The organism is Sphingobium limneticum, from assembly GCF_008710165.1.
GTDB classification, from domain to species: Bacteria; Pseudomonadota; Alphaproteobacteria; order Sphingomonadales; family Sphingomonadaceae; genus Sphingobium; species Sphingobium limneticum.
The window spans coordinates 1-54081 of sequence record NZ_VYQA01000011.1 but is presented as its reverse complement, the minus strand read 5'-3'; the positions used below and the strand labels follow the sequence as shown (position 1 = coordinate 54081).

The 54081-nt window shown below is 63.1% G+C and carries 66 protein-coding genes and 1 tRNA gene (1 of these 67 only partly in view); 32 read left to right on the top strand and 35 right to left on the bottom strand.

Annotated features, from left to right (window positions below; all coding sequences use genetic code 11):
* From F4U95_RS15240 to F4U95_RS15210, 7 genes are all read left to right on the top strand, one after another.
* Positions 1-413: the end of a ribonucleoside-diphosphate reductase subunit alpha gene (locus tag F4U95_RS15240; protein WP_150426262.1), read on the top strand. Its footprint begins 1483 nt before the window's first position; 413 of the gene's 1896 nt are visible here — the last part of the coding sequence; the start codon falls outside the window, past its left edge; the stop codon is at positions 411-413.
* A gap of 109 nt (positions 414-522) precedes the next feature.
* Positions 523-894 carry an endonuclease domain-containing protein gene (locus tag F4U95_RS15235; protein WP_246171606.1) on the top strand — a complete coding sequence of 124 codons (372 nt, stop codon included), beginning with the start codon at positions 523-525 and terminating at the stop codon, positions 892-894.
* Between the two features lie 6 nt (positions 895-900).
* The gene (locus F4U95_RS15230; RefSeq protein ID WP_120251200.1) at positions 901-1950 is read left to right on the top strand and encodes a ribonucleotide-diphosphate reductase subunit beta; all 1050 of its coding nucleotides are present in this window, start codon (positions 901-903) and stop codon (positions 1948-1950) included.
* Positions 1951-2022: 72 nt separating this feature from the next.
* A complete protein-coding gene (locus tag F4U95_RS15225; protein ID WP_150426261.1) occupies positions 2023-2265 on the top strand; it encodes a DUF4160 domain-containing protein in 243 nt (80 codons plus the stop codon).
* Between the two features lie 4 nt (positions 2266-2269).
* Complete coding sequence (locus F4U95_RS15220; RefSeq protein ID WP_425505074.1) at positions 2270-2503, top strand: DUF2442 domain-containing protein; 234 nt, start codon at positions 2270-2272, stop codon at positions 2501-2503.
* A gap of 79 nt (positions 2504-2582) precedes the next feature.
* Entirely contained in the window at positions 2583-2780 is a 198-nt protein-coding gene (locus tag F4U95_RS15215) for a hypothetical protein (RefSeq protein WP_150426260.1), read from the top strand.
* 317 nt (positions 2781-3097) lie between these two features.
* Positions 3098-3649, top strand: a complete 552-nt coding sequence (locus F4U95_RS15210; protein ID WP_150426259.1) for a glycine zipper 2TM domain-containing protein — start codon at positions 3098-3100, stop codon at positions 3647-3649.
* Here the strand turns inward: F4U95_RS15210 and F4U95_RS15205 are convergent, their stop codons facing one another.
* Entirely contained in the window at positions 3650-4168 is a 519-nt protein-coding gene (locus F4U95_RS15205; RefSeq protein ID WP_150426258.1) for a thermonuclease family protein, read from the bottom strand.
* Positions 4169-4317: 149 nt separating this feature from the next.
* On the opposite strand from F4U95_RS15205, the gene F4U95_RS15200 reads away from it, so the two are divergent.
* Positions 4318-4722 (top strand): globin domain-containing protein, encoded by a 405-nt coding sequence (locus F4U95_RS15200; RefSeq protein ID WP_150426257.1) that lies wholly within the window; start codon positions 4318-4320, stop codon positions 4720-4722.
* Here F4U95_RS15200 and F4U95_RS15195 read toward each other — a convergent pair.
* Positions 4719-5018: a hypothetical protein gene (locus F4U95_RS15195; RefSeq protein ID WP_120251193.1), complete on the bottom strand. Its 300-nt coding sequence runs from the start codon at positions 5016-5018 to the stop codon at positions 4719-4721. The genes F4U95_RS15200 and F4U95_RS15195 overlap by 4 nt on opposite strands.
* A 140-nt stretch (positions 5019-5158) precedes the next feature.
* On the opposite strand from F4U95_RS15195, the gene F4U95_RS15190 reads away from it, so the two are divergent.
* The 5 genes from F4U95_RS15190 to F4U95_RS15170 all read left to right on the top strand — a co-directional run bounded on the left by F4U95_RS15190 (position 5159) and on the right by F4U95_RS15170 (position 8261).
* Entirely contained in the window at positions 5159-5539 is a 381-nt protein-coding gene (locus F4U95_RS15190) for a RidA family protein (RefSeq protein WP_150426256.1), read from the top strand.
* Between the two features lie 15 nt (positions 5540-5554).
* Positions 5555-5911, top strand: coding sequence for an ArsC family reductase (locus tag F4U95_RS15185; protein WP_120251191.1), 357 nt, complete (start codon positions 5555-5557; stop codon positions 5909-5911).
* A complete protein-coding gene (locus F4U95_RS15180) occupies positions 5908-6951 on the top strand; it encodes a glycerophosphodiester phosphodiesterase (protein WP_150426255.1) in 1044 nt (347 codons plus the stop codon). Before F4U95_RS15185 ends, F4U95_RS15180 begins: the two co-directional genes overlap by 4 nt.
* Before the next feature lie 91 nt (positions 6952-7042).
* Positions 7043-7468 carry an RrF2 family transcriptional regulator gene (locus F4U95_RS15175; RefSeq protein WP_120251189.1) on the top strand — a complete coding sequence of 142 codons (426 nt, stop codon included), beginning with the start codon at positions 7043-7045 and terminating at the stop codon, positions 7466-7468.
* A gap of 133 nt (positions 7469-7601) precedes the next feature.
* Complete coding sequence (locus F4U95_RS15170; protein WP_150426254.1) at positions 7602-8261, top strand: MBL fold metallo-hydrolase; 660 nt, start codon at positions 7602-7604, stop codon at positions 8259-8261.
* Positions 8262-8383: 122 nt separating this feature from the next.
* On the opposite strand, the gene F4U95_RS15165 is transcribed toward F4U95_RS15170, so the two are convergent.
* The gene (locus tag F4U95_RS15165; RefSeq protein ID WP_150426253.1) at positions 8384-8815 is read right to left on the bottom strand and encodes an MAPEG family protein; all 432 of its coding nucleotides are present in this window, start codon (positions 8813-8815) and stop codon (positions 8384-8386) included.
* Between the two features lie 207 nt (positions 8816-9022).
* Between F4U95_RS15165 and rpmF the strand changes: the two genes are divergently transcribed.
* The 5 genes from rpmF (at position 9023) to F4U95_RS15140 (ending at position 12205) form a co-directional block, all read left to right on the top strand.
* The gene (gene rpmF / locus F4U95_RS15160; RefSeq protein ID WP_066606737.1) at positions 9023-9202 is read left to right on the top strand and encodes a 50S ribosomal protein L32; all 180 of its coding nucleotides are present in this window, start codon (positions 9023-9025) and stop codon (positions 9200-9202) included.
* A gap of 68 nt (positions 9203-9270) precedes the next feature.
* A complete protein-coding gene (gene plsX / locus F4U95_RS15155) occupies positions 9271-10296 on the top strand; it encodes a phosphate acyltransferase PlsX (RefSeq protein ID WP_232016087.1) in 1026 nt (341 codons plus the stop codon).
* On the top strand, positions 10293-11273 hold the full coding sequence (locus F4U95_RS15150) for a beta-ketoacyl-ACP synthase III (protein ID WP_120251185.1): 981 nt from the start codon (positions 10293-10295) through the stop codon (positions 11271-11273). Before plsX ends, F4U95_RS15150 begins: the two co-directional genes overlap by 4 nt.
* 112 nt (positions 11274-11385) lie before the next feature.
* Positions 11386-11682: an integration host factor subunit alpha gene (ihfA, locus tag F4U95_RS15145; RefSeq protein WP_120251184.1), complete on the top strand. Its 297-nt coding sequence runs from the start codon at positions 11386-11388 to the stop codon at positions 11680-11682.
* A gap of 151 nt (positions 11683-11833) precedes the next feature.
* Positions 11834-12205, top strand: coding sequence for a MerR family transcriptional regulator (locus F4U95_RS15140; RefSeq protein WP_150426252.1), 372 nt, complete (start codon positions 11834-11836; stop codon positions 12203-12205).
* 6 nt (positions 12206-12211) lie between these two features.
* Here F4U95_RS15140 and F4U95_RS15135 read toward each other — a convergent pair whose 3' ends face one another.
* The 3 genes from F4U95_RS15135 to F4U95_RS15125 all read right to left on the bottom strand — a co-directional run bounded on the left by F4U95_RS15135 (position 12212) and on the right by F4U95_RS15125 (position 13880).
* Positions 12212-12628 (bottom strand): hypothetical protein, encoded by a 417-nt coding sequence (locus tag F4U95_RS15135; RefSeq protein ID WP_150426334.1) that lies wholly within the window; start codon positions 12626-12628, stop codon positions 12212-12214.
* Positions 12629-12717: 89 nt separating this feature from the next.
* Positions 12718-13440, bottom strand: coding sequence for a hydroxyacylglutathione hydrolase (gene gloB, locus F4U95_RS15130; protein WP_150426251.1), 723 nt, complete (start codon positions 13438-13440; stop codon positions 12718-12720).
* 5 nt (positions 13441-13445) lie between these two features.
* A complete protein-coding gene (locus F4U95_RS15125; protein ID WP_150426250.1) occupies positions 13446-13880 on the bottom strand; it encodes a VOC family protein in 435 nt (144 codons plus the stop codon).
* A 104-nt stretch (positions 13881-13984) separates the two neighbouring features.
* Between F4U95_RS15125 and F4U95_RS15120 the strand changes: the two genes are divergently transcribed.
* Complete coding sequence (locus F4U95_RS15120) at positions 13985-14689, top strand: SIMPL domain-containing protein (protein ID WP_150426249.1); 705 nt, start codon at positions 13985-13987, stop codon at positions 14687-14689.
* Between the two features lie 117 nt (positions 14690-14806).
* Here F4U95_RS15120 and F4U95_RS15115 read toward each other — a convergent pair whose 3' ends face one another.
* From F4U95_RS15115 to F4U95_RS15105, 3 genes are all read right to left on the bottom strand, one after another.
* Positions 14807-15049, bottom strand: coding sequence for a glycine zipper 2TM domain-containing protein (locus F4U95_RS15115; RefSeq protein ID WP_150426248.1), 243 nt, complete (start codon positions 15047-15049; stop codon positions 14807-14809).
* A gap of 88 nt (positions 15050-15137) precedes the next feature.
* Positions 15138-16010, bottom strand: a complete 873-nt coding sequence (locus tag F4U95_RS15110) for a tetratricopeptide repeat protein (protein ID WP_150426247.1) — start codon at positions 16008-16010, stop codon at positions 15138-15140.
* Positions 16010-16777 (bottom strand): alpha/beta fold hydrolase, encoded by a 768-nt coding sequence (locus tag F4U95_RS15105; protein ID WP_150426246.1) that lies wholly within the window; start codon positions 16775-16777, stop codon positions 16010-16012. Before F4U95_RS15105 ends, F4U95_RS15110 begins: the two co-directional genes overlap by 1 nt.
* 187 nt (positions 16778-16964) lie before the next feature.
* On the opposite strand from F4U95_RS15105, the gene F4U95_RS15100 reads away from it, so the two are divergent.
* Positions 16965-17051 (top strand) — tRNA-Leu (locus F4U95_RS15100).
* A 174-nt stretch (positions 17052-17225) separates the two neighbouring features.
* The gene (locus tag F4U95_RS15095; protein ID WP_120252220.1) at positions 17226-18461 is read left to right on the top strand and encodes a tyrosine-type recombinase/integrase; all 1236 of its coding nucleotides are present in this window, start codon (positions 17226-17228) and stop codon (positions 18459-18461) included.
* Here F4U95_RS15095 and F4U95_RS15090 read toward each other — a convergent pair.
* The 14 genes from F4U95_RS15090 to F4U95_RS15025 all read right to left on the bottom strand — a co-directional run bounded on the left by F4U95_RS15090 (position 18458) and on the right by F4U95_RS15025 (position 31533).
* Positions 18458-18655: a helix-turn-helix domain-containing protein gene (locus F4U95_RS15090; RefSeq protein ID WP_037529598.1), complete on the bottom strand. Its 198-nt coding sequence runs from the start codon at positions 18653-18655 to the stop codon at positions 18458-18460. The genes F4U95_RS15095 and F4U95_RS15090 overlap by 4 nt on opposite strands.
* 6 nt (positions 18656-18661) lie before the next feature.
* On the bottom strand, positions 18662-18877 hold the full coding sequence (locus tag F4U95_RS15085) for a DUF2274 domain-containing protein (RefSeq protein WP_062731525.1): 216 nt from the start codon (positions 18875-18877) through the stop codon (positions 18662-18664).
* Position 18878: 1 nt separating this feature from the next.
* Positions 18879-20108, bottom strand: a complete 1230-nt coding sequence (locus tag F4U95_RS15080; protein ID WP_120251176.1) for a TraB/TrbI/VirB10 family type IV secretion system protein — start codon at positions 20106-20108, stop codon at positions 18879-18881.
* Positions 20105-20962, bottom strand: coding sequence for a P-type conjugative transfer protein TrbG (gene trbG, locus F4U95_RS15075; RefSeq protein ID WP_120251175.1), 858 nt, complete (start codon positions 20960-20962; stop codon positions 20105-20107). The genes F4U95_RS15080 and trbG overlap by 4 nt, the downstream gene beginning before the upstream one ends.
* Entirely contained in the window at positions 20959-21759 is an 801-nt protein-coding gene (trbF, locus tag F4U95_RS15070) for a conjugal transfer protein TrbF (protein ID WP_120251174.1), read from the bottom strand. The genes trbG and trbF overlap by 4 nt, the downstream gene beginning before the upstream one ends.
* 19 nt (positions 21760-21778) lie before the next feature.
* A complete protein-coding gene (trbL, locus tag F4U95_RS15065; RefSeq protein ID WP_120251173.1) occupies positions 21779-23083 on the bottom strand; it encodes a P-type conjugative transfer protein TrbL in 1305 nt (434 codons plus the stop codon).
* A 113-nt stretch (positions 23084-23196) separates the two neighbouring features.
* A complete protein-coding gene (trbJ, locus tag F4U95_RS15060; RefSeq protein WP_120251172.1) occupies positions 23197-23940 on the bottom strand; it encodes a P-type conjugative transfer protein TrbJ in 744 nt (247 codons plus the stop codon).
* A gap of 6 nt (positions 23941-23946) precedes the next feature.
* Complete coding sequence (gene trbE / locus F4U95_RS15055; RefSeq protein WP_120251171.1) at positions 23947-26385, bottom strand: conjugal transfer protein TrbE; 2439 nt, start codon at positions 26383-26385, stop codon at positions 23947-23949.
* The gene (locus F4U95_RS15050; RefSeq protein ID WP_120251170.1) at positions 26379-26654 is read right to left on the bottom strand and encodes a VirB3 family type IV secretion system protein; all 276 of its coding nucleotides are present in this window, start codon (positions 26652-26654) and stop codon (positions 26379-26381) included. Before F4U95_RS15050 ends, trbE begins: the two co-directional genes overlap by 7 nt.
* Entirely contained in the window at positions 26651-26986 is a 336-nt protein-coding gene (locus F4U95_RS15045) for a TrbC/VirB2 family type IV secretion system protein (protein WP_062731517.1), read from the bottom strand. Before F4U95_RS15045 ends, F4U95_RS15050 begins: the two co-directional genes overlap by 4 nt.
* A 1-nt stretch (position 26987) precedes the next feature.
* Entirely contained in the window at positions 26988-28007 is a 1020-nt protein-coding gene (trbB, locus tag F4U95_RS15040; RefSeq protein ID WP_425505072.1) for a P-type conjugative transfer ATPase TrbB, read from the bottom strand.
* Positions 28004-28408, bottom strand: a complete 405-nt coding sequence (locus tag F4U95_RS15035) for a CopG family transcriptional regulator (protein ID WP_120251169.1) — start codon at positions 28406-28408, stop codon at positions 28004-28006. The genes trbB and F4U95_RS15035 overlap by 4 nt, the downstream gene beginning before the upstream one ends.
* A 7-nt stretch (positions 28409-28415) precedes the next feature.
* Positions 28416-30440 (bottom strand): conjugal transfer protein TraG, encoded by a 2025-nt coding sequence (locus tag F4U95_RS15030; RefSeq protein ID WP_150426245.1) that lies wholly within the window; start codon positions 30438-30440, stop codon positions 28416-28418.
* Positions 30441-30612: 172 nt separating this feature from the next.
* Positions 30613-31533 (bottom strand): HEPN domain-containing protein, encoded by a 921-nt coding sequence (locus F4U95_RS15025; protein ID WP_120251167.1) that lies wholly within the window; start codon positions 31531-31533, stop codon positions 30613-30615.
* Between the two features lie 388 nt (positions 31534-31921).
* On the opposite strand from F4U95_RS15025, the gene F4U95_RS15020 reads away from it, so the two are divergent.
* The 7 genes from F4U95_RS15020 to F4U95_RS14990 all read left to right on the top strand — a co-directional run bounded on the left by F4U95_RS15020 (position 31922) and on the right by F4U95_RS14990 (position 39292).
* Positions 31922-32146, top strand: a complete 225-nt coding sequence (locus F4U95_RS15020; protein ID WP_145986239.1) for a hypothetical protein — start codon at positions 31922-31924, stop codon at positions 32144-32146.
* A 434-nt stretch (positions 32147-32580) separates the two neighbouring features.
* Positions 32581-33561 carry an AAA family ATPase gene (locus F4U95_RS15015; RefSeq protein WP_120251166.1) on the top strand — a complete coding sequence of 327 codons (981 nt, stop codon included), beginning with the start codon at positions 32581-32583 and terminating at the stop codon, positions 33559-33561.
* Between the two features lies 1 nt (position 33562).
* Positions 33563-36067: a S8 family peptidase gene (locus F4U95_RS15010; RefSeq protein WP_120251165.1), complete on the top strand. Its 2505-nt coding sequence runs from the start codon at positions 33563-33565 to the stop codon at positions 36065-36067.
* 119 nt (positions 36068-36186) lie between these two features.
* On the top strand, positions 36187-37245 hold the full coding sequence (locus F4U95_RS15005; RefSeq protein WP_145986238.1) for a ComEC/Rec2 family competence protein: 1059 nt from the start codon (positions 36187-36189) through the stop codon (positions 37243-37245).
* A gap of 146 nt (positions 37246-37391) precedes the next feature.
* On the top strand, positions 37392-37763 hold the full coding sequence (locus F4U95_RS15000) for a TIR domain-containing protein (protein ID WP_120251163.1): 372 nt from the start codon (positions 37392-37394) through the stop codon (positions 37761-37763).
* 2 nt (positions 37764-37765) lie between these two features.
* Entirely contained in the window at positions 37766-38755 is a 990-nt protein-coding gene (locus tag F4U95_RS14995; RefSeq protein WP_120251162.1) for a caspase family protein, read from the top strand.
* 117 nt (positions 38756-38872) lie between these two features.
* Positions 38873-39292 carry a hypothetical protein gene (locus F4U95_RS14990; protein ID WP_145986237.1) on the top strand — a complete coding sequence of 140 codons (420 nt, stop codon included), beginning with the start codon at positions 38873-38875 and terminating at the stop codon, positions 39290-39292.
* Between the two features lie 6 nt (positions 39293-39298).
* Here the strand turns inward: F4U95_RS14990 and F4U95_RS14985 are convergent, their stop codons facing one another.
* The 8 genes from F4U95_RS14985 to F4U95_RS14950 form a co-directional block, all read right to left on the bottom strand.
* On the bottom strand, positions 39299-39781 hold the full coding sequence (locus F4U95_RS14985; RefSeq protein ID WP_120251160.1) for a toll/interleukin-1 receptor domain-containing protein: 483 nt from the start codon (positions 39779-39781) through the stop codon (positions 39299-39301).
* Positions 39782-39842: 61 nt separating this feature from the next.
* Positions 39843-40274 (bottom strand): TIR domain-containing protein, encoded by a 432-nt coding sequence (locus tag F4U95_RS14980; protein ID WP_120251159.1) that lies wholly within the window; start codon positions 40272-40274, stop codon positions 39843-39845.
* Between the two features lie 304 nt (positions 40275-40578).
* Positions 40579-42588, bottom strand: a complete 2010-nt coding sequence (gene rlxS / locus F4U95_RS14975; protein ID WP_120251158.1) for a relaxase/mobilization nuclease RlxS — start codon at positions 42586-42588, stop codon at positions 40579-40581.
* Between the two features lie 341 nt (positions 42589-42929).
* Positions 42930-43289, bottom strand: coding sequence for a hypothetical protein (locus F4U95_RS14970; RefSeq protein ID WP_120251157.1), 360 nt, complete (start codon positions 43287-43289; stop codon positions 42930-42932).
* A gap of 319 nt (positions 43290-43608) precedes the next feature.
* Positions 43609-44223, bottom strand: a complete 615-nt coding sequence (locus F4U95_RS14965) for a lytic transglycosylase domain-containing protein (protein WP_120251156.1) — start codon at positions 44221-44223, stop codon at positions 43609-43611.
* Positions 44211-44795 carry a S26 family signal peptidase gene (locus F4U95_RS14960; protein ID WP_120251155.1) on the bottom strand — a complete coding sequence of 195 codons (585 nt, stop codon included), beginning with the start codon at positions 44793-44795 and terminating at the stop codon, positions 44211-44213. Before F4U95_RS14960 ends, F4U95_RS14965 begins: the two co-directional genes overlap by 13 nt.
* On the bottom strand, positions 44788-45012 hold the full coding sequence (locus tag F4U95_RS14955) for a helix-turn-helix transcriptional regulator (protein WP_120252218.1): 225 nt from the start codon (positions 45010-45012) through the stop codon (positions 44788-44790). The genes F4U95_RS14960 and F4U95_RS14955 overlap by 8 nt, the downstream gene beginning before the upstream one ends.
* A gap of 180 nt (positions 45013-45192) precedes the next feature.
* Positions 45193-45513: a DUF736 domain-containing protein gene (locus tag F4U95_RS14950; RefSeq protein ID WP_120251154.1), complete on the bottom strand. Its 321-nt coding sequence runs from the start codon at positions 45511-45513 to the stop codon at positions 45193-45195.
* A 451-nt stretch (positions 45514-45964) separates the two neighbouring features.
* Here F4U95_RS14950 and F4U95_RS14945 point away from each other — a divergent pair, with 451 nt between their 5' ends.
* A complete protein-coding gene (locus tag F4U95_RS14945; protein WP_120251153.1) occupies positions 45965-46486 on the top strand; it encodes a thermonuclease family protein in 522 nt (173 codons plus the stop codon).
* Between the two features lie 191 nt (positions 46487-46677).
* Here F4U95_RS14945 and F4U95_RS25125 read toward each other — a convergent pair whose 3' ends face one another.
* The 4 genes from F4U95_RS25125 to F4U95_RS14925 all read right to left on the bottom strand — a co-directional run bounded on the left by F4U95_RS25125 (position 46678) and on the right by F4U95_RS14925 (position 50402).
* A complete protein-coding gene (locus F4U95_RS25125; protein ID WP_232015751.1) occupies positions 46678-46860 on the bottom strand; it encodes a hypothetical protein in 183 nt (60 codons plus the stop codon).
* Positions 46861-46968: 108 nt separating this feature from the next.
* On the bottom strand, positions 46969-48870 hold the full coding sequence (locus tag F4U95_RS14935; protein ID WP_150411891.1) for a ParB/RepB/Spo0J family partition protein: 1902 nt from the start codon (positions 48868-48870) through the stop codon (positions 46969-46971).
* A gap of 120 nt (positions 48871-48990) precedes the next feature.
* Positions 48991-49425, bottom strand: a complete 435-nt coding sequence (locus F4U95_RS14930; RefSeq protein WP_120251152.1) for a DUF2958 domain-containing protein — start codon at positions 49423-49425, stop codon at positions 48991-48993.
* Positions 49422-50402, bottom strand: a complete 981-nt coding sequence (locus F4U95_RS14925) for an ArdC family protein (protein WP_232016083.1) — start codon at positions 50400-50402, stop codon at positions 49422-49424. Before F4U95_RS14925 ends, F4U95_RS14930 begins: the two co-directional genes overlap by 4 nt.
* 969 nt (positions 50403-51371) lie before the next feature.
* Between F4U95_RS14925 and F4U95_RS14920 the strand changes: the two genes are divergently transcribed.
* From F4U95_RS14920 to F4U95_RS14910, 3 genes are all read left to right on the top strand, one after another.
* Entirely contained in the window at positions 51372-52220 is an 849-nt protein-coding gene (locus F4U95_RS14920; protein ID WP_232015750.1) for an alpha/beta fold hydrolase, read from the top strand.
* A gap of 34 nt (positions 52221-52254) precedes the next feature.
* Complete coding sequence (locus F4U95_RS14915) at positions 52255-53346, top strand: PAS domain-containing sensor histidine kinase (protein WP_197716405.1); 1092 nt, start codon at positions 52255-52257, stop codon at positions 53344-53346.
* A gap of 87 nt (positions 53347-53433) precedes the next feature.
* Positions 53434-53808 (top strand): response regulator, encoded by a 375-nt coding sequence (locus tag F4U95_RS14910; RefSeq protein WP_120251150.1) that lies wholly within the window; start codon positions 53434-53436, stop codon positions 53806-53808.
* Positions 53809-54081: the final 273 nt, after the last annotated feature.

Genomic DNA, 54081 nt, shown 5'->3' with positions numbered 1-54081 from the left:
TGGTGGCCAAGGCCAAGGACAGCAGCGCGGTGTGGAATTCGATCCTGGAGCGCGGTGGTTCGGTCCAGCATCTCGACTTCCTGACCCAGGAAGAAAAGGACACGTTCAAGACCAGCTTCGAAATCGACCAGCGCTGGCTGCTCGAACTCGCGGCCGACCGCACGCCCTATATCGACCAGGCGCAGTCGCTGAACCTGTTCATCCCGGCGGACGTCGAGAAGTGGGATCTGCTGATGCTCCATTTCCGCGCATGGGAACTGGGCATCAAGTCGCTCTATTATCTCCGCTCCAAGTCGGTCCAGCGCGCGGGCTTCGCGGGCAGCGGCGGCGTGGAGGCCGACAATACGATCGACGCGCCCAAGTTCGAAATCGGCGAGACAACCGACTATGACGAGTGCCTCGCCTGTCAGTGACCCTGTGATTTCCTCTCCCCTTGTGGGAGAGGAAGGGGCCCGCGTCGCGCAGCGGCGTGGGAAGGTGAGGGGGAAAGCCCCGAACCCGACGACAGTGCGTGCTCGCGAATTGCGCCGCAACGCAACCGACGCCGAAAAGCGCCTTTGGGCGCTACTTCGCGAAAGGCTGCCAGCCGCGAAATTCCGCCGTCAGGTGCCATTTGGCCCCTATTTCGCTGATTTCGCTTCGCATGGAAGCCGACTGATCTTGGAGATCGATGGTGGCCAGCATGATGAAGCGACGGATGCGGACCGCACGGCCTTCCTTCAAGGGGAAGGCTATCATGTGATCCGTTTCTGGAACCATGATGTGATGCAAAATTCTGAAGGCGTGTTGGCAGCTATTGCCAGCGCTTTCTCCCCTCACCCTCCCGTCGCTGCCGCGACGGGCCCCTCCCTCTCCCACAAGGGGAGAGGGGCTGGAACAGATTTCGCGGAGTAACCACCCATGCCCCTTCTTCAAGCCTCCAAGGTGTACAAACCCTTCGAATATCCCTGGGCCTATGAATTCTGGAAGCGCCAGCAGCAGCTCCACTGGCTGCCCGAAGAAGTGCCGCTGGGCGAGGATTGCCGCGATTGGGCGCAGAAGCTCAGCGATCATGAGCGCAACCTGCTGACGCAGATCTTCCGCTTCTTCACCCAGGCCGACGTGGAAGTGCAGGATTGCTACCACGAGAAGTACGGCCGCGTGTTCAAGCCGACCGAAATCAAGATGATGCTGACCGCGTTCAGCAACATGGAAACGGTCCATATCGCCGCCTACAGCCATCTGCTCGACACGATCGGCATGCCCGAAAGCGAATATTCGGCCTTCCTCCAGTATAAGGAGATGAAGGACAAGCATGACTATCTCGCCACCTTCGGCGTCGATAGCGATGAGGATATCGCCCGCACGCTCGCCATGTTCGGCGGCTTTACCGAAGGCTTGCAGCTATTCGCGTCCTTCGCGATGCTGATGAACTTCCCGCGCTTCAACAAGATGAAGGGCATGGGCCAGATCGTCACCTGGTCGGTCCGCGACGAGACGCTGCATTGCGAGGGCATCATCAAGCTGTTCCACGCCTTCTGCGCCGAACGCCAGTGCCTGACCCCCGCGGTCAAGGATGACATTATGGATATGTGCCAGAAGACCGTCCGCATCGAGGACGCCTTCGTCGACCTGGTCTTCGAAATGGGACCGGTGCCCGGCATGACGCCCAAGGACATCAAGAAATATGTCCGCTACATCGCCGACTGGCGCCTGGGCCAGCTGGGTTTGAAGCCCATCTACATGATCGACGAGCATCCGCTGCCCTGGCTGACCCCGCTGTTGAACGGCGTGGAGCATGCCAATTTCTTCGAAACCCGCGCCACCGAATATTCGAAGGGCGCGACACGCGGCCAGTGGAACGACGTCTGGGACGCCTTCGACCGCCGCCAGCAGGTCAAGGGCGGCGAAGCGGCCAACATCGATACCGATCCGGACATGTTCAAGGCAGCGGGCATCGCGGCGGAGTGATGCGTGAGGGAAGGTCGGGCGTCCGATCTTCCCGATACCATTGCCATTCTAGGTGAGGCCGGGAGCGTCTCCATGCCAAAGGTCTTTTCCTGGAACGGCCACCGCTTTCATTTCTACGCGAACGAGGGCGATCCGCGCGAACCTGTGCATATTCATGTGCGCAAAGGGCGCGACAATGCGAAATTTTGGCTCTGGCCAGACGTGGTCGTCGCCGAAAGCAAGGGCTTTCCTGCCCATATGCTTTCGCAGCTATCCCATGTTATAGAAGGACGTCGTACAGAGATAGAAAGCGCATGGAATGACTTCTTCTCCTGAACCTTTGGCCGTCCGTTTTGACGAGGATAGTTTCTGGGTTGATCTGGAAGACGGCCGCACCTTGGGCGTGCCCCTTGCCTGGTTTCCGCGCCTGCTTCATGCCACGCCGGAGCAGCGGGCGCAGGTAGAACTCAGCCGTTCGGGCCTGCATTGGGATGAAATAGACGAGGATATTTCGATCGCTGGCCTGCTGGCCGGGCGTGGCGATCAGACCCGTTCGCGCAAGGCTGCTGCCTGATCCTTAAAGCCGCATGGTTGCCCCAAGCATGTAACCGGAGTGAAGCTTCCTTAACCTCGCGACCTTATCCTGCGACACCATGTTCTTCGGCGTCCGCCTCCGCTCACTCTTTACCAGCCGCTGGTTCGCGCTGCTCTGGGCATTGCTGGTCATTCTAACCGCGATTCAGTTCGTCGGCTCCGGCCCCGACAAGGACGACCCGGCGCAGGGCGATAATGCCGCCGGCGCCGATGGCCTCACCAACGAACAGCGACAGGCCATCGCCAACGCCTTTTGATGACGGCGTCTGGCCCAGATGCGCGACCTGCTCGCCATGGCCTGCTGTCCTATCGCCACGCCCCACGCTATCATGCAGCGTCGCGCTGGCACCATTGTGCTGCCATGAAATAATATGTCGGCGATAGGATATGCAATGTCGAAATCAGCGGGAAATGTGCGAAGTTAAGCGTCCGATTTCCTACTTATCCCGACGCCAGGAGGCTGGTCTGCTCGCCTGTCCCCGGACTGAATGCGCCGTTCTGTTCCGTTCATGTAACATTCTCTATCGTTGCGCGTTCTACGGCCAAGACCACTGGAGGGAAGGAACCCCACCTCATGAAAATCTCGCTTAAACAGGCCATCATCGCGCTATCGCTGGGCGCGATGACGTTGACCGGCCTTGCCGCTACCCCGGCCTTCGCTCAGCCGGGTCGCGACCGTCAGGACAGGCGGGAGGATCGCCGTGACGACCGCTTCGATCGTCGGGATGACCGCCGCGATGCGCGCCAAGACCGTCGCGACGATCGCCGTGACTGGCGTCAGGACCGGCGTGGCAATATCCGCCCCGGCCGCCCGGTCTACAGCTATGACTGGAACCGGCCCGATCCGCGCTATGGTCGCGGCTATCAGGCCAACCGCTATTATCGCGGCGGCTATGAGCCGATCCGCGTCGATCGCCGCACCCGCATCTATCGCGGCAATGACGACCGTTATTATTGCCGCCGTTCGGACGGCACCACCGGCCTGATCGTCGGCGCGGCGCTGGGCGGCCTGCTCGGCAACCAGATCGCGCAGGGGCAATCCAACCTGCTCGGCACGCTGATCGGCGGCGGCGCGGGCGCCCTGCTGGGCCGTGAGATCGACCGTGGCGGGGTCAGCTGCCGCTAACTAGCACCAGGGATGGCGACTGCCGTCCCAGCGTCGGGCCAGTCCTTCGGTGACGAGTTGTTCGCCGATCGACTGGCCCCCGCGCGTCACGACCCGCAACGCCCGGCCATAGCGATCGGTGTCGCGCCCCTCGACCTCCAGCGAGAAGGGGCCGTCATTCATCAGCGCCTGCAACCGCCGCGTCGCCCGCGCGCCCAATTCGCCCTCGGCCGTGCAGCGCGGCCCGTGAGTTTCGGGCGTGTCGATGTCGGAAATCCGATATTTGTCGCCATGGAACCAGAATGTGTCGCCATCGACCACGCAATTGGTCCCGCCGCCGCTATGGCAATAGCCAAAGTCCGCCGACAATCGATCCACCACGATGCTCTGCGGCGGAATGCCTATGTCCGGCCGATCGAACCGCGCCATCCAGTCCGGCCCATACCAACCCAGTAGCAACCCCAGACACAGAGTATAAATCAGCGCCGGCCCGCTATACCCGGTGCGTCGCTGTCCACGCGCATATTTCGTTTTCGCCATCACCCCGCTCTAGCGGCGGGTCGGCAAACGGTCCGTTAAAGCCGCTCCACCTTTCCGCCGATCCGGCGAGATCGGCATTTGACGCATATCAATGCGGCGCGCGATCGGGCTGTCATGCTGCCCCGGCCTATCCGAAACGGAGCCGATCGATGAACGCCGCCGCGCCGCCCAGCCCCTATGCCCGTATCGGCAGCGATCCACCGATCCGCGCGCTGGCCGACCGTTTCTACGATTTGCTGCAAAGCGACCCGGCCTATGCCGACCTGCGCGCCATCCACGCGGCCGGCCTTGGCCCGGTTCGTCATGGTCTGACCCGCTTTCTGGTCGGCTGGCTGGGCGGCCCGCGCGACTGGTTCAAACGCGGGACGTGCATCATGTCGCTGCACCGCGCCTTTCCGATCACGCCGACGCTGGCCGATCAATGGGCGACCGCCATGGCCTGCGCCATCGCCGGGGCGGAGGATATCGACCCCGCCATGGCGGAGGCGCTGGGCCATATGGCGCGCGGCATGATCAATGTCGGCCTCGATTCAGGTGCCGGTCGCGGCGCCTAATCCTCGTCTTCGGTCGGCCCGTAGGCGTCCTCTTCCTCATCGTCCATTTGCGGCTCGCCGGCATAGGCGTCCATATCGATCCGGCCGGACCGGTTCATCGCCTCCATTTTCTCGACCAGATCCTCGGTATCGTCCGGGATGATCTGCGCCGGATTGGCCTTGCCACCGCGCTCACTTTCTTCGCTCAGGTCGGTCGACCGTGCGCGCGCATCGTCCGCCACATCCTGCGCCTGTGTGCCGGCTTCGGCCTGCTCGCTATTCTCTTCATAGTCCCGGTCAGGGGTAGGGCGGTCCATAGCGTGTCTCCTTGATGATCCCTCTTTAACGGCCCGCAACCCGCGCCGTTCCGGAAAATACTGGCCGGAAAATACTGGACAGTCTGCCGTCTAAAGCGCAAAGGCCGCTGCGATCCTTTCGCACTGCAACAGGAATCCCCATGTCCCGCCAGCTCATTTCCTCCGGCTCGCCCTTTGAGGCGCAGGTCGGCTATTCGCGCGCCGTCGTCCAGGGCGACTGGTGTTTCGTCGCCGGCACCACCGGCACCGACCCAGAAACCAAGACGATGCCCGAAGATGTGGTCGAGCAGGGGCGCAATGCGCTCAAAGTCATCGGCAAGGCGCTGGACGATGCGGGCTTCTCCTTCGCCGACGTGGTGCGCGTCACTTATTATATCACCGACGCGGTCTATTGGGACGTGATGGGCGATATTGCCGGCCCGGTGTTCGGCGATATCCGCCCGGCCGCCAGCTGCGTCATCGCCGGCCTGGTCAAGCCCGAGATGAAGATCGAAATCGAAGTCACCGCCTTCAAAGGGTAACGGGAACACAGCATCATGATTACCATGTATGGCATAAAGAATTGCGACACGATCAAGAAGGCCCGCAACTGGCTGGACAATGAGCGCGTCACCTATAATTTCCATGATTATAAGGTCGCCGGCGTCGACAAGGCGAAGCTGGAGGAATGGGTGATGGAGCATGGTTGGGAAACCATCCTCAATCGTTCCGGTACCACCTTCAAGGCGCTCGATGCGGGTGACAAGGCGCATATCGATGCGGAAAAGGCGATCCTGCTGATGATCACCAACCCATCGATGATCAAGCGCCCGATCCTGGACACCGGCCGCGAAACGATCGTCGGTTTCAAGGCGACGACCTATGAAAATGCGCTGCAGGGCGTGAAGGCGTGATCGGGCGGGGGCTGGCGCGCATCGGGTTGATCCTTTTGATGAGCCTCATCCCCCTCTCTACCGCTTCGGCCGAACCGCTGCTGATCGCCCATCGCGGTGCCAGCGGCGAACGGCCCGAACATACGCTGGCCAGCTATGAGCGGGCGATCGACCAGGGCGCCGACTTCATCGAGCCGGACCTGGTGCTGACCAGGGACGGCGTCCTCGTCGCCCGTCATGAAAATGAGATTAGCGGCACCACCGACGTCGCCGATCATCCCGAATTTGCCGACCGCAAGGCGACCAAGCGGATCGACGGCATCGACATGGTGGGCTGGTTCACCGAGGATTTCACCCTCGCCGAACTGCGCACGCTGCGGGCACGCGAACGGCTGCCCGACCTGCGCCCGGCCAACAAGCGTTTCAACGACCTTTATCTCATCCCGACCTTCGAAGAGATTTTGAAGCTGGTCCGCGCCAAGGAAGCCGAAACCGGCCGCCGCATCGGCCTCTATCCCGAAACCAAGCATCCCAGCTATTTCGCGGGCATCGGCCTGCCGCATCAGGCGGCGCTGCTCGATCTGCTGAGCCGCTACGGCTATCAGACGGAGGTCGACCCTGTCTTCATCCAGTCGTTCGAGGTCGGCAATCTGAAGGCCCTGCGCGCCGCGACCCGCCTGCGCCTCGTCCAGCTTGTGGATGGGGAGGGCGGCCCGGCCGACCTGCCAGGCACGACCTATGCCGACATGCTCACCGTACAGGGTCTGACCGACATCGCCGCCTATGCCGATGGCCTTGGCCCGTCGGCGGGGCAGCTGATCGACGCGCAGGGGCCGACGGCTTTGGTCGGCCGCGCCCATGACGCCGGCTTGCAGGTCCATGTCTGGACGCTGCGGATGGAAAACAGCTTGCTCCCCGCCCAATATCAGCGCCCCGACGATGCGCAGGGCCGGGGCGACTTTGCCGGCTATGTCCGCGCGATCGCCAACACCGGCGTCGATGGCATCTTCAGCGACTTTCCGGGACAGGCCAAGGCGGCTTTGACGCCTGCCAACCCCTGATCGCAGCCAGAGCGCGCCGATCCGGGAAAACTTCTTTGTCTTGCGCATCGCTTGACTTGCCAAAGCCCGCCCGCACGCGAATAACAGCCCCATGTTGTCCCAGAAGACCCGTTATGCCATCCGCGCGCTTCAGCATCTTGCCGATCGCTACCGTCAGGGTCCGGTACCCCTCAACGAAATCGCCACGCGGCAGAATATTCCGTCCAAATTCCTGACGGTCATCCTGTCGGAACTGTCGCGCGAAGGTTTGGTCGCGACCCAGCGGGGCCGGGACGGGGGCTATTGGCTGGCACTGGCGCCGGTCGACATCAGCTATGGCGACATCGTCCGCCTGACGCGCGGTTCTCTGGCGCTCACGCCCTGCGCCAGCCGCTTTGCGCATGAAAGCTGCACCAACTGCCTGCCCGAATCGGAATGCCGCCTGCACCGCGTGATGCTGCGCGTGCGCGATGAAACGGCCAAGGTGCTGGACAGCATCAGCCTGGCCGAACCCTTTGCAGCGATGGACGAGGCTTAGCCTTTTCCGTTCGTTTCGAGCATAGTCGAGAAACCGCCAGAACTGAGCTTGCCGCTTCTCGACAGGCTCGAAGCGAACGGGGGTGGGTGTTGATTCCCTTGCGCCTCGCGCCCCGCTTCGCCACATCAGCCCTATGACCACGCCGCCGCTCAAAGCCACCCTGATCCCCGTCACGCCGTTGCAGCAGAATTGCACGCTCTTCTGGTGCACGGAAACGATGCGCGGTGCCTTCGTCGATCCGGGCGGCGACCTGCCCGTGCTGAAAAAGGCGATCGCCCAGCATGGCGTGACGATCGAGAAGATTCTCGTCACCCACGGCCATATCGACCATTGCGGGCAGGCCGGCGTGCTGGCCCGCGACCTTAACGTCCCGATCGAGGGGCCGCATGAGGACGACCGTTTCTGGATCGACCGGCTGCCGCAGGATGGCGAACGCTGGGGCCTGCCGGGCGAAAGTTTCGAGCCGGACCGCTGGCTGAACGACGGCGATCAGGTAACGGTCGGCCATCTCACGCTGGACGTCTTTCATTGTCCCGGCCACACGCCCGGCCATGTCGTCTTCCACCACGCGTCCAGCAAGCTGGCGATCGTGGGCGACGTGCTGTTTCAGGGATCGATCGGCCGCACCGACTTCCCGCGCGGCAATCATCAGGATCTTATCGACGCGATCACCGGGAAGCTTTGGCCGCTCGGTGGCGAAACCGCCTTCGTCCCCGGCCATGGCCAGATGAGCAATTTCGCCCATGAACGGCGCACCAACCCCTATGTCGCCGATTCGGTGCTGGCGGGGTAGCTCGCCCGTATAAGAACAAGCAATGACGTGAATGTTCCCCGGCGCAGGCCGGGGCCCAGTTCCACGATCCTATCTGGACCCCGGCCTTCGCCGGGGAAGGCTGACCTCATCACATCTTGGCTTCACCCCCGTGCCGCCATCGCCGGCGGCACTGTGACCTCGCGCGTCGCGCCATAAGCGATGCTGAGCGCCACCCCCGCCATCACCAGCATCACGCCCCAGGTCAGCAGCGCGCCGCCCGCGCGCCATATAGTGGGCTTGTCCGCATCCATGCCGAACGCATGGACCACCCGCGCCACCACATAGACCAGCGCGCTGATCCACAGTCCCAGTGACGCGCCCGCCGCCATCTCCACCAGCGCAAAGAGAATCAGCACGATCGGCGTATATTCCACGAAGTTCGCATGCGCCCGCATCCGCTTCGCCAACAGGCCGTTGCCGGCATCGCCATGCAATATCTTGTCCTTCACGCGAAACCGCGCGCAGCGAATCGCCAGCCACATGTTCAGCAGCGCGCAGGCGGCGGCAAAGGTCAGTGTGATCGGCAACAACATGGACTATCCCCTCGATTTCACGGCCTTTACCCTAGCTTGCCGGGGTGATGGGGCAAGGAAGGACTTGCACCCCGAACAAAAACCGCTATAGGCGCAGGGCTTCGCGATCACCCGGGCCGCATGGGTCTGCGGCGCCGTTGGCGTCAGCTTTTCCATGGGAACTGGCCGGTCGTACAACTTGATTGATATACGGAACAAGGTGCCGACATGGCTGTCCCCAAGCGCAAAACTTCTCCCTCCAAGCGCGGCATGCGCCGTAGCCACGATTCGCTCCGCGTCGAAGCATTCCAGGAATGCTCGAACTGTGGCGAACTGAAGCGTCCCCACAATCTGTGCGACGCCTGCGGGCATTATAACGGCCGCGAAATCGTCGCCGTCGGGGCGTAAGCCCGTCTCTCTACTCCGCAAAGGGGTGCTCTAAAGTGTCAGGCCAACCGCGAATCGCAATCGACGCGATGGGCGGGGATGAAGGCGTGCACGTTATGATGGCGGGGGCCGCACTGGCCCGCCGCCGGCATGACGGTTTGCGATTCACCCTGTTCGGCGACGAGGTGCGGATCAAGGCGGCGCTCGACCAGCACCCGAATTTGCGGGCGGCGTCGGACGTGGTCCATGCCGATACGGTCGTCGACGGCTCGGACAAGCCGAGTGTCGCGATTCGCAAGAAGAGCAGCTCCATGGCGATGGCCATCGCCGCCGTGAAGGCGGGGGAGGCCGGCGCTGCTGTCTCCGCCGGCAATACCGGCGCGCTGATGGCGATGGCGAAGCTTGCCCTGCGCACCATGCCGGGTGTCGATCGTCCTGCGCTGGCGGCTTTGCTGCCGACGCTGGGCGACAATGACGTCGTCATGCTGGACCTGGGCGCCAATACCGAATGCGACGCCCGCAACCTCGTCCAGTTCGCGGTGATGGGCGCCGCCTATTCGCGCATCGCCTTCGATCTTGAACGGCCGCGCGTGCGCCTGCTCAACATCGGCACCGAAGATCTGAAGGGTACGGACGAGATCCGGGACGCCGCTGCCGTGTTGCGCAGCGCGACCAGCCTGCCGCTTCAGTTCGACGGCTTTACCGAAGGCGACAAGATCGCCCGCGGCGACGCGGACGTCATCGTGTGCGACGGTTTCTCCGGCAATGTCGCATTGAAGACGGCGGAGGGCACCGCCCGCTTCGTCACCGACGTGCTGCGCAAGGCGTTCACAAGCTCGATTCGCTCGAAGATCGGCTTCCTGATCTCGAAGCCGGCGATGCACCTGCTCAAACATCATCTCGATCCCAACAATCATAATGGCGCGGTCTTCCTCGGCCTCAACGGCGTTGTGGTGAAAAGCCATGGTAGCGCGAACGACAAGGGCGTGGCCAATGCCGTCCATGTCGCCGCCCGGTTGCTGGAGGAAGATATCACCCGTCGCATCGCCGCCGACATGGCCGGCATCCAGTCGCTGTCGGCCGCCGCATCCAAGCTGGAGCAGCCCGTCAAGTGATCCGCCGGTCCATTTTGCTCGGCACGGGTTCGGCCCTGCCTGTTCGCACCGTCAGCAACGCCGAACTGGCTGAAACTGTCGACACCAGCGACGAATGGATCGTCGAGCGGACCGGCATCCGCAACCGCCATATCGCGGGTGAGGGCGAAACCACCGCCAGTCTCGCCGCCGACGCCGCTGCCAAGGCGATCGAGGCGGCCGGCATCGCCGCGCAGGATATCGACCTCATCATTCTGGCCACGGCCACCCCGGACCAGACCTTCCCTGCCGCCGCGACCAAGGTGCAGGCGGCATTGGGCATCAACGATTGCGTCGCCTTCGACGTTGCGGCCGTCTGCTCGGGCTTCCTCTATGCCGTGACCGTGGCGGACAGCATGATCCGTTCGGGCGCCGCAACACGCGCGCTGGTGATAGGCTCTGAAACCTTCAGCCGCATCCTCGACTGGGAAGACCGCACCACCTGCGTCCTGTTCGGCGACGGTGCCGGCGCGGTCGTGCTGGGCGCTGAGGAAAGTGCCGACGCCGATCCCAAGACGGCACGCGGCATCCTGGCGGCCAAGTTGCATGCCGATGGCCGCCACAACCAGCTTCTCTATGTCGATGGCGGTCCGTCCACGACCCAGACTGTGGGCAAGCTGCGCATGAAGGGGCAGGAAGTGTTCCGCCATGCCGTGGTCAACCTCGCCTCCGTGCTCAAGGAAGCGATGGAACTGGCGGGCCTGACCCCCGACGATATCGACTGGCTGGTCCCGCATCAGGCCAATGCCCGCATCCTGGACGCGACCGCGCGCAAGCTGAAATTGTCGCCCGATCGGGTGGTGGTGACGGTCGATCGCCACGCCAACACCTCCGCCGCCTCGGTGCCGCTCGCGCTGGACTATGCGGTGCGTGACGGCCGGATCAAGGCGGGCGACCTGATCGTGCTGGAAGCGATGGGCGGCGGCTTCACCTGGGGCGCCTGCGTTCTGCGCCTGTAGCGCCATCATTTGTAAACCATAGCTACCGCTTGCCAAAGCGCCGCGAATCAATCACATTTCCAGATGACCGTCCGGGGGGGAGGGTCGTTGGGCTTGAATGAGGGGATGGTCGATGACCGGCAACGGAACGCTGACGCGTGCGGACTTGGCAGAAAGCGTGAATCGCCATGTGGGCCTGTCACGGGCCGAAGCGGCTGCGCTGGTCGAATCCATTCTCGAACATATGTCCACCGCGCTGGAGCGTGGGGAAAATGTGAAGATTTCCAGCTTCGGCACCTTCGTCCTGCGTGACAAGACGGAACGCATGGGCCGCAATCCCAAGACCGGCGTGGAAGTGCCGATCGAACCGCGCCGGGTACTCACCTTCCGCGCCAGCCAGACGATGCGCGACCGCGTGGCCTCCGCCTGAAAGGCCAGCGCCGCGATCGCCAAAAAAGGCGTTACGCGGATGCCTGATCGTCTCCTTTGCCCGCACTAATCGGCAATTGGCCGCTTTTCCAATATTAGCATAGCTTTACCATGGTTGACCTTGGCGCAAATATGGGTGCAACATCCCTGTCATGAAAAAGGCAGAGGGTGCATTTCTGACCATCAGCGAGTTGGCTGGCGAGCTTGGTCTTCCCCAACATATCTTGCGCTATTGGGAAACGCGCTTTCCCCAGCTGCGCCCACTGCAACGATCCGGCAATCGCCGCTATTACAGGCCCGCCGACGTCGCATTGGCGCACCGCATCCACCAACTGCTCAATGTCGAGGGTTTCACCGTCAAGGGCGCGCAAAAGGCGCTGGTGGATGGTAATAGCGCATCGCCAGTCGAAGAATTGGCGGCACCGGCGCCGGTCTTCACTGCCCCCGTGGCGCTGGAACAGGGCGATCTGCTCGCCCGCCTGCTCGCAATCCGCACGGATCTTGCCAAAGCGATCGGCGATTAAGCCGCTCTACTTCGCGGGCGCGCGATAGGGGATGAAGTCGCCCAATGCGCAGGCGCCCGACATCATGCCGGTCATCCGGTCGGCCGTGGTGGTGAAATCGCCCCGGCACAATTGCGATCCGAAGCTGCGCACGATCATGATGTCGCCTCTGGACAGCCCGCTGCAACTGCCGATCAGCTCATTCTTGTACACCAGCTTGCGGCTGACTCTGTAGAGCAACACATTATTGCTGATGACGGTCAGGTTGGTCTGCGGCTCGCGATTGATGCAACTGACCTTCTCGCCGGCCACCTTGCCGGCCAGCGCCTTGTCCAGGGTCGCCGCCTGCTTTTCGGTCAAAGGTTTCGGCTCATAGCTGCCGGTGCAGCCCGCCATCAGCAACGCCGCCGCCGTCATCCCCGCGCGCCCGATCCACGCCACCATCGCGTCTCTCTCCATCGTCATGCCCCAAAGAAAATTTTAAATCGAACGGCTCGGCATATCTTTAGGACGCCATCATAGCGCAAAAACCGTCAGGCCGCGTCCTTTGCCGCCCGTCGTTGCGCCAACTGCGCCACGCTGTCAGCACGCATGAATATGTTGGTCGCCCGCTCCAGCCCGATACTGGTCGGCACCGTCGCCTCGCCCCGTGCCCGCGCCGCCTCGACCGCTTCGACCCGCTGCGCCAGCGCCGCATTGCCCGGCTCCACGCCCAGCGCAAACCGGCCGTTAGAGAGCGTATATTCATGCGCGCAATAGACGGTCGTGTCGTCGGGCAGGGCGGCAAAGCGCGCCATATTGGCGAACATCTGCGCTGCCGTCCCCTCGAACAACCGGCCGCATCCCATCGCGAACAATGTGTCGCCGACGAACAGGATATGATCATCGGCCAGATGATAGGCGACATGGCCCGCCGTATGGGCCGGCACCGCCATCACCGTCGCTACATGCCCGCCGATCCGGACGCTATCGCCTTCACCCACCGTTCGGTCCAGCGTGCCGATCTTCTCCGCCTCGGCGGCCGGCCCCGTTATGATACAGCCCGTCGCCGCCTTGATCGCCGCATTGCCGCCGACATGGTCGCCATGCCAATGCGTGTTCCAGATCTGGCCGATGGTCCAACCGCGCGAGGCCGCCGCCTCCAGCACCGGCTCGGCCACGGCGGGGTCGATCGCCACCGTCTCGCCACTGGCGGCATCATGCAGCAGCCAGACATAATTGTCGTTGAGAACGGGTATGCGAACGACCTCCAGCATGGCGCTTACCAAGCCCCGATATTGGGCATGGAGGCCCAAGGCTCTGCCGGTTCCAGCCGCCCGTCTTGCAACAGTTCGATCGAGATATTATCCGGCGTGCGCACGAAGGCCATATGCCCGTCGCGCGGCGGCCGGTTGATGGTGATGCCCGCGTCCATCAACGTCTGGCACGTCGCGTAGATATTTTCGACCTGATAGGCGATATGGCCGAAATTGCGCCCGCCATCATAGGTTTCGCCCGCGCTGCCATCGGCCGGCGGCCAGTTGTAGGTCAGCTCGACCTGTGCATCCTCATCCCCCGGTGCGGCGAGATAGACCAGCGTGAAGCGCCCCTGCTCGCTATCGAAACGCTTGACCTCTTTCAGGCCCAGCAGGTCGAAAAAGGCGATCGTCTTGTCCACGTCGGTCACGCGGATCATGCTATGCAGGAATTTGGGCAAGATAGTCTCCGTTCGTCGCTGGAAAGCAACGGTTCATCTCGGTGATTATAGATAGGCTCCCAAGATAAGGTCGCGCATCACCGGACGGAAGAGGAAAGCGGACAATGGCACTGGAAATGCGGGACAAGATTTTGCTGGGCAGCGCGGCGCTGCTGGCCTTCGGCGTGATATCGGGCGGTTATCTGCTGGGCGACGGGCTCAAGCGGGCCAAGGCGGCGGACCGATCGGTCACGGTGCGCGGCCTTGCCGAAAAGGATGTGACGGCGGACCTTGCCACCTGGTCGATCAGCTATTCTGCCACCGGGTTCGACCTGCCCACAGTGCGCGCCGAAATCGACAATAATACCAAGGAATTGCAGGGCTATTTCAGTGGCCTGGGTTTCAAGCCGGCTGATCTGACCCCGACCGGGGCCGGTGTGAACCAATATCTCAACAACGGCGTCAACACGATCACCATCACGCAGCGCATGTTGCTGCGCACCACCGACATCGCTCGCGCGCAAAAAGCGGTGGCGCAGCAATTCGACCTCGTCCGTCGCGGCGTGACGCTTCAGGAAGGGTCGGGCATGAAATACAGCTTCACCAAGCTGAATGACGTGAAGCCCGACATGGTCGCCGCCGCCACGCGGGATGCGCGCGCCGCCGAACAATTCGCCAAGGATTCGGGGGCCGGGGTGGGCGGCATCAAGAGCGCGACCCAAGGCTATTTCTCGATCGACGCCCGCGATGGCGAGGGCGGCGACGGATCGAGCGACACGCCCTACAAGAAGGTGCGCGTCGTCACGACCGTCGACTTCTACCTCAAATAAGCGCGGCGCAATCACCCGATTCCGTTCGCTTCAAGCGAAGGCGAGAAGCGGCCAGTGCCGTGCTTCTCGCTTCTCGACATGCTCGAAACGAACGGAGGTGCGTGAAATTCGCCAACCTTAGCAACGGCCCCGGCGGCGTTCACGGCGCGAACAATCGCTCTTGTCGCCGATGACCGCGCCGGCAGCCCCGCCGATCACCGCGCCCTCAGTGGTGCCAAGGCCCGTCGCGCTACCCACGATCGCGCCGCCCGCACCGCCGATCAGCCCGCCGCGCGTCGCCCCGCGCGAGCAGGCCGTGGTCGCGCTCGCCGCGACGATCAGCAGGCCGATGCCCGCAATTCTCTTCCAATGACTGTCCATCTCGCTGTCTCCTTCATCCAATCCCGCTACGGACAGGCGAACGGGTCGGGCGCGAAGCCAGTTCCGTGACAAAGTCTTGCTGCTAAACTTAACCGGCTGGTTTCTCGGCAGGAAGGCGCGACAGATTGTCCGCCGCCGCCTTGCCCGCGGCAGCCGTCGGCGCCAATTTGACCGCCCGACCCCAGGCGGCACGCGCCACATCCTCATGATCGGTCAGCACTGCGATATTGCCTTCTTCCAGCGCTACGGAGGCATCATCGGGGGAGAGTTGCACGGCTCGCGCGATATGGGCCTGCGCCAGGCGCATGTCGCCCATGCGCCGCGCCAGCGTCGCCGACAGCAGCCAGGCCAGCGGATCTTTGGGTGCCTGCGTCAATGCGATGTCCAGCGAATCGCGCGCGGCCTTCATATCGTCCAGCGCCACCAGCGCCCGCGCCCGGTCCAGATGCACCTCGCCCTTCTCCAGCCCGTCGGGGAGGCCGCGCGCCAGCGCCGCGTCGAAATCGCTTCGCGCCTTGGGCAGATCGCCGTTCGCCATGGCGGCGTTGCCCGCCTGCGCCCATAGCCGCGCCGCCTCGACCATCTCGCCGCTGCGCTCGGCTTCCTCGGCGGCCTGTTCGAAAGCGACGATGGCGGGCGTCCAGCGCTCCGCCCGCGCATAGGCAAAGCCCATGCAATGGCGCGCATAGAAGCTGCCGCCCTCGATCCGCCATTTCTGGGCGAAGGCGACGCCGGCATCAGGGGATTCCATCGCCTGGTCCAGGCATGCCTGGAAGGGCGCGGCGAATTTGGCAGGCACGGGCACCTTGCCATCATCCCGCGCGGGGGCGGCGGTCGCCGGTGTGGCCGCCGCAGCGGCAGCGGCGCGCTGCTCCTGCTTTTGCTTGCGGCTGCGATTCATCACCGCCTCGATCTCGGGATCATGGGCCTGAAGCAGGATCGGCAGGAAGAAAAAGGGCATTAGAAGCTATCCGGAATGAGGGCCTGCAAAGCGGCGACGGTGCGGATCAGCAGGGCGATGTCGCCGTCGCGGGAAAGGCGGTGGTCGCCGTCCTTAATCAGCAGGGTCTGCACATCGGATGAACGCACGCGCTCCGCCGTCCTGACGGCGATCGCCCAGGGCACATCCTCGTCCTGCTGACCATGCAGCAGCCGTACGGGGCAATCGATGCCGATCTCGCCCTCCAGCAGCCGCAGCGCCTGTCCCGACTGCCAGAAATCCAGCGTCGTCACATAAGGCTGGTCCCCATAAGGCGTCGGTTCCTCGATCCGCCCCTCGGTTTGCAGCAGCGCCTTGTCGGCATCGGTAAAGCCCCATTGCGTGAAATCGGGCGCGGCTGCGATGCCGACCAGCGCCTTGACCTGGTCTGGCCGCGCCAGCGCCACCAGCAGCGCCAGCCAGCCGCCCATGGACGATCCGACAAGCACGACCGGCCCCTCGACGAGATTGTCGAGCAGCAGCAGCACATCGTCACGCCAACTGGCCAGCGTGCCGTCCGCAAACCGCCCGTCGCTGGCGCCGCAGCCTGCATAGTCCATTCGCAGCATCGCGCGGCCCTGGCTCGCTGCCCACCGGTCCAGCGCGATCGCCTTGCTCCCTTCCATGTCGGACATATAGCCCGGCAGGAAGACCATGGTCGGCCCGGTCCCAGCCCGATGCCGATAGGCAAGGCGCAACCCGTCGGGCCGGGCGAACAGCGCGGGCGGGGCGGCGGGGGTATCGGTCACGATCTCATCCTTTGATAGGCGGCACGAACCTGCCTTAACCTTCCAAAGACGCCGGGAACAGCGCAAGTCCGGCACGATGGGGCGTTGATAGGGGGGTGAACGAAGTTTTTTCGTCGCTGATTAAAATAATGCGGACAATGCGTTGACAGCCCTGGAGGCCGCCGTTAGAGGCGCACTCCTACCCCGTGCCCAGATGGCGGAATTGGTAGACGCACCAGCTTCAGGTGCTGGCGATCGCAAGGTCGTGGAGGTTCGAGTCCTCTTCTGGGCACCAGAGACCTTTCCGGCGACGTCCGGGAAGGTCCAGCAAGCAGCTGGTTTTACAGCATTTTTTCAGTGAAAATCGCCAAATGAAATCCGGGCTCATCCACCCGAATCCATCGACAGCACCATCAGTTTGATGGTGTTTTTGATGGTGCCGGAGAGCCCCTTTGGAGCTGGCACCATCATGGCACTGAATCACATCCAGATCACCAACGCCAAACCCCGGGACAAGGCCTATAAACTGGCCGACGCCGATGGGCTGTATCTCGCCGTCCAGACGAACGGCACGAAACTCTGGCGCATGAACTACCGATACCTCGGTCGACAGAAGACGCTCTATTTCGGCGCGTGGCCCGAGGTAGGGATAGCTATGGCGCGCCAGCAGCGCGCCGCAGCAAAGGAGCAGATCGCCGCCGGGCTCGATCCCGCCGCCGAGAAGCGGAGCGACACACTTGCGCGCAAGGTGGCCGCAGACAACACGTTCAAGACGATCGCCGAGGAATGGGTGGTGAAGAATGAGCGGGAGGGGCGCGCGCCGATCACGCTCGACAAGATTCGCTGGCTGCTCGGCATGGCCTATCCCATGATCGGCAGCTTTCCTGTCTCAAAGATATCGCCGCAGGAAGTCCTGGCCGTGCTGCGCAAGGTGGAGGCGACCGGCCGCTACGAAAGTGCGCGCCGGATGCGCAGCGTGCTCAGTCGGGTTTTTCGCTATGCGATCGCGACTGCTAGGGCGGATCGCGATGTCGCGGCCGACCTACGTGGCGCGCTCATCACTCCGAAGGTCCGGCATCTCGCCGCGATCACGACGCCCAGAGAGGCTGGCGCGCTCCTGCGCGCAATCGACGGCTACACAGGTCACGAAATCACCGCGATCGCTCTGCGGCTGTCGCCCCACCTGTTCGTCCGGCCGGGCGAGTTGCGCAAGGCAGAGTGGGAGGAAATAGATATGCAAGCCGCCATCTGGTCGCTTCCGGCGGAAAAGATGAAAATGCGCCGTCCGCACCGTGTATCGCTGTCGCAACAGGCGCTGGCGCTACTGGAGGAACTTCGTCCGCTGACAGGCGACGGAAGGTATCTTTTCCCGTCGTTCCGGTCACCACGCCTGTGCATGTCGGAAAACACAATCAACGCGGCGCTGCGTCGACTGGGCTATAGCCAGGAGGAAATGACGGCGCACGGTTTTCGGGCGATGGCTGCGACCCTGCTCAACGAGATGGGCATCTGGAACCCGGACGCCATCGAGAAGCAGCTCGCCCACCTGGACAGCTCAATGGTGCGCCGTGCTTACACTCGCGGTGAATATTGGGATGAACGCGTCCGCATGATGCAGCACTGGTCCGACTATCTCGACCAGTTGCGGGACGGCGCAAGGATCCTGCGGCCGAACTTTGGTAAAGGCAGAGGCACGCCGGGCTAGGCGCCGGTCAGGGCTTTCAGGCTTTTATATGGGATCAGCGTGGATCGCCCTACCTTGACGGTTTCCAGATCACCGGACTGAATCAGCTCGTAGAGACGTGAACGGCTGATACCGGTGAGCTGGACCGCCGTAGAGATGCGGACCGTCAGAGGCTCTATGAGGACGGCTCCGCCTTGGGGAGCGTTACTGTGCATCATAGATCACCGTTTCGTCCTGTTTCGCGCAAAGCTCCTGTCACTTTCGAGGAAGGCAGCGAGCATGGCAGGGATCAGCTCGGCAACCGGCTCGTCACGACCATAGGTCGTTGCGTAGAGCGCAGCATAGTCGATCAAGGCTTGATGGAGGTCCGGCATGACAGCAATGCTGAGCTTGACCGGATTGCGATCGGGAAGCTGGGGCAATTTGAGGTCGGTCATTTCAGTGCTCCTTCTCTCGCCAGGGTGCGAGAATGAGATCCTTGTGCACAACCAGCCGAACGGCCGCGCCGGGGCGGACCGTGATGGTCGGTTGGATTTGCAGGTTGCGGGATGTGATCTGGTCTCCGGCGCGGGACACATTTTGCTGCGTGGATTCACGGATCGCCTGAACGAGATCGCTCTCTCCGGAGAAAGTGACGTTCGCCCCCACGCCAAGTAATGTCGAAATCGCGACGCCCTTGAGCAGCGTCCAGGTGTGGAGATCGACCTTGTCGGCAAGTCCGGCATAGCCTGAAGGGTCCGTCGCGGGCACGTTGTCGAGCCGGATCGAACTGCCGTCCGGCAGGATGATCCGCTGCCACACTACCAGCGCGCGCTTCTGTCCAAAAGCGACCACGCTGTCGTAGCTGCCGATCAGCCGCGCGCCCTGCGGAATGAGAAGAATGCTGCCCGTCGCGCTGTCGAAGACCCGCTCGGTTACCTGGGCAGTAACAAGGCCGGGGAGGTCGGACCTGAGTCCCGTAATTAGGCTCGCCGCGATGACGCTGCCAGCGGACAGCATGTCCGGCGACGCCGGTGGGCTCAGCCGATGCTCGTTGACATCGCCGCCAGTGTCGCGCGCCGCGACGAAGTTGGCCTTGCGCTGCTGCGCATTAGGATCACGATCAGGATCAATCGCGAGCCGCGCCTGCTCCGTAGCTGCTGCCGGGGGAGAAGATAGTGTCGCATCAGCGACCCGGGTCGGATCGTTGCGAATGCCAGATTGCACCAGTAATCCAGATTCCCGCGCCGCCCTCAACTCCGCAGCCCGTCGATCCCGTTCGGTTTCGGCGGTCTGGTCGGCGCGACCGGCTTCGCCGCTCGCAGGCTCCATGCCCATCGCACGCTGATGATTGAGGATGGGTCGGCCAAGATCGCCCGGTAGGGGCGGCCCGAGTTTGGGCACGTCTCCATAGCTGCCTGGCAAGCGGCTCAATGTATCGGTCGGCGCCTTCGCCGCGACCGTCTGGTCGTTGGCTTGTCCAGCGAGGTGCAGCGCGGACGGCCGCAGCGCGACCCAGGCTGTCGCGATCAGGCTGACCGAACCAAGCGCCGCGATCACCACCACGGCGCCCCGCTTGAATCGGATCGCCCGCGCCGGCTGGGCGCGAAGCGCCAGCGTTTCCGGATCAACCTTGCTCGGTGCGGCGGTGGTCTCGGGTCCCGCTGGGGCTGCCGCCTCGCCGGTCATGATCCCCTCCCCTCGTGCGAGCCTTCCGCCACCCGACTAATGCGGACAATCTGCTGGTGCTTCGTGCCGAGGCGAAGTTCGGCGACGTCGAAGATGCGATCGACGACATAGAAGCGGCCCTTCACGCGATAGTTGACGAGCTGGGCCTCGCCTTTCCTATCCACCAGAAAAATCGGCGGTGCCTCGCCCACGGCCAGCGTTGCCGGAAATTCGATGAATGTCTGCCGCCCGTCGTCAAAAGCACGAAGCGGCCGCCAAGCCGGTTGATCACCCGAGACGGCATAGTTGAAATGGAGTTGCTCGACCTCAATGCCGGCCGCCACGGCAGCCGTCTCCTGGGACGCTGCGGCGGCGCGCTTCAGTGCGATCAATGCATCATGGGGATAGGTCCAGGAAAGTGCGGCCATCGCCGTCGTCATCCCGCTGGTCAGCGCGATATGATAGCTGCGCCGGTCGGTGGTGATGACCAGGTTGGTGGACAGGCCGGCACTGAATGGCTTCACCAGTATATGGGTCTGCTTCTCCGTGCCCGACCCGCTGGTTGTATCGCCGATCACCCAGCGCACCGTGTCTCCGCTTGCCACGGCGACCAACGTCTCGCCCTGTTGCAGCGCAATGTCGGTCACCCTCTCCGGTGCGGTGATGGCTCGATAGATGGCGCCGTCGGTGAAAGGATAGACCTGGACGGCGTTGATGAACCCCTGCGCGGTCGGCTCGATCGTCGCCGCGCGGTTGGCGATGGCGACCGGCGCGACTTCGTGCGACGCGTTGCGGATCGGCGGACTCGCCCCTGCGCTGCCTGCGAGAAGGATGAAGCAAGGCGCCAGCAGCGTGGTTGTGAGAGTTCTAGTCATGGCTTGGTCTCCGTATTGACGGTCGGTTGAGCGGCAAGGTTCGGGTCGAGCGGCGAGCCGAGTGGCACGTTGCTGGGCGGTTGCGCGGTGCGCGCGGGAGCAGTCGACGCCGCGGGCTCGAGTTCGCGGCTCCAGTCGATCGCGTCGATGTAGATGCCGAGCGGGTTCTTCCGGAGCGTGTCGGTCGATACGGGCGGCTTCGTCAGGATCGTCAGGATACCGGTCCAGTGGGAGGAGCCAGCCTCGCTCCCACGCTCATAGGCCGTTTCGGTCCATTTCACCTGGAACGACCGGTCCGATGCCCGGACAACGCTGGTCACCTGGACCGACACGGTGCGCTCGCCGATCCTGGCGAAAGGGTCTGCGGCCCTGGCATAGTCGCCGAGAAACTGGCTCCCCCGCGTCGTGGTGAAGTCATAGGCCGAGAGCCAGTCGCGGCGCATCAGCACCGGGTCGAGCGAGACCCCACGCACATTCTCGATAAACTTCGCCAGATGCCAGGCGATCTGGGAATCGGTGGGGCGATAGCCCGCTTCGGCCTCGGTCACCGCCCGGGCCTCGCCCAGGCGATCGACCTCGACGACATAGGGCGTGACCCTGCTCTGCAGCGACTGCCAGATGAGCGCGCCCGACATGGCGGTCGACAACGACAGTGTGCCGAACGCCATCAATCGCCAGTTGCGGGCCTGGACACGGGCCGACCCGATGCGGTCATCCCAGACTTGGCCGGCGCGTTGATAGGGGGTCTCCGGCTCGGGCGTCTGCGCGTAGCGCTGGACGGCGCGCTTAAAGAACATGGGATATGAAGATCATGGCTCAATCTTCCCTTTCCTTGATATCTGGAGTGGCGGATGCGCCGCCGCGATCGCCTTCCTTCAATGTCTGGAGCGCAACGTGGCGGTGATGACGGGAGTCTTGTTGTCGGCGCAGCGACTGCGCCCAGGAGGGAGCGCCGTCGGCGGGGGCGTCCGCAGCCTGCCCGCCCGATCCAGCTCCACCGTTGAGTGCGGACCAGGCGGCGTCACGACCGCGCTCGGCGGCCTGGCCCAAGCCCAGCGCAGTCGATGCTTTCTGGCGGGCGGCGTTGCCTGCTGCCTGCGCCATGCCGCTGATGCCGGCGCCGACACTCGAAGATCCGGCCGCGGTCTGGCCAAGCTGGTATGAGGTAGAGGCCGCCGACCCCATCGTCGTGCCGGCCCGGATTGCACCGAGTGCTGCACCACCCGCGGCGCGAGCTGCCCCCATGGCGGCACCGCCGCCCAGCGCAACGATACCGGCTGCGCCGACCGTCGTGCCGACCGCTGCACCCGCGCCGAGCTGCGGGGCACCGGCGACAAGGCCCGAGGCAATGCCGGGACCGAAGATGCCGAGGCCGAACAGCGTGAGCGACGCCAGCACGAGGCTCATGGCCTGGCCGATGTCGGGTTCCTGGCCCTGCAGGGCAGCGGTGAACTCATTGAAGAAATTCGAGCCGATACCGACGATGACGGCGAGCACCATCACCTTGATGCCGGAACTGACCACGTTGCCCAGCACGCGCTCGGCGAGGAAGCTGGTCCGGTTCCAGAGCGCGAAGGGCACCAGCACGAAGCCGGCGAGCGTGGTCAGCTTGAACTCGACGATGCACACGAACATCTGCACGGCGAGGATGAAAAAGGCGATGATCACGATCACCCACGCGAACAACAGCACGATGATGGTCAGGAAATTGTCGAAGAAGCTGGTGAAACCCATCAGTTTCGACACCTGTTCGAGGAGCGGCCAGGCGGCCGAGAAACCTGTGCCAGCAAGGCGGCCGGGTTTCAGAAGATCGTCCGCCGAGAGCGTGCCGCCGCCCGCGGTCAGGCCGGCCGCCGCAAAGGAGTTGAAGATGATGTCGGCCAGGGTCGAGAAGCGGTTCAGGATGAAGGCGAACGCGCCGACATAGAGGATCTTGCGCAGGAAACGCCCGATCACGTCCTGCTCGCCGCCCATCGCCCAGAATAGTCCGGCAAGCGTGATGTCGATGCCGATCAGGGTCGTGGTCAGGAAAGCGACGTCGCCGCCCAGCAGCCCAAACCCGCTGTCGATGTAGCGGATGAAGGTCTGGAGGAACCGGTCGATGACGTTGAGGTCGTTCATGCGGAATGTCCTGATGGAAGAAGCCGCGGGGTCCGATCTGGGGAGCGGGACCGAACACCGCGGCGGCAGCGGCGAAGAGGCGAATTCCCCGCTGCCTGCGCGCCGGCTCGGGCCTATTGAGGGGTGTAGGCCGAGCCGGAACCGAGAAACTTGGTGGTCATGGCGCGGGCGTCGATCTCGGCATGCGCGCGGCGCGCCTGCTCGACCGCCTGCGCCCGATATTGCGCCGCCATCAGGTTCTGGATCTGGAACTGTTGCTTGGCGGTCAGTGCGAGCAGCTGGTTGGTCGCCTGTTGCGCTTGCAAAGCGCCCTCGGCGCCCTGGCTCCGCGATACGATGCTACCCAGGGTCTGCGCGTCAGCCTGGACATTCTCGACGACCTGCGCCTGCACGCCCATCGTCTGTTTGTAGGCCGTCATCTCGGTATCGAGCCGGGTCCGCGCGGCAACAACCTGGCCGTTCATGGTCAGCGCCTGGTTGAAGCTCTGGGGAAAGAGCTGGCGGAATTGCTGGTCGAGACCGTCGACACGAAACTGGATACCCTGCGCCTGTCCCATCAACTGGTCGATCTGCTGAAGCGTCTGGGTGATCGCCTGGATCTCGGGGAAGCCAATCGTGGTAAGATTTTTCGCTTGGTTGACCAAGCTCTGTGCCTGGTTCTGAAGCGAGCGGATCTGGTTGTTGACCTGCTGAAGGGTTCGGGCGGCGGTAAGCAGATTCTGGCTGTAATTGCTTGGATCGAACACGGTGAGCTGCGCATGAGCGGGCGCACTCGGCACGATGAGCGCGCCAAGCGAACCGATGGTGCCAGCCCCGAGCGCGGTCGCGATCAGATATTTGCGGGTTGGGATACGCATGATATTTTACTCCTTGGCTTGGGGGACGGGAAAGTCGGCGAGGAGGCTGGCGGCCCAATCGAGCCCGCTTCCTTCAAGGAAGCGGGTCGCGAAATCCTCCGGGCCATGCTCGGCCAGCAGGGCGTCGATCCGCGTCTGAGTCACAGGATCGGATGCGCCGCACAGGGCGAGCGCAATCGGACCGAGGCCCAGTTCGAACAGGCGATTCCCGCGTGCGGATTGCAGGTAATAATGCCGCTTTGGCGTGGCGCGACTTACCAGTTCGATTTGCCGGTCGTTGAGGCCGAACCGCTCATAGGCGGCGCGGGACTGCGGTTCGATCGCGCGGTCGTTGGGCAGCAATATGCGCTGCGGGCAGCTTTCGATGATGGCGGGCGCGATGCTGCTGTCGGCGATGTCGGCGAGACTCTGGGTCGCGAACAGCACCGCGACATTCTTTTTGCGCAGCGTCTTCAGCCATTCGCGGATGCGCGCGGCGAAAAGCGGATGGTCGAGGAAGATCCAGGCCTCGTCGAGCACCAGCAGCGTTGGCCGACCGTCGAAACGCTCCTCGAGCCGGTGGAACAGGTAGGTCAGCACCGGGGCGACCACGCCGGCCTGTCCCATCAGCGACTCGGTCTCGAAGCATTGGACGTCGGCAAGGGCAAGATTCTGCTCGGCCGCGTCGAGGAGCCGACCATAGGGGCCGTCGAGCGTATAGGAGGTGAGTGCGGTGCGCAGCGCATTCGATTGGAGCAGCATGGCGAGCCCGGTCAGGGTGCGCTCCTCGGGCGGTGCCGATGCGAGACTGCCCAGCGCCGACCAAACTGCATCCTTCACTTCGGGCGTGACGACCACCTTTTCGTGCGCCAGCAGCGCCGCGATCCATTCCGCTGCCCAACTGCGTTCGCTTTGATCATCGATGCGGCGGAGCGGCTGGAACGCGAGGGCGTCACCGCTGTCCGCGCCAAGCCCGAGGGCATGATGCGCGCCGCCCATCGCCAGGACTGCCGCACGCGCCGAATAGCCCTTGTCGAAGATATAGAGCTGGGAGCCGGGATAGCGCCGGAATTGGAGTGCGATAAGCGCCAGCAACACCGACTTGCCCGCGCCAGTCGGGCCGACGACGAGCATATGCCCGACATCGCCGACATGTGTGGAAAGGCGAAACGGGGTCGATCCGCTGGTCTGGGCGTAGAGCAACGGCGGTCCGCCGAGATGGTGGTTGTCCGTCGGTCCTGCCCAGACCGACGAAAGCGGCATGAGATGGGCGAGGTTTAGTGTATGGACCAGCGGCTGGCGCACATTGGCGTAGGCCTGGCCGGGCAGCGACGACAGCCACGCTTCGACCGCGTTGACGCCCTCGCGCTTCGCCGTGAAGCCGAGGCCATTGACGATCCGCTCGACCGCGCGGACCTTGTCCTCGGCGCTGGTGCGGTCGACGTCCGACACCGTGATTGTCGTCGTCAGATAGCCGAAGGCGACGTGATCGCCGCCAAGCGCCTGCAGCGCGAGATCGGCATCGACGACCTTGTTGTCGGCGTCGGTGTCGAGAAGCTGGACCGGCTGGTTGTACATCACCTCGCGCAGCAGTGCTGTGATCGACTTACGCTTGTTGAACCATTGCCGGCGGATCTTCGTCAGCGCCTTGGTCGCATCGGTCTTGTCGAGCGCTATGAAACGCGTGACCCAGCGGTAGCCGAAATCCGATAAGTTGAGCGCGTCGAGGATGCCGGGCCGGCTGAGGTTCGGGAATCCCAACACCGTCAGGGTTCGCAGATGGCGGTCTCCAAGCTTGGGCTCCAACCCGCCGACCAGCGGCGTATCGGCGAGCAGCGCATCAAGATAGATCGGTGTCTCCGGCACGGCGACCGGATGGCGGCGGCTGGAAACGGTGCCGTGGAGATAGGTCAGCGTCTCGGCGTCGCTTAAGGGCCGCACCTCGGGCATGAAGCCCGACAGGAGGTCGAACACACGATCGGTCTCGGCGATAAAACCGGCGAGGCTGGCGTGCCAGTCCCGGCCCTTCGCGTCGTCAGGCCGCTCGACCAGCGTCCGTCCCGCCGCATCGCTGCTGTCCGCGGGTGGCAACCAGACCAGCGTGCCGTGAAAGACACTCTCGAAATGCTGGCCCTCGGCTTCGAACCCAGCACGCCGCTCCTGCTCGACCAGCCAGGACGCTGCGTCGGGAAAGGCACTCTCGGGATAGCCGAGCGCCTCACGCCGTTCGGCCTCGAAGAACAAGGCCCAGCCCGAGCCAAGCCGTTTGAGGACGTTGTTCGCCCGGGCGCAGGCCGACACCAGTTCCGCTTCCGTCGCGCTTTCGAGATCAGGACCGCGAAAGGCGAAGGACCGCATGAAGCTGCCGTCCTTGTTGAGGATAATGCCGGGTGCGACCAGCGCGGCCCAGGGCAGATGGTCGGCCAGCCGGTCGGCGCGCGACCGGTATTCCGCTAGGTTCAGCATGCCAGATATCCTTTCTGGCGCAGATGGCGGAGCAGCACCGGCACGAAGTCCGGGTCGCGACGGGCCGCGAACACCGCGATGCTGTGGCCAATCGCCCAGATGCCGATCCCGACCACCCATTGCTGCAGGCCCAGCCCGACCGCGGCGGCGATCGTGCCGTTGACGATCGCGATGCCCCGAGGGGCGCCACCAAGCAGGATGGCTTGCCCCAGGCTGGCGTGGATAGGCGCCTCGAATCCAGCAACATGACCGTTGTCGATGTGGCTCATGCGACGAGCGCTCCCCCGCCGAAGCTGAAGAAGGACAGGAAAAAGCTCGACGCCGCGAACGCAATCGATAGGCCGAAGACGATCTGGATGAGCTTGCGGAAACCGCCGGACGTCTCGCCGAATGCGAGAGCGAGCCCCGTGGAAATGATGATCAGAACCGCGACGATCTTTGCGACTGGTCCTTGGACCGACTCCAGTACCTGCTGGAGTGGTTCTTCCCACGGCATACCCGCGCCGCTGGCATAGACGCGGCTGGTCATGGTGATAGACAGGCCGAGCACCAGCCCGGTGAGAAAGAAGCGGTCGCGGTTGGAAATACGAACGATAGTCATGTCAGTCTCCTTCAAAGTCGTGGTTGGGGTCTGGGAAGAGATCGACGACGGCATAGCCGCCATCGGGGTCGAGGCCCGCGACGCAGGCGATCGTCTCGATCCGCCGCGCGGTGCCGCGGCCGGCGATGAAGACGATGATGTTGATCGCCTCGGCGACCAGGTGGCGCGGCACGATGACCACGGATTCCTGGATGAGCTGCTCGATCCGGTAGAGCGCGGAAGCGGCGCTGTTCGCATGGACGGTCGCGATTCCGCCAGGATGGCCGGTGTTCCAGGCCTTGAGCATGTCCAATGCTTCGCCGCCCCGGACCTCGCCGACAATGATGCGATCGGGTCGAAGGCGCAGCGTCGAGCGCACGAGATCGCCCATGGTGACGGCGGTGTTCTTGTCAGATGAGCTTGGCCGGGTCCTGAGCGCCACGGTGTCACGCGCCGGCGATTGCAGCTCGCGGGTATCCTCGATCAGGATCACCCGTTCGTCGAGATCCGCCATCTCGGCCAGCAACGCGTTGGCGAGCGTGGTCTTACCCGAACTGGTCCCACCCGCGACGAGGATGTTGCGGCGATCGACGACGGCGACCGATAGCAGGCGCGCGGCCTCCGCCGACATAATGCCGTCGGTCACATAGTCCTTCAGCGTGTAGATGCGGGCGGCAGGTTTTCGGATAGAAAAGCACGGGGCGGTCGAAACGGGCGGCAGGATTCCCTCGAACCGCTCCCCGGCGCCAGAACCAAGTGGCGGCAGTTCGGCCGACACGATGGGTTTGTCGCCATGGACTTCGGATCGGACATGGGATGCCACCAGCCGAATGATCCGCTCGACTTGGGCCGGATCGAGCTTCACGTCGGTATCGACACGGCCTTCGCCGAGAATGTCGACCCGCAGCGCACCGTCGGGATTGACCATGATCTCGATCACACGGCTGTCGGAAAGCGCGGCGGCAATCGCCGGTCCCATTGCGGTGCGCAGCATGGCACGGCGGCGTTCCGCGGAGACGCTTGTCGTCTGGGCGGACATCATGATGTGCCTCCGTCGGATTCGACGGGTGCCAGCGTGCGCTTGCCGCCCGCTATCTGGCGACCGACCTGGGAGACGAACGCCTCGAACCGGTCACGCCCGATGGCGCGGGCCGCGGCATCGGCTTCGGGTAATGGCGCCGTCACCATCAGCTGATAGCGGACGAACAGCGACAGGCTTTCAAGTAGCACATCGATGTCGCGTCGTGCGCCTGCGAGCTCGCGTGTCAGACGGTCGAGGCGAACCTTCAGAAGGTCGTCGACTTCCTTGGTCCCCCGGCGCGCCAGCCAATCCTTCAGTGCGTCGTTGACGAGGTGGCTCTTGTTGCCGCGTGGACCGGCGGCGAGAGCCTCCAGCGAGTCGCTGAGTTCGCGGTCGATATAGAGATTCTGTCGGATTTTCATCGCTGCCTCAAAAGTCCGGTATGAGGTCGCGCTTCGCGCCCTCGTTGATGGCATGGCCCCGCACGATGGCGTTCTGCCCTTGCGCCTGGTCCATGGCGCGCTTGTCGGCGGCGACATCATCGTCGTCGGGCACGATCTGGGGATCGCGCGTTTCGGCGGGGTCGGTTGCCTTGGAGACCTGTTCGGGAAGGCCGGGATGGCGCTGTTGCTGCATGCCGCCATCGTCCTCGCCACCCGCGGCATCCTCGGCCTGGTGCAGGCGGGCGTCGATGCCGCGCACCTGATCGAACCAGTCGTCGCCGCGCGGCTTCGGCCGATCGGCATATTGACCCGATGCCAGCACCGGCGCCGGTGCCACGCGCGCAGCGAAATTGCGGTCGCGGAAATAGCGCAATTTGCGCGCCCGGATCGGCGCGAGACCGGACACCAGCACAAGCTCCTCATCGGGCGAAAGCTGCATCACCTCGCCCGGCGTCAGGAGCTGGCGGGCGGTTTCCTGGCGGCTGACCATGACGTGCGCCAGCCAGGGCGCGAGCCGGTGCCCGGCATAGTTGCGCATGGCGCGCTGCTCGGTCGCGGTGCCGAGCGCATCGGAAATGCGCTTGGCGGTGCGCTCGTCATTGGTCGCGAAAGCGACACGGACATGGCAGTTGTCGAGGATAGCGTTGTGATCGCCATACGCCTTCTCGATCTGGTTGAGGCTCTGCGCGATCAGGAAGGCGCGAATGCCGTAGCCGGCCATGAAGGCAAGGCTGGTCTCGAAGAAATCGAGACGCCCCAGCGCCGGAAACTCGTCGAGCATCATCAGGAGTTGGTGCCGGCGCGATGATGTACCGGGCTGGTCCAGTCGCTCGGTGAGACGGCGGCCGATCTGGTTAAGCACGAGGCGGATCAGCGGCTTGGTACGGCTAATGTCCGATGGTGGGATGACGAGATAGAGTGACAGCGGTTGGTCGGCCTCGATGAGGTCGGCGATCCGCCAGTCGCAGCGCGACGTGACCTCGGCGACGGTCGGATCGCGATAGAGGCCAAGGAAGGACATGGCGGTTGACAGCACGCCGGACCGCTCGTTCTCACTCTTGTTGAGCAGCTCGCGCGCGGCGGAGGCGACAACTGGATGCACTCTGGGGTTCTTGTCATCGCCGAGATGATTGGTGGTCATCATCCGGCGGAGCGTGGCGACGAAGCTGCGCTGTGGGTCGGACAGGAAGGTCGCGACGCGGGCCAGTGTCTTTTCCTCCTCGGCATAGAGCATGTGCAGGATCGCGCCGACGAGCAGCGAATGGCTGGTCTTTTCCCAGTGATTGCGGCGTTCGAGCGCGCCTTCGGGATCGACCAGGATGTCGGCGATGTTCTGAACGTCGCGCACCTCGTCGATGCCGCGCCGGACTTCGAGCAGCGGATTGTAATGCGCCGACGCGGCGTCGGTCGGGTTGAACAGCAGGCAGTGCGAGAAGCGCGCACGCCAGCCAGCGGTCAGCGTCCAGTTCTCGCCCTTGATATCGTGGACGACGGTGGATCCGGTCCAGGACAGCAAGGTCGGAACGACGAGGCCAACGCCTTTGCCCGAGCGGGTCGGCGCGAACGCCATGATGTGTTCGGGGCCATCATGGCGAAGATAGCGTCCACCGAGCGTGCCGAGCATGACGCCGGCGTCGCGATGCAGGCCGGCGCGTTCGATCTCGCGGGGGCTTGCCCAGCGGGCCGAACCATAGGTGGTGACATTGCTCGACTGGCGCGCGCGCCACAGCGAACCGAAGATCGCTGCCGCGCAGCCGATAAAGCCGCTGGCGCCGGCGAGCATGCCCGCCTTGTCGAAGACGATCGGGGCATAGGCATCATAGTGATACCACCAGCCGAAGAGCGCCCAGGGATGGTAGATTGGCATAGTGCCGAGCCGGAACCACGGCAGGCCGAGTTCGGGCTGGTAGGCGAGCATCGCCGCCGCCCACTGCGTCGCGGCCCATACCCCTGCGATCACGATTGCGAAGACGACAAGGATCTGGCCGATAAGCAATTTTGTGGGTGTCATGTCGAGGCTCCCGCCCGCCGGACAGGATCGGCTCGGGCGGATTCAGACTCGGTGATAGGCTCGAAAAACGGAACGGTGTTGATGGGCGCAGATGGGCTCGCCCCGGTTCAGATAGGCTTTTGGAGAAAAAACCGGAAGTTGGTGAAACGAAGCAGCCGTCGAGCGATTCCGGTCAGAGGCCGGCGTCGTTCCTAAGCGCTTCGAGGCGCTCGCCCGAGACGATCGCCACGATGTCGCGAAGAGATCTGACCGACTGCGACAGCGCGTCTAGGTCGTCATTGGCGATCTCATAGCTGGCCGAATAACGCGCCTCGACATAGGCGCGCTTGAGTAATTCGAAGCGGCGGCGCTCGAACCGGGCAGCACGCGGCCATGCCTTGATCAGGCGAGCTTCGCTGTCCTCTGCAAGCGACCGCAGGAATTTGATGTTGTGCGAACGGGGGAAGTAGAGGGTGCGGACGAGAAGGAAACAGGCGTAAGCCGTTTCCGTTGCTTGGTGAAGGTTGAAAGCAGCCTTTCGGCTCCAATCCGGCTCCTGTGACGTCCGCGACACCGAATATTCGGCAAGCTCGATCCATTGATCAAGGGACCTGAGCTGGTCGCGGAAGTAACAGCTCGCCATTTGATAGGCATCGGCGGCAGTCAGCGGTTGGGGCGTGGCGAGCGCATTACCAGGCAATTCGTAGAGAATAATTCCGTCGCGCGCGATATCGACCCAGAAATATTCGCCGCGGCTCAGCGCCTGATTCACCTCCTGAAGAGTGTGGACGATGATGTTCACTGGTCGCCCAATGGCTGCGTCGCGCAGGATCTTGTCCTCGGCGATGTACCAATAGTCGGCGATATCGGTGAGATCGGGATGGCTGACGATGATCAACAGATCGTAGTCGGACTGGTAGCCATTCTCGGGCTCGTCGACCCAATCCTCACGCGCGTAGCTACCGAACAGGACGATCTTGAGGATGCTGCCGTTCTTCTTCCATGGCTGGGTCGCACGCGCGGTCGCCTCGGCGAACTCGCCCATCAGCAAGTGCTTCACGCGGTCCAACTCGCCTTGCTGGACCGAGGGCAGATGATCGATGGCGTCCTTCATGCAAGCGATTCTCGTTAGAAAGCCAAATCTTAGCAACCCTCAATTTCCAGCCATCGTCGCGCGGCTAACCGCCCGCGCATCCAAACGCTTACTGTGAGACGCCTACGATCGCTAATTAAATGCCCTTACCTTGGCCAATCGTTATTTAAGTGAACGAGCTTTCACTTAAATAGGCTGAACGGTTAGATCCTCGAAATCCCGGTCGTCACAGTCTTTTGGGCAGCAAAGTCAGAACGGATTGCTTTTTGTTCACCCATGCGGCGGCAACTGGATTGCGCCATGCTATTATGTCATGAATGCGTTGGTACCCATCGGCCACGCTGCGCGTGAATATCGGCTCATGACGGACGATTTGGTTCCGTAATCGCCTGATCGACTGGAGGTTATTATGAGCAGTCTCGCGGCACTGGCTGATGAACTGATTTGTTGGCGCACCGGGAAAGCACGTTCGGAAGTGGACGTTCCAAATCCGGTTGTCTTGGCCTCGGGTGAAGATATTTTCCCAAAAGGCGAATTTAAGATGGGCGACGATTTTGCTGGTTGTCGGCAATCCAGCCGCACGGCGGATAAGGTCCGACGTCGGATTATAGTCGAATTGTCGCTTTGGGCGTAAAAAGGCTGCGGATAGCCAAGACCTATTGTAAAGTGAGCGGACGAGAACCTAATCGCTACGACCATCAGCAAACCTATCAGAACCGCAGCGAAGAGGAAAAATCGCTGAAGCTATTTATGACCACAATTGGGACATTCGCGACTGTCGGCTTCGGAACGCCGAAGCGGCGATAGCGGACGCAGAGAACAAGCGACCTTACGGCCCTTTGACGCCGCCACACTGACCCTGTCCCGGAAGATGCCAGCAGCAGGGAGAGCGGGAGATGACGGATCTCGTGGAGCCAAAGATTGTTTTATGCGTGGAACAACGATAAACCTGCCAGGAGTTTTTTGGGGGGCTATCGATTTCCCTGAAGTTTCACGGCGTTGCCGTAACGAGACAGCGCGAGTGTTGATGATGAAATCGTTTGGTACAGTCAGGATTGCGATAGGGGTGTGACGACAGCCACGCATCTCGTCGCGCTGCTCCAGAGCCATTTCGATGGCGACGACGAACAATTCTATACTGTTGCCATGCAAGCTGCCGCGAACGAAGCGCGTCGCGGCCACGGCAAACTTGCGCAGCAGTTGCGGGACATGCTCGATCAGGCCCGCGAAAGCCAGAAGCGGCCAGCGCGTGGCAAGACGATCCCCTTGGTCCAGCCAAAGGGCGATCTCGCTAATTTGGTTGCGGCCAGATATGTCGATACACGCCTGTCGAGCATGGTGCTCCCTGAAGAACTGCATGAGCGGCTGCGCCGTGTGCTAGTGGAGCAGCGGCAACAGCATAGATTGCGCCAGCATGGCCTCCAGCCACGTCGCAAGCTGCTGCTGATCGGCCCCCCAGGCGCTGGCAAGACGATGACGGCCGCCGCTATGGCAGGCGAACTCAAGATGCCGCTGTTCACAGTGCTGCTCGATGGTCTTCTGACCAAATTTTTGGGTGAGACTGCTTCGAAGCTGCGGGTTGTGTTCGAAGCGATGGCCGAAACACGCGGCGTCTATTTCTTCGATGAGTTCGATGCGATCGGCTCACGCCGCAGCGAGCGCAACGATGTCGGCGAGATTCGCCGCGTGCTCAATTCCTTTCTCCAGTTCCTGGAAGAGGACGAGAGCGAGGGGCTCATCGTCGCAGCCACCAATCATCCCGAACTGCTCGATCCGGCCTTGTTTCGCCGGTTCGACGATGTGATTGAATATACGCTACCAAGCGATGCCGTCGCCCAGGCTATTCTCGAAAGCAGATTGGCGCTTTTCGATACGGTCGGAGTGGAATGGCCGTCGATCGTCGGTGAAGCGGCCGGCCTCAGTCAGGCGGAATTGGCGCGTATCGCCAATGAAGCCGCCAAATATGCGCTGCTCGATGATCGCGAACGGATAACGAACATCGACCTCCTCCAGGCAGTGAGTGAGCGCAAGGCGGCGGCACGCGGATAATATGGCTGACGAGCCGGCAAGGCCTCATTCCCACTTCTATTGGCCTGCGTCGGGGAACTCGGCGAATTATACCGCTTACCCGCCAAAGGGTAGCGGATCGGTCGCACCCGAACGAGACCGAGCAACGCATGCCCAGCAACTGACGCAGGCACTGACCGAAGTGGTCGCGGCGGGCGAGACGCTGCTTGCAAGCCGTGACCCGCAGATCGCGTCCGGGACACCGGGTTTCTACATCGAGTTCATCCTGCCGTCCGGACAGGCTCAGATGGTCGACAAGCTGGAGCGCAAGGGGAAGTTTCCCATCGAGCTAGTGAGCGTTCAGCCCGCCGATGAGCAGCATGTCGCAGCAACGGTCTTCGTGCCCGAATCCCAGCGCGGCTATTATCTCGGCAAGGTTGAGGCCTACGGGACGCAGGATAACGTCAAGGTCAAGACCTTGGACGACGGCAGTGTCGTGGAAACGCGCAAGCCCAAGAATGAGCGCTTGGTCGCATCTATAGAGACTGCCCGGCTTGCTGTGGCCCGCTCCTTCTATACTGACGCTGCGGACCTCTTCCCCGCTCCCAATTTGAAAGCATGGTGGGAGGCCTGGCTACGCAAGGGCACGCGCGCGCAATTTGAGGCTGCCGCGCAGACGCTTGGCCTTCCGCTCCGTGAAACCGTGCTTGAATTCGCCGAACGCGAGGTTCGCATTGTTCATGCCTCGGCCGAGGATCTGGGGCGGATTATCGCAAACACCGAGACCGTCGCGGAATTGCGGATGGCGCGCGACACGCCGGCCTTCTTCATGGAGATCGATGGCGCCGAGCAGCACCTTTGGTCGGACGATCTGGCGGGGCGGCTCGATCCATGTGATGCTGATGCCCCTGCTGTCTGTCTGCTCGATTCCGGCACTACTATCAGCCATGCCCTGATCGCCCCGCTGCTCAGCCCGGCTGACCAGCAAGCCTGTGAAGCTGGATGGCATGGTGAGGATGTAAGCCTGCAAGGCCATGGTGGGCACGGTACGCAGCTATCGGGTATTGCCCTTTACGGCGATCTCACGGACATATTGGCCAGCGCTGGTCAAGTTACGGTGCGCCACCGCCTCGAATCCGTGAAAATCCTGCCCGATCATGGCGCCAACGACCCTGACCTGTACGGGGCGATCACAGCGCGGGCCATCGCACGCGCTGAAATCACTGCACCGACCCGACCCCGTGCCATCTGCCTGGCGGTGACAAGCCCTGGCGATCATTGGCGTGGGCGGCCATCATCATGGTCGGCCAAGCTGGATGCATTGGCATTTGGACGGGACGAAGTGCCCCGGATCATCACCGTGTCCGCCGGGAATATTCGCGAAGCTATCAATGCCGCCGACTATCCCGACCGGAACGACCTGATGCCGATCGAGAGTCCGGCCCAGGCATGGAATGCGCTGACCGTTGGTGCATTCACCGAAAAATCTGTCATCACAGACACCAGTTTTGCCGGATGGAATGCCCTTGCCAGTGTCGGAGACATTGCAGCTCGAAGCCGTACTTCCGTTTCCTGGCATCGCGACTGGCCGCTCAAGCCGGATGTGATGTTCGAGGGAGGCAACATCGGGATCGATCCGGCCAGCGGTATGGGCGATCATGTTGACGATTTGGCGCTGCTGACGACCTATCGCAAACCGACCGAGCGGCCATTTACCACTACAGGCGACACGAGCGCAGCCACCGCGCTGGGCGCTCGAATGGCTGCGCAGATACTGGCAGAGAAACCGGCTTTGTGGCCGGAAACGGTGCGCGGGCTTATCGTGCATTCGGCCGAATGGACACCGGCCATGACCGGCTATCTCGGTACGCTCAATAGAACCAGCCTGGTTCGGCGCTACGGCTTCGGGGCGCCATCGCTGGTGCGTGCACTCGGTAGTCTCGACAATGACGTGACGATGGTTGTCGAGGACAGTCTCATCCCCTTCAAGATGGAGAAGGGAAAGGCCGTCACCGATCAGCTCATGGTGCATGAGTTGGTCTGGCCGAAGAAGAAGCTGGCCGAATTGGGCGAGGTTCTGGTGCAACTTCGCCTGACGCTAAGCTATTTTATTGAGCCCAATCCAGGCGAGCGCGGCCAGTCCCGCCGGCACAGTTATGCTAGCCATGGGTTGCGCTTCGCGCTCAAGCCCGCAGACGAAAAAGCGGACGTGTTCCTGCGCCGCATTACGTCGGAGGCTGGCCCGCGTCCTCCTGCACGGCAGGCCTCCGACACCGGGTGGACGATCGGGCCGCAACTGCGCCATCGTGGTTCGCTCCATGCCGATATCTGGGAAGGCACCGCCGCCGATCTCGCGGAGCGCAACAGCATCATCATCTACCCGACAGGTGGCTGGTGGCGGGAGAATCTCGCGCAAGACCGGGTCGGAGAACCCGCGCGCTACAGCTTGATTGCGAGCATCCGAGCCGCTGATGGGATCGATCTGCGGACTGAAATCAGCGCCCAGATTGCTCCTGAAATTACGGGCGAAGCGGTGATTGAGGTCTGATTTTACAGGGCCCACCCGTCAGAGCTGCGGCCCCAAGGCGGATCAAGCGAGCTTCTCTGTAGCAGCTGGGGTATCGCCATAGAGTGAGAGCAATGGAGCCCCCTGGGGAGGGAAGCGATATGTCGACGTTACGCTTATTGATGCTGCCAGCCGCCGATGGCGACTGCCTGCTATTGTCGTGGGGAGACGATAGCCATCTGCATCACATGGTGGTGGATGGAGGTAGGACGTCCGCCTATCCGCATCTGAAGAAACGGCTTTCGAGCATCGCTGATAAAGGAGAGAGCCTCGAGCTATATGTGCTGACACACATTGATGCCGACCACATTGAAGGAGCCCTAGCCTACCTTCGGGATTCAAATCGACCGCTGGTGCCGAAGCAGGTTTGGTACAATGGTCGGACTGAGATGACATCGACCGGCATCCGGAGCATGAAGCAGGGTGACGCCTATTCAGTCGCTCTTGCCAAACTTGAGTGGCCTTTAAACACCTCTTTTTGTGACGGGGTTGCAAAGATCGAATCGGCGCCCGGCGTTATCGACATCGCAGGGCTGAAGATCACGATGCTCTCGCCGGACGAGCTGCATCTTGCCGCCCTAGGAAGCAAATGGAGCCAGTGGCATCAGCAGCAGGGTGTTCGGGCGCGAGGTCTTGTCAAAAAGCCAAAACGCCCCCTGCCGCCGAATCCTCTGATCGTCGAGGATCTGATCGCCCCCGGACCGATCGACACCGAACTGCCCAACGGATCCAGTATAGCCTTCATTGCCGAATGGGGCGAACGGAGAATTCTGTTCGGCGGTGATGCGCATCCCGATCTGCTCGCGGCCTCCCTAGAACCGCTCGCCGCTGGAGAGGGCGGGCGCTACCGCGTCGATGTCCTTAAAGCCTCGCATCACGGCAGCGCGAAGAACACCTGTCGCAAGCTGATTGAGATGCTCGACTGCCGCCGGCTGGCAATCTCTACCAATGGTAACATACATTGCCATCCCGACCCGCAAGCGATCGCGCTGTTTCTTCACTTTGGACCTGAAGGGCGAAAACACCTCTACTTCAACTACGTTACCGAACAGACCCGGCCTTGGGCCAAGCCGGAGGTCGCGGACCGTTACGGATATAGTGCGCATTTTCCGCCGGACGAGGAAGGCATGATCGCCATCGATGTGCTTGCCGACGATTGATGTCTGCTTGCGATCAAACTTAAATTGTCAGGATGCAAGGTAAACGATGTGTGTGATCTAATTTTGGATTTTTTCTCTCTTGCGGGAGGGAGGCGTCGTACCAATATTCTTTCGGACGCATGTTGAACTTTGGGGGACTAACTAAAATGGCCGACAGGAAGGTAGTCTTCGTCGCATTCGCGATCGAAGACGAAGCCCAGCGCAATCTGCTGAAAGGGCAGTCGCTCCATACGGATTCGCCGTTCGAATATATCGATATGTCGGTGAAAGAGGCCTACACCGAGGAGTGGAAGACCAAGGTGCGCACTCGGATCAAGCGCTCTGACGGCGTGATCGCGCTTATCAGCAAGGACTCGCTGACCAGCTCTGGTCAGAAGTGGGAGATCGCGTGCGCTAAGGAGGAAGGCGTGCCGGTTCTCGCGATGTGGGCTTATTCGACCGACCGCACCGCCGTCGTCGGCCTGTCACCGAAGGCTTGGAGCTGGACCACGATCGCCGAATTCATCGACGGTCTCTGAAAGTGGGTAAGGGACGCAAGGCGCTGGTCGTTGGCATCGACTATTATCAGGATCTCGAGCAGCTCTCCGGTTGCGTAGACGATGCCCACAAGGTGAAGGCTGTCCTTGACCGCAATACCGACGCCGGTCAGACTAAGAACTTTCAGACCAACATTCTGACTGGTACGGGTCCTAACGACATCGTCACACGCAAGCAGCTTAAAGAGGAGATCCGTGATCTCTTCTCTGGGGATGAGGAAGTCGCCCTGCTGTACTTCGCGGGGCATGGTCACATCGAAGCGACAGGTGGCTATCTCTGCGCGACGGACACGGAGACCGGTGACGACGGCCTTCCGATGGGCGAGGTTCTCAAGCTCGCAAACGATTCGAAAGTGTCGAACAAAATCATTCTTCTCGACAGCTGCTATTCGGGAATTGCCGGGACGGCGGAGAACGATCCGCGCTTCGCTGAATTGAGCCACGGATTGACCATTCTGACTGCGTCATCGGAGAAGCAGTATGCCCTCGAAACGGATGAGGGGGGCGTCTTTACAACGTTGTTGGTTGACGCGCTCGAGGGAGCTGCCGCCAATCTGGTGGGCGAGATCACGCCAGGCAGCGTTTATGCGCACATCGACCAGTCGCTCGGTTCGTGGGGCCGTCAGCGTCCGATCTTCCGGACTAACGTCAACAGCTTCGTGTCGCTCCGCCAGGTGCAGCCGCCGATCTCGCTTGAGGATCTGAGAGCGATCTCTGGGCTCTTCCCGACTGCTGATTTCGAATTCGATCTGGATCCTACTTTCGAGCCGGACCGTCCGATCGAAGGCGTTACCGTCGACCCTATCGAAGAGAACACGCGTCGCCTCGCGATCCTTCAGAACCTGAACCGTGTAAATCTGGTCGTTCCAGTCGGGACCAAGCACATGTATCACGCCGCGATCGAGAGCAGATCGTGCCGGCTAACGATTCTCGGCGAGCATTATCGTCGCCTGGTCGTGAAGGAGCAGATCTGATCGTTGGGCGAAAGGGGCAGTCGGGCTAAGGTGGTCGCGATGCATACTACTGGAAAGATCGGTGTTACTGGCCATCAGGCACGCGAAGGCCTGGATTGGGCTTGGACCCGAACCAAAGTGGCTGCCATTCTTCAGGAGGCGGCTGCAGTCGATCAGGCTCTGACCTGCCTTGCAGTGGGCACCGATCAACTCTTCGCCGAAGAAGCACTCGCGATTGGCATCGCCTTGACCGCCGTCATACCGTTCGAGGGATATGATCGCTGCTTCGAGGGTGTCGGCCTCGAAGCCTATCGCAATCTGCTCGCCCGCTCCGCCCGCACCGTTATGATGGAGCAAACGGGAACGGATCAGGAGGCGTTTCTCGCGGCGGGCGTCCGCGTTGCCGACGATAGCGATCTGCTGATCGCTGTCTGGGACGGCGAACCGGCCGCGGGCCTTGGTGGGACAGCCGACGTGGTCGCGCACGCGATCGCATGCGGACGCCAGGTTCTGCAATTGAATCCCTTTTCTCGAACCGTCCGGCGGCTGGCGGGCTGACTTTCTTCAGCGTTGGCCGAGGTCAGCGCGTAGTCCGGTAAAGAATTCGTTGGTCGAGCGGATGCGGGCAACACCGGCGGTGACGATGCGGCGCTTTTCCTCAAAACTCCGCTCAGCGTTCTTTGATCGTCTAGCGTATGCATCCAGATCGGCGTCGCTCTGTAAATACGGCCATTTGCGTAAGAATTCGGGTGGCAAGCTTGAGCCCGTCGAGAAGGTAGCCAAGGGGTAGTCCTTTTCAGTCGCGACACCAATCTCCCAAGGCACCCACTGCGAATAGCGCGTAGTGTCGGAAACGATCGCGAGCAGCTGGGTGCACTTGCCCATCTCGGTCTGAATGTGGAGGGCCAAATTTTCTCCACGGCCGCTAATGTATGGATCGATGACGTCGAGGTAAGATTCAATTCCGTGCAGTTCACGGAGACGGCGTTCGATCCGCGTTGCGAGCAACGAGTCGGCAGATTGGTGGGAGAGGAACACTTTCACCATTGGGATATATCTCGCTTCACGTTTCGAGGCGCTGAAGTGCGACGGGGCTGCAGCTAGTGCATCACCGGTAGTAAAGATCCCAAATCCCACCGACAACAGACTTGGAATTCCATGCGACGCACTTGCTGGCTGCTTGTCCGACGACACTTGCGGTCCGTTGCGCGCCGCGTAGGTCTACCGCGAGGATCGGCTTTCCGTAGATGCCTGCGCCGTCGATTTCCTTGCCGATCCACTTGCTGTAGTGCGTGTACATACCAGTCGGGATCACGATGACGTGACTCCGGCAAATCTGACGGTGGATCGCCTCGCGCAGAGCCTTGTCAGTGTTGGCATTGAGGATCGGATCGCTGCTCGGGACTGAGAAGTTCCGTAGGTCGAGCGACGCTTGACCCACCCTCCAGGTCTGCTCGAAGATCCAGTTGGATAGCGTGGCATAATGGCCAGAGTAAGCCCACGAGTGGCTGATGAATACGTGGATCTGATGGGTGCTCATCTCAAACTTGCCGCTAGAGTATATGCCCGTACGTACTCTATTTGTTCGCGAGCAACAACGCCCGATGATGCTGAATTTTTTGACCATACCAGACCGGTCTGAGGCGGGTTCCTGAAAGGGATCTGAATAGGTAGCTAATGGTCCCTCCAAGAGCAGGCGGCCATTGACAGTGTTGCTCGTCGACGACGCATTTTTAAGGTGTGCGTCGTCGACACCTGCCGGGAAAGCGGACCGTCAGTATTCGGGGATTAAAAATTAGATGCTGAGCGGCCGAAATGGGTCGATCCTGTCTGATGCCGATCAATTACGAAATGCTCGGTCCACTGCGACCGCGCCCGATCGACCAGCTAATGCCGTCGCCGCGCATCAATCCCGAGACCGATTTGCCGACCTGCCGCTCCAGCGCCGGGCGCCACGGCACCAGCGTGAAATCACGTGATCGCTCAACTAGCGCGAAGCGCCCGCTGACGAGATCAATCGAGCGGCGGTAGACGCCCTCGATCCGAGCGCCCTCGACAGCCTCCCGGAACGGCATTTTAAGTTCGTCTGCGAGCTGCCCCGCTACCCGGAGCAACTCGCGCCGCTGAAGCGCCGCGATCATGCCGTTCGGAAACGTCGTGCTGCCGCCCGTCTCCTCGGCCAATCCCTGCGCCACCAGCCACTGCCGCCGACGCGCCTGGGCGTCGCGCAGATCGTGGCCGAATCCGGCATCGCGAACAGGCTCAGGCGTGGCCGAGACAAGCTCGCGGTCGATCCAGGTCGCGGCGTCGACATCGGCCAGTTTATCGAGCGGCTGCGCCGACAACATGGTGATCGCGACCGGACGGTCCCGTAGCCTCGCTGTCTCATGGGCCGCCACGCGCTCGAGATGGTCCGGCGCGACGATCCAACGGCCGGACGGCTCGCGCTCGACGATGCCCGATATCCGCCGCATCGCCTCGAGCCGCCGGACATGGGTTTCAGCGAAGGCCTGGGTGGCGGTCGGATCGTAGCGAAGATGGGCATCCACATCGTATCGTCCACCGCTGGCGCCGGCGACTGCGGCGACGGTCCGATCCACCTCCCGTACTGTCGGCCTGACCGGATCGATCCGCACAATCGCACCAGGTGGCAAGCTGACGTCGGTTTCCGTGCCCCCTTCGGCGAAGCTCAGGGCCGGCTTGCCGATTGCCACATAGTGGCTGCGCCCGTCGACGCCATCGACGATCACGTAATGGCGATCGTCATGCTCGTCGGCGAGTCCCCGCGCCAACACGCGGCCGACCAGCGGGCGGGCATCGGGTGCCGCCGGATTGTAGATCGCCTGGTCGGCTTGCGCCCGGACAATCGCGGAGCGGGAGAATTCGCGCTGCATCGTGCGGATGATGTCGCCGCGCTCGCCCAATGCGCGCAGCGTCTCTGCAAGGTCGGGCGCGAGCCGGAAGCGCCCGGCACCGAGCGGATCGGCCAGGCCCAGGCGTGAGAGCTTCGCCAGCCGGCCGGCGCGCAGGGACTGGTCGAAGGCGTCGCTACCGTTGATCGCCACCACCCGCTCTGCGTCCGCGCCCTTGAGCAAGGCCCGGTCGATCGATGTCAGGCGCTCCTGCTCGACTTCAGCGCGCAGCGCCTGCGCGATCTCACGGTCCGTGCGCGGGCCAAGATCGAGATCGACCAACTCGGCGGCGCGCTCACGGATGCCCGTGGTCATATAGTCGCGGGCGATGACGAGATCGGCTCCGCGATCATCCCTGCCGCGCACGACGATATGAGTGTGCGGATGGCCGGTGTTGAAATGATCGACCGCGACCCAGTCGAGCCTGGTCCCGAGATCCTCTTCCATCCGGTCCATGAGCCGGCGGGTGAGCGGTTTCAGATCCTCATATTGGTCGCCGTCCTCGGGCGAGACGATGAAGCGGAACTGATGGCGATCACCCACGTCGCGCTCGCCGAACGCCTTGCCATCGACGATATCCGAATCGCGCCCATAGAGCGTGCTGCGTTCGCCCTCGCGCGTGGTGCCGTCGCGCTGGAGATAGCGCAGGTGCGCGGCGGCGGCCGATACGCCCTTGCCGGCGAGCTTGACGATGCTTGCCTTAACGATGACGCGGCGGCCGTTCGACGCCGCATGACCGCCGCGGCTGGCGAGCAGCCGCCCGACACCCGCACCGCGCCCGATCCGGGTGCCCGAGAACGACCCTCGTGCGAGGCCTGAGGCAGCGCCGCCGCGCGCAAGATTGGCGGCGGCGAGGACTCGGCCCAGGTAGCGCCGGGCGCGCTTACCGCCCTGCTGGCGCTGGCGCCCAAGGCGCGGCTCAAAGCTGTCGTCGTCGGCCATTTTCCTGATTCCGGGGGCGTGGAAGGGCAGCATGCCGCGCAGCGGGTGACATGAAAACCGGTGCCGCCGAACATGACTGATTGCCGTCCTTTCAGCGCGGAACGGCACTGGTGCCGCGAGGGCCGTGCTGCTCACAGGTCCAAAAAACGATGTGCAGACAAAGGCTTATGGCGCACCGGTGCCATAGCTTTATCTTGCCTTACGCCGCCCTCCCGCCTGAACCGCTCCTATCGCTCATTTTCGCCATCCTGCTACCCGCCCATGTCGCCCGAGCCGAGGCAAAAAAGAGCCGGGACACGATGCCTGTCCGGCACCCCGTCCCGGCATTTCCGATGCCCTGATCAATGCGTGGCAGCGAATGCTTCGCGTGCCCGACGTTCGCTCCTGAAGCTGCGCCGCCCCGTCAATCCCTGCGCGTTGCCATCGCCATCGACGATGCTCACCGCGACGAACCAGCAGCCATCTAGCCGCCCGATGATCGCCACCCGATCGAGTTCGAAACCCTCCTCATCCTGTGCCTGATACCCGCCGAGCCACCGTTCCGACACCCTCGCGTCCCACAGGAAATCGCTCTTCTCGGCCTCCAGGAACCGCTGTGCCAGCGCCTCGCCTGCGCCCCGTCCGAACTCGATTTCGAGCCCTGCCACGAGCGTTGCAATTACACGGTCCGACGCCGCACCGATGGGTTGAAACATGGTCATGATCGCCTCCTTCGCTTGAAATCCTCCTCATTGAGGACAGACCTCCGAAGACGGGTGGCGGAGCGGCTGTCAGGGCCGCGGAGGCGCAGCCGGAGCGCCGCGCAGCGGCGGCGGAGGAACCGATTTTGTTGTGCTAGGAACAAATAAAAGCGCGTGCGAAGCACGCTCTATTTCACGGCAAAATTGGAGGGGCCGCCGGCCTTGCACAGCCGCTTCGCCGCCCGTCATGCTGGGCCTTGCCGAGACGAGCCCCTCCAACGTCCGAGATCGCGCGATGCCGTCGCAGCCCACATCCTTCGACGCTGCGGCCTATGCTGGCTCAACGGGGTGCGCGGATCGCGAACAGCGTATCTGGCGGCTCGTCTGGCGCGCGTGATGGTGATGGAGTGACGGATGCGTTGTTGGTTCGAAGCACGACGAACAATGCTGGTGGCGGCTCTTGCGGAAGGGATTGCGGAGGACCCGAAGGCGTGCCCGACGCTTGTGCGAGATAGGCGCGCGTCTCGCCCGGCAACGCACGACCTGATGCAAGATGCGCGGCATAACGGCCGGGACCGGCATTGTAAGCGGCGAACAGGCCGGGATAACCGAAGCGGTCATACATCGTGCGCAGATAGGCCGTGCCTGCGAGGATATTGTCGTGCGGATCATGGGGATTGCTGCCCAGGCCGTGCGCCGCGCGCATCGCCGTCCACGTCGCTGGCATCAGCTGCATCAGGCCCATCGCGCCCGCGTGAGATGTGATCGGTCGCCCGCCAAGCATGGTCTGGCCACCGCTTTCTGCGCGCATGACCCGTTCGATCCACGCCACCGGGACGCCGAACCGCGCGGACGCCTCGGCGATCTCCACCCGCCAGCGATCGAGCGGATCGGCAGCGGCAGGGGTCGCGACGAACAGCGCGACGGTGAGCGTGAGCGTCCTCAGCGCAGCCACAGCGGGGTCGCCTTGCCAATGACATCCTGCGCCAGCGTTGCCCCGAAATAGCGCCCATCGAACGAGTTCGGGGTCTCGGTCATGAGCAGGAAGACCATTCCCGGTCCCAGCCGGATGCACCCCTGCCACGCGGGCAAATCCCGCCCTTCCGCATCGGTAGCGCGGCGGATGGTGACCGGCCGGTCGTTCAGCGTTACCACGCGATCGACCGCGCAGATTCTATCCCCGGCCACGCCGACGACGCGCTTCACCAGCGGCACGTTGGACGGCAGATAGTGGCGGCGTGCGGCCAATTGCCGTGCTTCGGCAGGCGGCCAGGCAATCACCATGTCGCCGCGCTGGAGCGCTGCACCGGGCGACACGGCATAGAGTCCGATGGGCGCGCTGGCGCTGGCGTTCCAGACCAGCCGGGGCACCGGCGGCAGCGCGACCGTGAGGCCGAGGCAGGCGATGCCAGCGGCGATCAGCGCGGCACGGCGGCGCAGGCGCAGGCGGCGAACATGGGCGGCGCGCCGGACCTCCAACCACGCGAAGAGTGGCAGCGGGCGATCACGAATCCGGCGCTCAACCATGGTCGCCTCCCCGCGCGCGGGCTGCCGACCACGTCTCGATATCGTCGATATGATAGCGCCAGGTGCGGCCATGAAGGCGGCATTTCGGACCCTTGCCGGTCTGGCGCAGGCGCTTGAGCGTCGAATAGGCAAGGCCAAGATGAAAGGCCGCCTGCTTGGCGGTGAGGAAGGGGCAGGTTTCGCGCGCGGCCTGCGCACGTGTCGCGGTATCGTCCATGATGAAGGTCCATCTGCGCCGATGCACCCTGCGTCGGCTGAGAGGTGCGGATTGGATCGATCCGGCCATCTTCGGCAGGGTCGCAAATCGACCCATGCGATTGCGACCTCCCTGTTTTGGGACCGGGGTTTCGGGCTGGCGGCGATGCCCCGCGCCCTCGGCGGACGCGGGGCGGTTCGCTCAGTCGGCCGGGTTCCAGATGATCGCGAAGGCGTCGTCATCGTCTTGGCCCGCAGCGCGGCCGAGATTGGCGTAGAGCCGGCGCGGGCCGAATTCGGGGGCGGCGAACGACAGCGACACATAGTCCTTGCCGCTCATTTCGCCGCGCCGGATCCATCCCGCTCCGACCTCGACGCCTGCTGCCGACACACGATAGTCGGGCTGGGTGTCGCCGGACTTGCGGGTGTTGGGAATGATCTCGATGTCGGTGCGGATCGAGAGCGTCTTGAGCTGGCCCTTGAAGCCGTTTCCGTCGCGGGTGACATAACCGATGGCTGGCATTGTTCGTCTCCTTGAAAAGTCGCCCCGAACCGTTTCCGGGCGATGGGCGGACCTGAGGGACGGTCACAGCAGGACCGCGAACCGGCAGGCCGGAGCGGCAGCGGAGGACCGGAGCCGAAGGCTTATTTGAGAGCGCAGCGACCGCGAGGAGCCCGCCTCGGCGGGCGGGGAAATAAGCCGCATGGCGATGGTTTCGCGGGACTGCGGCCGTCCCAGGTCATGCGCCCGAGGAGCCGGAAACGGTGCGGGCCACGGTAGTGGTAACGATGACAATGCCGCCGGTTCATCCCTCGCGATGGATTGGTCGTGGACTGCACGGACGCACCACCGCGCCATCGGATCGACCGTCCAAACGCACGCACGGTAACGCTGCCGCCATTACCGCCGGTGTGGCCGATGACGGCCGGTCGGAGCTTCGCGTCCGGGGTAAGAGGCGATAGGGGCGAGCGACATGTCGATGACCATCCTCCGTCTTCCGACAGGCTGCGCCACGCTGCTACGGATTGCCGCTGCACCGCAGGGCCAGGGGCGCGTCGGCCAGGCACAAGATGGCGACACCCTCCGGCGGGAGAGCGGCTTGGCGTTCGCATCGCCGGGATCGACGCCGCCGAAAACCCAAGCGGGACAGATCAGATGCAGGGCTGAAATCGCGCTCGGCCGATCCGCGATCGCGCGCGCCCGGACGCTGTTCGAGGGCCGGACAGTTACCATCATGCGGGTGGGGGGCGGCTATAACCGCACGGTCGCGCGGGTGACGCTGGCCGGTCGCGATGTCGGGTCCGAACTGGTGGTGACCGACGTCGTGCGCTGGCAGCATAAGCCTGACTGGCGCGCGCACGCTGATGAGGACAAGGGAATAGCCGCGCCCCGGCCAGCGCTAGCAGGCCGGGGCGCGGCCGATATTCAGGGCATCAGCCGCAGCGGCGGAACCGCGAAATCTCTCGCCGCGAAGTGGGCGAGGATCGCGTCGTAGCTGCCGAAGCGTTCGACGGTGCAACGGCCGATCAGGATATAGTCGTCCTCGTCGGCGGCATAGCACTGCACCTCGCCCGCGCCGGTGAACACGACGCGCTCGGCGCCCCATTGACCGCAATAGGCGCCCGACCAGCGGGCGAAGGGCAGGCTATGCTCTACGCACCAGCTTTCGAGGTACTCGAACCGGCCTCAGGCCACTTCATGCGCCATGAGTTCGAGCGGCACGCCCTCGCGAAACATCGCAAGGCTGAAGGGTTCGCCGTCCCATTTGGTGGACAGTCCCTCTGCCTGAACGAGAGCGGCAAGGTCGGGCAGCAGGGATCGCGGCAGGGTGCCGCCGATGGTGATGCTCGCGGATACGCGGTCGGCCATGATGGACTCCTTTCCCGCGCGCCCGAGTCCGTCAGGGCGAGGGCGCGCGGCCGAATTTTCGTGAATGAAAAGGATGCGGGCGGCGGTTTTCCCGCCGCCCGCAAAGGATCAGGCGGCGAGGCGGTCGGCCTCGTCGTCGTGGAAGGGCGGCACGGGACACCCTTCGACCGGCAGGGCCATCACCGCACCGGGCGCGGTCGGGTCCGGCTCGTCGTCGCCCGGCAACCGCCGCTCGATCTCGCGCGCGGCTTGCGCCTTGGCATGGGCCGCGACGGTGCCGACGCCGCCGCGCGCCGTATAGGCGGCGGGCGGGAACGCCATCCAGCGCGGCACCCAATTCTCCCGCCGGTCCCGCCCGTTGGTGCCGTCCAGATGATCGCGGACGATGCGTTTCAGGGTCTTGGCCTTTTCTTGCCGGTTGGCGCTGGCGACGGTTTCGCTCGCCACCTCGGCGACGATTCGGGTCAGCACTTCCCGGTCGCGGACAAGCGAGAAGAAAGCGTCGTCGGCCTGCCAGCAGCGGGCCATATCGACGCCGATCTCCATGCCCACCGCCTCTACGGCGGCGCTGCCGGACGCCAGCGTTTCGCCCATGACGATGGCGATCACCTCCATGACGACCGCATCGGGAAGGTCGAGCAGCCGCTGGAAGATGCCGACGACACCCTGCTGGGAGTCACGTGCCTCCCAAGCAGCGTCGCCATTGCCCCCGGTCACGGTCGGTTCCTCGGCACAGAAGCCGAGAACCGCCAGCACCGCGCGGCGGCGCTCGTCGAAATCCGCCTCGGCTTGTGCGTTGTCGAGGCTGTCGCGCACCTCGTCGTTGCGGGTTGACTGCGGCTCGGGCGTGACGCGCCACAGGTGCGATCCGCCGATGGCATGGGCCACCATCAAGCGCAGCGCGATGGTCGGATGGCCGGTGAGCGCGGCGCGGACGGCGGCATGGCGATGCAGATCGACATAGGTCTGCATCGTCGATGTCATTTCGGGACGCGCCGCTTTCGGGCTGCTCCCGGTCCCGTTCTCGGACCCCTCGGCCTTGGTGATCCGGCGGGCTTCCTTGCCCGACACATAGCCTTCATGGACGATCACCTCGCCGGTCGCGCGCACGTCGATATAGACGCGCCCGCCCTTGCGCTTGCCCGCCTTCTCATATTCCCATGTCGAGAAATGTGTCGTGGGCGGCACGATGATCGCGTCGGCCCAGCCTTGCTCGACATAGGCGGCGCGGCGTGCCTCGATCTCCGCATTCTGCGCCGCCCAGAAAGCATCGGGATCGGCGACATAACGGTCCTCGCCGAACAGGTCGGCGATGGTCGCAAGCCCGCTTGCCTCCACGTCGAACAGCGCATGTTTCACCGGGATCGACTGCCCGCCCAGCAGCCATGATTTCAACTGATGGCCGGTCGGCAGATAGGCATTCTCGTCGTCGGCGAGTGCCAGCCATGCTTTTTGCTGGCTCTTGGACGCCATCGTCAAATGGCGCACGGTCGCCGCGTCGATCTGTTCCTTGCGATAGAGGTCGCGGATGGCGGGGAGCAGATTGCCGAGCGCCAGCACGCGCTTGACGGTGAGGTCGGGCAATCCGAACGTTGCGGAGATGTCTTCAAGCCTGCGGCCTTCGCGGACGAGGCGCGTGAAGGTCTCCCATTGCGTCACCTCGTCGGGGTCGAGTCGCGCCATGTTCTCGATCATCGACGCCTCGATGGCAGCGGCGTCGTCGCCCTCGTCGAGAATCGCGCACGGCAGCATGGAGTCTTGGGGCTCTGGCGTCATATCGCCCGCCGCCCGCCGTTCCTCGGCGACGATCTTCGCGGCATGGAAGCGGCGGCTTCCGGCGACGATCTCGTAGCCATCGGGCGCGCAATTGGGACGGACGATGACGGGCTGGATGATGCCACGGCTGCGGACGGTCGGCAGGATGTCGGACACGTCCGGGGCCTTTTTGCTGTAACGCATATTGGCCTTGCTCACGACCAGCTTGTCGAGCGGGATAAAATCGAGTTTCATGGGTCTACTCCTTGTGAGTGCCGGTCCCGTCGCCACGGGATTCGCGGTTTCGCCGCGTCGGGACCGGTTACCGGGGTCGTTGACCTCCCCGGCGAGGCTTGCGACGGGACGCGCCGCGCGTCATCCGCCTTTCCCTGGCTTAGGATCGGTCGGAAGCTCGGGAACCGGCGCGGACTCGATGCGCCAGATGATGGATTGGGCTTGGCTTATCGAACCGGCGCGGCGCGCGGTGTCGGCCCAGACCGACAGGCTGACGATCGTCGAAAATCCGATATCGCGCTCGATCTGCAAGCCGAACGACAGGCGGATGCCCGCCAGTTCGGACAGGCTGAAACAGCCCAGTTCGGGACAGCCGAAACCGAGGTCGGCCAGTCCGAACAGCGTGTCGCCATCATCATACAGCTCGGTCGCCAGCCATGTCGCCGCGCCCAGCGGGTTGAAGAATTTGACGACCGGCGCGGGGTCCGGTTCGTGGGTGCCGGTTTGCATCGCATCACGGTGCGCTGCGGCATTCACGCGCAGCACGGCGTGAAGTTCGGGGGTCAGAAGGATCATGCCGCCCTCCGTTCGCCAGAGTCATCGAGGGAAGAGTCGCCTTGGACTGCCTCGGCTTGGGCGGAGGCGTGCCGCGCCAGCAGCCAGTCGGCGGCCTTGCTGGCGGCACTGGCGGCGCGGAAGATCGCGCGATTGTCCTCGCGCAGCACCTCCAGCCAACTGCCGAGATAATCGGCATGGCGGACGGTTGGGACGATGCCGAGCGCGGCGCAGAGAAAGGCCGAACCCATTTCGGCAATCAATTCCTCGCGGGCATAATCCTTCGATCCGAAGCTGGTGACGAGATTGCGGTTCAACCGGGACGGGTGGCCGCTGCCGTGACAAAGTTCGTGCAGGCAGGTCCGGTAATAGTTGATCTGCTCGAAAAAAGCCGGTTGCGGCGGCACCTGCACATAGTCCTGCGCGGGCACATAATAGGCGCGATTGCCGCCGACGCGGAACTCGATGCCGCTTGCGGCGATCACTTCCTCGGCGACGGGCACGATCTGGCGTTCCGGCAAGGGGGCCGGATCGGGCGCGAGGCCGGGGCGCAATCCCTCGCACTGCGCGACGTTGAACACGGTGAAGCGTTTCAGGAAGGGAATGGACTTGGCGTCGCTGCCGGTTTCGACGGCGCGCGCCTTCTCGGCCTCGGGGGTGAAGCGGTCGGCATAGACGACGGTGGTGCCGCGCTCGCCCTTGCGGACGCAGCCGCCTGCCTCAAGCGCCTGTTTGAAGGTAAGCCAACCCTGCGAGGGATAGCCTTGCTCGATCACTGCGCCCCACAGGATAAGGACGTTCACGCCAGAGTAACGGCGCGCGGTAAGGGCGTTGCGCGGCAGGCCGGGACTGATCGCGCTGCCATCACCATCGGGATGCCCCCAAGGCTGAACCCACGGAAAGCGACCCGCCTCCAGTTCGGCGATGATCCGCGCCGTTACCTCGTCATAAAGGTTTGTGCGCCCCGTTTCGGACTCAGTCCGGGCCTTGGCCGCGATGGGGGTTCCGCCGTTGGACGCCTTGGGTTTCCGGCCCTTGCCGCGCGCGCGGACAGTCGTGGGAGCACGCATCATTCACCTCCTGCACCGCCCCAAAACCACCATGGCCTTCCCCGGAAGCGGGGGTGGGCGGCAAGATGCGAACCGAAGAGGACCGCTTGAGCGGCGTCGGCACCCAAAGGGCCGCAACGTCAGTGGAGGAGCCGGGCGCAGCCCGGCTTGCCGGGGCCGCGAGCGGGCCTAGCAGGGAGCGCCGCCCACTCCCGCGCCACCGGGAGAGGCCACCAACAGCGCCGCCGCGCAAGCGGCGACCGCAGCGCTTCGCGACGGCGTTGCCGTCGCCAACAAAGGGATGGACCCCCGGCCGATGCGGGCGGATCAGCGGTGCAGGGTCGGGCTTCGCGAAGGGGCCCAGCAAAGTCCTGTTTTGCGGGGTGCCCCGTGGCCAGGGCGACATATGTCGCCGACCTCGCGAAACCGGGCGTACCGCCCGACCAAGAGGCCGGCGTGCCTGCGGGGCCGCCATCGGGCACCGCACCCTGTCCGGGCGAGGCGAAGCCGCCCGGTCAGTGTGCGTCCTCAGCCCCGCTCCATCAGGTCAGCAGACGCTGACCCGCGCCAGCCGATCGTTACCGCCAGGCCGAGACCCGGCAGCGGGGCTCGGGGGCGAGAAGGCAGGCTTCGAGCCGTAGAGCGCGGTCGCGCCGCTTCACCGGCGCGAGGCGTCTGCTTCCCACCCAGTTGCGAATCTCCCGACACCCTCTCCGCGATCCTGAAATCAGTCGTTCACGGGGCTGCCGTTTCGGCAGCAACGACCAACTCACGCCGTTCGCCTTGTGGTTTCTGAACGTCTGCTAAAGACAGAACCCGCCACCGCCCTTTCGAAGAATCTGGCTCTCCATCGTGGTAGTCCGTCGCGGTGGCATATGTTAGGCGGTCTTGAGAATTCGTAAGGATTGCGCGATACAAATGGCGGGCGAGCTTCATCAGATTGAGCGTATCGACACGGGGGACGCGACACCCATCGCATCCTTAATCGAACAGCAGTTGAACGCCCGTGAACTTGGCGTCGGTCAACGCGCGATGATGTTCGCACACGGCTATGGCTGCGACCAGAATATGTGGCGATACGTTGCCCCGGCTTTCGAGCAGGATTTTCGGACGATCCTTTTCGATTATATCGGCGCTGGCGGCTCTGATCTGGGCGCCTACGACGCCCAAAAATATGCGTCTCTCAGCGGATATGCCGATGACGTTGTCGCCCTCGGAAGAGCGATGGATGTGCGGGACGGCGTTTTCGTCGGCCATTCGGTCAGCGCGATGATTGGCCTGATAGCAGCGAGACGAGCCCCGGAACTGTTTTCTGCTCTGGTGCTGGTCGGACCCTCGCCCTGTTACATCGACGACGCCGATTATGTCGGCGGCTTCAGTCGGGACCAGATCCTGGAATTGCTCGAATTCCTTGATAGCAACCACATGGGTTGGTCACAGGCAATGGCGCCTGTCATTATGGGAAATTCTGAGCGCCCCGAACTGGCCGAGGAACTGACCGGCAGTTTTTGCCGAACCGATCCAGAGGTCGCAAAGCAGTTTGCCCGCACAACCTTTCTCTCCGACACTCGAGCCGAACTGGGTGAGGTCGATGCCCGTGTGCTGATCCTCCAATGCCGTGACGATGTGATCGCACCGCCCAGCGTCGGCGAATATGTCCGCAATGCGATCCCAGGCAGCGAACTGGTTCACCTCAATGCAACGGGCCATTGCCCAAACCTCAGTTCGCCCGTCGAGACGATCGCGGCGATCAAAGCCTTCGTCTGAGCGGCTTCGACACATGCCAATGCCGTCCGACGCCATGAATTATGAGACGCTCTTTGATAAAGCGCCTTGCGGGTACGTGCTCGCCGACAAGGATGGTCGGATCGTGCGTTCCAACCAGACCTTTCTCGCTTGGACTGGCCATGTCGGGGACGAAATTCTCGGCAAGCGCTTCTCTGACCTTTTGCCAATCGGCGGAAAGATTTTCTACGAAACCCATTTTGCGCCTTCGCTTCACATGCAGGGAAATTTTAGCGAGGTAGCTCTCGACATCGTCGGAAGGGACGGAAGCAAGATCCAGGTACTGGCCAACGCCGCGTTGTTGCCGGCGTCTGACGATGGACCGGCTGTAATCCATTTCGCCATATTCAGGGCTGCCGAACGGCGAATGTATGAAAAGGGCCTGCTGGAGGCTCGCGATAAGGCCGAAGAGGCGATCAAATCGGAGCGGGCAGACTCTGAATTGCGAGAGCAGTTCATAGCGGTGCTTGGGCATGACCTTCGCAATCCTCTCGCTTCAATCACGAGCGGCGTGCACATGCTGGGCAAGGAAAGCCTGAGCGAGCGCGGCAATAAGGTCGTCGGGCTGATGATGGGCAGTGTCGTCCGTGCGAGCGCGCTCATCGATAACGTGCTGGATTTCGCCCGTGGTCGATTGGGTGGAGGTATTACGTTGGCTCGATCCTCGAAGCCGCTCGAGCCGGCGCTGCGACAGGTGGTATCAGAATTGCGATCCGTATCCCCTGGACGAACCATTACGGCGCATTACGAAATCGATGAGCCGATCGACTGCGACCACACACGAATTGGGCAACTCCTTTCCAACCTCCTCGGGAACGCGCTGACCCATGGCGCGAAGGATTTGCCGGTACAGGTGGATGCCAAGAGAACAGAGCACGATCTGGTGATCGCGGTTACCAACGGGGGAAAGCCAATCCCAGCCAAAGCGCTCGAACGGTTGTTCCAACCGTTTTTTCGCGGAAACGAACGCCTGCAGCACGGTCTGGGTCTGGGCTTGCATATCGCATCGGAAATCGCGCGGGCGCATGGCGGAACCCTCGTCGCCAGATCTGACAAGATCGCCACGACCTTCATTTTGACCATGCCAATAGCCCAGGCCAATAAATAGTCGCGTTGGTCAGGGCCATTTGTGAACATCTAGCGTTCTATGAGTTAGGTATGACCGGGCATCTCCCCCGGAAGGAGATTCCCGGGAATGCCGTCATCAGAGCCGATCGCCACCATATTGGTGGTGGAAGACGACACGCTGATACGCATGCATGGCGTGGACATGCTTGAGGAGAACGGCTTCGACGTGATCGAGGCTGCCGATGCTGAGGAGGCGCTGGCGATACTTTACGAGCATGGCTCAGTCCATTTGCTTTTCTCGGACATTGACATGCCCGGTGACATGGACGGCCTGGAACTCGCGCGCCAAGTCAATCAGCGGTGGCCCCAGGTGAAGCTCCTGCTGACATCGGGGCATCATCAGTTGGAAGAAGGCGTGCTACCCGACGATGGGCAGTTTCTTAGCAAGCCTTGGAGACAGGATGTGCTCATCGAGCAAATTCGCGGGCTCCTGGCAGTCTGACTCGGCTTCCTTGCATCGTCAAACCAAGCCCATCAGAGAACGGATTGGGAGAACGCAGCCGTTCGATAGGTGCGAAGAGAATGACCGAATTGTCCCACGATCCGGCGTTCGCTCCCGACGGCAGTCGACCACGTCCGGCCATTTCGGCCTAATTCGAGGAACGACCTATTTCGACGTAAGCAGTCATTCGGTAATCATAAACGATCAAAATGAGGCGCAATGTTGCGCTGCGGCAAACTTCTGGCTAAGGAAGCGGCAATCGCATGGACCCGG

Bases quoted from the DNA above. Each gene is read 5' to 3' on its own strand.
- F4U95_RS15230 (WP_120251200.1), top strand. From the start codon at position 901: ATGCCCCTTCTTCAAGCCTCCAAGGTGTACAAACCCTTCGAATATCCC.
- F4U95_RS15225 (WP_150426261.1), top strand. From the start codon at position 2,023: ATGCCAAAGGTCTTTTCCTGGAACGGCCACCGCTTTCATTTCTACGCG.
- F4U95_RS15215 (WP_150426260.1), top strand. From the start codon at position 2,583: ATGTTCTTCGGCGTCCGCCTCCGCTCACTCTTTACCAGCCGCTGGTTC.
- F4U95_RS15210 (WP_150426259.1), top strand. From the start codon at position 3,098: ATGAAAATCTCGCTTAAACAGGCCATCATCGCGCTATCGCTGGGCGCG.
- F4U95_RS15205 (WP_150426258.1), bottom strand. From the start codon at position 4,168: ATGGCGAAAACGAAATATGCGCGTGGACAGCGACGCACCGGGTATAGC.
- F4U95_RS15200 (WP_150426257.1), top strand. From the start codon at position 4,318: ATGAACGCCGCCGCGCCGCCCAGCCCCTATGCCCGTATCGGCAGCGAT.
- F4U95_RS15195 (WP_120251193.1), bottom strand. From the start codon at position 5,018: ATGGACCGCCCTACCCCTGACCGGGACTATGAAGAGAATAGCGAGCAG.
- F4U95_RS15190 (WP_150426256.1), top strand. From the start codon at position 5,159: ATGTCCCGCCAGCTCATTTCCTCCGGCTCGCCCTTTGAGGCGCAGGTC.
- F4U95_RS15185 (WP_120251191.1), top strand. From the start codon at position 5,555: ATGATTACCATGTATGGCATAAAGAATTGCGACACGATCAAGAAGGCC.
- F4U95_RS15175 (WP_120251189.1), top strand. From the start codon at position 7,043: ATGTTGTCCCAGAAGACCCGTTATGCCATCCGCGCGCTTCAGCATCTT.
- F4U95_RS15170 (WP_150426254.1), top strand. From the start codon at position 7,602: ATGACCACGCCGCCGCTCAAAGCCACCCTGATCCCCGTCACGCCGTTG.
- F4U95_RS15165 (WP_150426253.1), bottom strand. From the start codon at position 8,815: ATGTTGTTGCCGATCACACTGACCTTTGCCGCCGCCTGCGCGCTGCTG.
- rpmF (WP_066606737.1), top strand. From the start codon at position 9,023: ATGGCTGTCCCCAAGCGCAAAACTTCTCCCTCCAAGCGCGGCATGCGC.
- plsX (WP_232016087.1), top strand. From the start codon at position 9,271: ATGGGCGGGGATGAAGGCGTGCACGTTATGATGGCGGGGGCCGCACTG.
- ihfA (WP_120251184.1), top strand. From the start codon at position 11,386: ATGACCGGCAACGGAACGCTGACGCGTGCGGACTTGGCAGAAAGCGTG.
- F4U95_RS15140 (WP_150426252.1), top strand. From the start codon at position 11,834: ATGAAAAAGGCAGAGGGTGCATTTCTGACCATCAGCGAGTTGGCTGGC.
- F4U95_RS15135 (WP_150426334.1), bottom strand. From the start codon at position 12,628: ATGGTGGCGTGGATCGGGCGCGCGGGGATGACGGCGGCGGCGTTGCTG.
- gloB (WP_150426251.1), bottom strand. From the start codon at position 13,440: ATGCTGGAGGTCGTTCGCATACCCGTTCTCAACGACAATTATGTCTGG.
- F4U95_RS15120 (WP_150426249.1), top strand. From the start codon at position 13,985: ATGGCACTGGAAATGCGGGACAAGATTTTGCTGGGCAGCGCGGCGCTG.
- F4U95_RS15115 (WP_150426248.1), bottom strand. From the start codon at position 15,049: ATGGACAGTCATTGGAAGAGAATTGCGGGCATCGGCCTGCTGATCGTC.
- F4U95_RS15110 (WP_150426247.1), bottom strand. From the start codon at position 16,010: ATGCCCTTTTTCTTCCTGCCGATCCTGCTTCAGGCCCATGATCCCGAG.
- F4U95_RS15095 (WP_120252220.1), top strand. From the start codon at position 17,226: ATGGCACTGAATCACATCCAGATCACCAACGCCAAACCCCGGGACAAG.
- F4U95_RS15090 (WP_037529598.1), bottom strand. From the start codon at position 18,655: ATGCACAGTAACGCTCCCCAAGGCGGAGCCGTCCTCATAGAGCCTCTG.
- F4U95_RS15085 (WP_062731525.1), bottom strand. From the start codon at position 18,877: ATGACCGACCTCAAATTGCCCCAGCTTCCCGATCGCAATCCGGTCAAG.
- F4U95_RS15080 (WP_120251176.1), bottom strand. From the start codon at position 20,108: ATGACCGGCGAGGCGGCAGCCCCAGCGGGACCCGAGACCACCGCCGCA.
- trbG (WP_120251175.1), bottom strand. From the start codon at position 20,962: ATGACTAGAACTCTCACAACCACGCTGCTGGCGCCTTGCTTCATCCTT.
- trbF (WP_120251174.1), bottom strand. From the start codon at position 21,759: ATGTTCTTTAAGCGCGCCGTCCAGCGCTACGCGCAGACGCCCGAGCCG.
- trbL (WP_120251173.1), bottom strand. From the start codon at position 23,083: ATGAACGACCTCAACGTCATCGACCGGTTCCTCCAGACCTTCATCCGC.
- trbJ (WP_120251172.1), bottom strand. From the start codon at position 23,940: ATGCGTATCCCAACCCGCAAATATCTGATCGCGACCGCGCTCGGGGCT.
- trbE (WP_120251171.1), bottom strand. From the start codon at position 26,385: ATGCTGAACCTAGCGGAATACCGGTCGCGCGCCGACCGGCTGGCCGAC.
- F4U95_RS15050 (WP_120251170.1), bottom strand. From the start codon at position 26,654: ATGAGCCACATCGACAACGGTCATGTTGCTGGATTCGAGGCGCCTATC.
- F4U95_RS15045 (WP_062731517.1), bottom strand. From the start codon at position 26,986: ATGACTATCGTTCGTATTTCCAACCGCGACCGCTTCTTTCTCACCGGG.
- trbB (WP_425505072.1), bottom strand. From the start codon at position 28,007: ATGATGTCCGCCCAGACGACAAGCGTCTCCGCGGAACGCCGCCGTGCC.
- F4U95_RS15035 (WP_120251169.1), bottom strand. From the start codon at position 28,408: ATGAAAATCCGACAGAATCTCTATATCGACCGCGAACTCAGCGACTCG.
- F4U95_RS15030 (WP_150426245.1), bottom strand. From the start codon at position 30,440: ATGACACCCACAAAATTGCTTATCGGCCAGATCCTTGTCGTCTTCGCA.
- F4U95_RS15025 (WP_120251167.1), bottom strand. From the start codon at position 31,533: ATGAAGGACGCCATCGATCATCTGCCCTCGGTCCAGCAAGGCGAGTTG.
- F4U95_RS15020 (WP_145986239.1), top strand. From the start codon at position 31,922: ATGAGCAGTCTCGCGGCACTGGCTGATGAACTGATTTGTTGGCGCACC.
- F4U95_RS15010 (WP_120251165.1), top strand. From the start codon at position 33,563: ATGGCTGACGAGCCGGCAAGGCCTCATTCCCACTTCTATTGGCCTGCG.
- F4U95_RS15005 (WP_145986238.1), top strand. From the start codon at position 36,187: ATGTCGACGTTACGCTTATTGATGCTGCCAGCCGCCGATGGCGACTGC.
- F4U95_RS15000 (WP_120251163.1), top strand. From the start codon at position 37,392: ATGGCCGACAGGAAGGTAGTCTTCGTCGCATTCGCGATCGAAGACGAA.
- F4U95_RS14985 (WP_120251160.1), bottom strand. From the start codon at position 39,781: ATGGTGAAAGTGTTCCTCTCCCACCAATCTGCCGACTCGTTGCTCGCA.
- F4U95_RS14980 (WP_120251159.1), bottom strand. From the start codon at position 40,274: ATGAGCACCCATCAGATCCACGTATTCATCAGCCACTCGTGGGCTTAC.
- rlxS (WP_120251158.1), bottom strand. From the start codon at position 42,588: ATGGCCGACGACGACAGCTTTGAGCCGCGCCTTGGGCGCCAGCGCCAG.
- F4U95_RS14970 (WP_120251157.1), bottom strand. From the start codon at position 43,289: ATGACCATGTTTCAACCCATCGGTGCGGCGTCGGACCGTGTAATTGCA.
- F4U95_RS14960 (WP_120251155.1), bottom strand. From the start codon at position 44,795: ATGGTTGAGCGCCGGATTCGTGATCGCCCGCTGCCACTCTTCGCGTGG.
- F4U95_RS14955 (WP_120252218.1), bottom strand. From the start codon at position 45,012: ATGGACGATACCGCGACACGTGCGCAGGCCGCGCGCGAAACCTGCCCC.
- F4U95_RS14950 (WP_120251154.1), bottom strand. From the start codon at position 45,513: ATGCCAGCCATCGGTTATGTCACCCGCGACGGAAACGGCTTCAAGGGC.
- F4U95_RS14945 (WP_120251153.1), top strand. From the start codon at position 45,965: ATGTCGATGACCATCCTCCGTCTTCCGACAGGCTGCGCCACGCTGCTA.
- F4U95_RS25125 (WP_232015751.1), bottom strand. From the start codon at position 46,860: ATGGCCGACCGCGTATCCGCGAGCATCACCATCGGCGGCACCCTGCCG.
- F4U95_RS14935 (WP_150411891.1), bottom strand. From the start codon at position 48,870: ATGAAACTCGATTTTATCCCGCTCGACAAGCTGGTCGTGAGCAAGGCC.
- F4U95_RS14930 (WP_120251152.1), bottom strand. From the start codon at position 49,425: ATGATCCTTCTGACCCCCGAACTTCACGCCGTGCTGCGCGTGAATGCC.
- F4U95_RS14920 (WP_232015750.1), top strand. From the start codon at position 51,372: ATGGCGGGCGAGCTTCATCAGATTGAGCGTATCGACACGGGGGACGCG.
- F4U95_RS14915 (WP_197716405.1), top strand. From the start codon at position 52,255: ATGAATTATGAGACGCTCTTTGATAAAGCGCCTTGCGGGTACGTGCTC.
- F4U95_RS14910 (WP_120251150.1), top strand. From the start codon at position 53,434: ATGCCGTCATCAGAGCCGATCGCCACCATATTGGTGGTGGAAGACGAC.